General features: G+C 64.1%; 56 protein-coding genes and 1 pseudogene (1 of these 57 only partly in view). 26 read left to right on the forward strand and 31 right to left on the reverse strand.

Features of this window, described 5'->3' with window-relative positions; translation table 11 throughout:
* Positions 1-89 precede the first annotated feature (89 nt).
* From ltrA to RFN28_RS14450, 9 genes are all read right to left on the reverse strand, one after another.
* A complete protein-coding gene (ltrA, locus tag RFN28_RS14410) occupies positions 90-773 on the reverse strand; it encodes a group II intron reverse transcriptase/maturase (RefSeq protein WP_430678034.1) in 684 nt (227 codons plus the stop codon).
* Positions 774-1,535: 762 nt separating this feature from the next.
* On the reverse strand, positions 1,536-2,555 hold the full coding sequence (locus RFN28_RS14415; protein WP_320288003.1) for an isopenicillin N synthase family dioxygenase: 1,020 nt from the start codon (positions 2,553-2,555) through the stop codon (positions 1,536-1,538).
* Between the two features lie 171 nt (positions 2,556-2,726).
* On the reverse strand, positions 2,727-3,383 hold the full coding sequence (locus RFN28_RS14420) for a methionine ABC transporter permease (protein WP_320288004.1): 657 nt from the start codon (positions 3,381-3,383) through the stop codon (positions 2,727-2,729).
* The gene (locus tag RFN28_RS14425; RefSeq protein ID WP_320288005.1) at positions 3,364-4,455 is read right to left on the reverse strand and encodes a methionine ABC transporter ATP-binding protein; all 1,092 of its coding nucleotides are present in this window, start codon (positions 4,453-4,455) and stop codon (positions 3,364-3,366) included. The genes RFN28_RS14420 and RFN28_RS14425 overlap by 20 nt, the downstream gene beginning before the upstream one ends.
* An 83-nt stretch (positions 4,456-4,538) precedes the next feature.
* Complete coding sequence (locus RFN28_RS14430; RefSeq protein WP_320288006.1) at positions 4,539-5,390, reverse strand: MetQ/NlpA family lipoprotein; 852 nt, start codon at positions 5,388-5,390, stop codon at positions 4,539-4,541.
* Positions 5,391-5,594: 204 nt separating this feature from the next.
* Positions 5,595-6,383 carry a cysteate racemase gene (gene cuyB / locus RFN28_RS14435; protein ID WP_320288007.1) on the reverse strand — a complete coding sequence of 263 codons (789 nt, stop codon included), beginning with the start codon at positions 6,381-6,383 and terminating at the stop codon, positions 5,595-5,597.
* On the reverse strand, positions 6,380-7,744 hold the full coding sequence (locus RFN28_RS14440; protein ID WP_320288008.1) for a dicarboxylate/amino acid:cation symporter: 1,365 nt from the start codon (positions 7,742-7,744) through the stop codon (positions 6,380-6,382). The genes cuyB and RFN28_RS14440 overlap by 4 nt, the downstream gene beginning before the upstream one ends.
* A gap of 2 nt (positions 7,745-7,746) precedes the next feature.
* Positions 7,747-8,577 carry a substrate-binding periplasmic protein gene (locus tag RFN28_RS14445; protein WP_320288009.1) on the reverse strand — a complete coding sequence of 277 codons (831 nt, stop codon included), beginning with the start codon at positions 8,575-8,577 and terminating at the stop codon, positions 7,747-7,749.
* A 208-nt stretch (positions 8,578-8,785) separates the two neighbouring features.
* A complete protein-coding gene (locus tag RFN28_RS14450; protein ID WP_320288010.1) occupies positions 8,786-9,475 on the reverse strand; it encodes an SDR family NAD(P)-dependent oxidoreductase in 690 nt (229 codons plus the stop codon).
* A 211-nt stretch (positions 9,476-9,686) separates the two neighbouring features.
* On the opposite strand from RFN28_RS14450, the gene RFN28_RS14455 reads away from it, so the two are divergent.
* Complete coding sequence (locus RFN28_RS14455; RefSeq protein WP_320288011.1) at positions 9,687-10,802, forward strand: anhydro-N-acetylmuramic acid kinase; 1,116 nt, start codon at positions 9,687-9,689, stop codon at positions 10,800-10,802.
* Here the strand turns inward: RFN28_RS14455 and RFN28_RS14460 are convergent, their stop codons facing one another.
* Positions 10,803-11,228, reverse strand: coding sequence for a GNAT family N-acetyltransferase (locus tag RFN28_RS14460; protein ID WP_320288012.1), 426 nt, complete (start codon positions 11,226-11,228; stop codon positions 10,803-10,805).
* A 51-nt stretch (positions 11,229-11,279) separates the two neighbouring features.
* On the opposite strand from RFN28_RS14460, the gene RFN28_RS14465 reads away from it, so the two are divergent.
* The gene (locus RFN28_RS14465) at positions 11,280-11,924 is read left to right on the forward strand and encodes a dihydrofolate reductase family protein (protein WP_320288013.1); all 645 of its coding nucleotides are present in this window, start codon (positions 11,280-11,282) and stop codon (positions 11,922-11,924) included.
* A gap of 10 nt (positions 11,925-11,934) precedes the next feature.
* The gene (locus RFN28_RS14470; protein ID WP_320288014.1) at positions 11,935-12,852 is read left to right on the forward strand and encodes a sigma-70 family RNA polymerase sigma factor; all 918 of its coding nucleotides are present in this window, start codon (positions 11,935-11,937) and stop codon (positions 12,850-12,852) included.
* 12 nt (positions 12,853-12,864) lie between these two features.
* Here RFN28_RS14470 and RFN28_RS14475 read toward each other — a convergent pair whose 3' ends face one another.
* Entirely contained in the window at positions 12,865-14,061 is a 1,197-nt protein-coding gene (locus RFN28_RS14475; RefSeq protein WP_320288015.1) for an MFS transporter, read from the reverse strand.
* A gap of 48 nt (positions 14,062-14,109) precedes the next feature.
* Between RFN28_RS14475 and RFN28_RS14480 the strand changes: the two genes are divergently transcribed.
* Positions 14,110-14,649 (forward strand): Lrp/AsnC family transcriptional regulator, encoded by a 540-nt coding sequence (locus RFN28_RS14480; protein ID WP_320288016.1) that lies wholly within the window; start codon positions 14,110-14,112, stop codon positions 14,647-14,649.
* 1 nt (position 14,650) lies between these two features.
* Here RFN28_RS14480 and RFN28_RS14485 read toward each other — a convergent pair whose 3' ends face one another.
* The 4 genes from RFN28_RS14485 to RFN28_RS14500 form a co-directional block, all read right to left on the reverse strand.
* Positions 14,651-15,559: a sigma-70 family RNA polymerase sigma factor gene (locus RFN28_RS14485; protein WP_320288017.1), complete on the reverse strand. Its 909-nt coding sequence runs from the start codon at positions 15,557-15,559 to the stop codon at positions 14,651-14,653.
* A gap of 60 nt (positions 15,560-15,619) precedes the next feature.
* Positions 15,620-15,934, reverse strand: a complete 315-nt coding sequence (locus RFN28_RS14490; RefSeq protein WP_320288018.1) for an EthD family reductase — start codon at positions 15,932-15,934, stop codon at positions 15,620-15,622.
* 166 nt (positions 15,935-16,100) lie between these two features.
* Positions 16,101-17,387, reverse strand: a complete 1,287-nt coding sequence (locus RFN28_RS14495) for a D-tagatose-bisphosphate aldolase, class II, non-catalytic subunit (RefSeq protein WP_320288019.1) — start codon at positions 17,385-17,387, stop codon at positions 16,101-16,103.
* Positions 17,384-18,331: a sugar kinase gene (locus RFN28_RS14500; RefSeq protein WP_320288020.1), complete on the reverse strand. Its 948-nt coding sequence runs from the start codon at positions 18,329-18,331 to the stop codon at positions 17,384-17,386. The genes RFN28_RS14495 and RFN28_RS14500 overlap by 4 nt, the downstream gene beginning before the upstream one ends.
* A gap of 227 nt (positions 18,332-18,558) precedes the next feature.
* Here RFN28_RS14500 and RFN28_RS14505 point away from each other — a divergent pair, with 227 nt between their 5' ends.
* Positions 18,559-19,581 carry a LacI family DNA-binding transcriptional regulator gene (locus RFN28_RS14505; RefSeq protein WP_320288021.1) on the forward strand — a complete coding sequence of 341 codons (1,023 nt, stop codon included), beginning with the start codon at positions 18,559-18,561 and terminating at the stop codon, positions 19,579-19,581.
* A 1-nt stretch (position 19,582) separates the two neighbouring features.
* On the opposite strand, the gene RFN28_RS14510 is transcribed toward RFN28_RS14505, so the two are convergent.
* A complete protein-coding gene (locus tag RFN28_RS14510; RefSeq protein WP_320288022.1) occupies positions 19,583-20,782 on the reverse strand; it encodes a Gfo/Idh/MocA family protein in 1,200 nt (399 codons plus the stop codon).
* A 268-nt stretch (positions 20,783-21,050) separates the two neighbouring features.
* Positions 21,051-21,812, reverse strand: a complete 762-nt coding sequence (locus tag RFN28_RS14515; protein ID WP_320288117.1) for a DeoR/GlpR family DNA-binding transcription regulator — start codon at positions 21,810-21,812, stop codon at positions 21,051-21,053.
* 163 nt (positions 21,813-21,975) lie between these two features.
* Here RFN28_RS14515 and RFN28_RS14520 point away from each other — a divergent pair, with 163 nt between their 5' ends.
* The 13 genes and pseudogenes from RFN28_RS14520 (at position 21,976) to RFN28_RS14580 (ending at position 34,644) form a co-directional block, all read left to right on the forward strand.
* Complete coding sequence (locus RFN28_RS14520) at positions 21,976-22,776, forward strand: beta/alpha barrel domain-containing protein (RefSeq protein ID WP_320288118.1); 801 nt, start codon at positions 21,976-21,978, stop codon at positions 22,774-22,776.
* A gap of 3 nt (positions 22,777-22,779) precedes the next feature.
* Positions 22,780-23,730, forward strand: a complete 951-nt coding sequence (locus tag RFN28_RS14525; protein ID WP_320288023.1) for a PfkB family carbohydrate kinase — start codon at positions 22,780-22,782, stop codon at positions 23,728-23,730.
* A gap of 89 nt (positions 23,731-23,819) precedes the next feature.
* Positions 23,820-24,965 carry an ABC transporter ATP-binding protein gene (locus RFN28_RS14530; protein WP_320288024.1) on the forward strand — a complete coding sequence of 382 codons (1,146 nt, stop codon included), beginning with the start codon at positions 23,820-23,822 and terminating at the stop codon, positions 24,963-24,965.
* A 122-nt stretch (positions 24,966-25,087) separates the two neighbouring features.
* A complete protein-coding gene (locus RFN28_RS14535) occupies positions 25,088-26,335 on the forward strand; it encodes an ABC transporter substrate-binding protein (protein WP_320288025.1) in 1,248 nt (415 codons plus the stop codon).
* Positions 26,336-26,468: 133 nt separating this feature from the next.
* On the forward strand, positions 26,469-27,365 hold the full coding sequence (locus RFN28_RS14540) for a carbohydrate ABC transporter permease (protein WP_320288026.1): 897 nt from the start codon (positions 26,469-26,471) through the stop codon (positions 27,363-27,365).
* A 5-nt stretch (positions 27,366-27,370) separates the two neighbouring features.
* On the forward strand, positions 27,371-28,213 hold the full coding sequence (locus RFN28_RS14545) for a carbohydrate ABC transporter permease (RefSeq protein WP_320288027.1): 843 nt from the start codon (positions 27,371-27,373) through the stop codon (positions 28,211-28,213).
* Positions 28,214-28,275: 62 nt separating this feature from the next.
* Complete coding sequence (locus RFN28_RS14550) at positions 28,276-29,097, forward strand: sugar phosphate isomerase/epimerase family protein (protein ID WP_320288028.1); 822 nt, start codon at positions 28,276-28,278, stop codon at positions 29,095-29,097.
* A gap of 4 nt (positions 29,098-29,101) precedes the next feature.
* A complete protein-coding gene (locus RFN28_RS14555; protein ID WP_320288029.1) occupies positions 29,102-30,178 on the forward strand; it encodes a Gfo/Idh/MocA family protein in 1,077 nt (358 codons plus the stop codon).
* Complete coding sequence (locus RFN28_RS14560; RefSeq protein WP_320288030.1) at positions 30,178-30,996, forward strand: sugar phosphate isomerase/epimerase family protein; 819 nt, start codon at positions 30,178-30,180, stop codon at positions 30,994-30,996. The genes RFN28_RS14555 and RFN28_RS14560 overlap by 1 nt, the downstream gene beginning before the upstream one ends.
* Positions 30,996-31,814, forward strand: coding sequence for an alpha/beta fold hydrolase (locus RFN28_RS14565; protein WP_320288031.1), 819 nt, complete (start codon positions 30,996-30,998; stop codon positions 31,812-31,814). Before RFN28_RS14560 ends, RFN28_RS14565 begins: the two co-directional genes overlap by 1 nt.
* On the forward strand, positions 31,811-32,533 hold the full coding sequence (locus RFN28_RS14570) for a ribulose-phosphate 3-epimerase (protein ID WP_320288032.1): 723 nt from the start codon (positions 31,811-31,813) through the stop codon (positions 32,531-32,533). Before RFN28_RS14565 ends, RFN28_RS14570 begins: the two co-directional genes overlap by 4 nt.
* Complete coding sequence (locus tag RFN28_RS14575) at positions 32,533-33,570, forward strand: ROK family protein (RefSeq protein WP_320288033.1); 1,038 nt, start codon at positions 32,533-32,535, stop codon at positions 33,568-33,570. The genes RFN28_RS14570 and RFN28_RS14575 overlap by 1 nt, the downstream gene beginning before the upstream one ends.
* Positions 33,563-34,644: pseudogene (locus RFN28_RS14580) on the forward strand (ABC transporter ATP-binding protein). The gene RFN28_RS14575 and the pseudogene RFN28_RS14580 overlap by 8 nt, the downstream one beginning before the upstream one ends.
* 22 nt (positions 34,645-34,666) lie before the next feature.
* Here the strand turns inward: RFN28_RS14580 and RFN28_RS14585 are convergent.
* Together RFN28_RS14585 and RFN28_RS14590 are read right to left on the reverse strand one after the other, a co-directional pair.
* Entirely contained in the window at positions 34,667-35,227 is a 561-nt protein-coding gene (locus RFN28_RS14585; protein ID WP_320288034.1) for a DUF8737 domain-containing protein, read from the reverse strand.
* 13 nt (positions 35,228-35,240) lie between these two features.
* Positions 35,241-36,071 carry a class I SAM-dependent methyltransferase gene (locus RFN28_RS14590; RefSeq protein WP_320288035.1) on the reverse strand — a complete coding sequence of 277 codons (831 nt, stop codon included), beginning with the start codon at positions 36,069-36,071 and terminating at the stop codon, positions 35,241-35,243.
* Between the two features lie 80 nt (positions 36,072-36,151).
* Between RFN28_RS14590 and RFN28_RS14595 the strand changes: the two genes are divergently transcribed.
* A complete protein-coding gene (locus RFN28_RS14595) occupies positions 36,152-37,108 on the forward strand; it encodes a LysR family transcriptional regulator (RefSeq protein WP_320288036.1) in 957 nt (318 codons plus the stop codon).
* Between the two features lie 158 nt (positions 37,109-37,266).
* Here RFN28_RS14595 and RFN28_RS14600 read toward each other — a convergent pair whose 3' ends face one another.
* Positions 37,267-38,172: a LysR family transcriptional regulator gene (locus tag RFN28_RS14600; protein ID WP_320288037.1), complete on the reverse strand. Its 906-nt coding sequence runs from the start codon at positions 38,170-38,172 to the stop codon at positions 37,267-37,269.
* A gap of 107 nt (positions 38,173-38,279) precedes the next feature.
* Here RFN28_RS14600 and RFN28_RS14605 point away from each other — a divergent pair, with 107 nt between their 5' ends.
* Both RFN28_RS14605 and RFN28_RS14610 read left to right on the forward strand, forming a co-directional pair.
* Positions 38,280-38,918: a DsbA family protein gene (locus tag RFN28_RS14605; RefSeq protein ID WP_320288038.1), complete on the forward strand. Its 639-nt coding sequence runs from the start codon at positions 38,280-38,282 to the stop codon at positions 38,916-38,918.
* Positions 38,919-38,950: 32 nt separating this feature from the next.
* The gene (locus RFN28_RS14610) at positions 38,951-39,559 is read left to right on the forward strand and encodes an NAD(P)-dependent oxidoreductase (RefSeq protein WP_320288039.1); all 609 of its coding nucleotides are present in this window, start codon (positions 38,951-38,953) and stop codon (positions 39,557-39,559) included.
* Between the two features lie 259 nt (positions 39,560-39,818).
* Here the strand turns inward: RFN28_RS14610 and RFN28_RS14615 are convergent, their stop codons facing one another.
* From RFN28_RS14615 to tssH, 11 genes are all read right to left on the reverse strand, one after another.
* Positions 39,819-40,526 carry a GntR family transcriptional regulator gene (locus tag RFN28_RS14615; protein WP_320288040.1) on the reverse strand — a complete coding sequence of 236 codons (708 nt, stop codon included), beginning with the start codon at positions 40,524-40,526 and terminating at the stop codon, positions 39,819-39,821.
* A gap of 118 nt (positions 40,527-40,644) precedes the next feature.
* A complete protein-coding gene (locus RFN28_RS14620; protein WP_320288041.1) occupies positions 40,645-41,391 on the reverse strand; it encodes an aspartate/glutamate racemase family protein in 747 nt (248 codons plus the stop codon).
* An 11-nt stretch (positions 41,392-41,402) separates the two neighbouring features.
* The gene (locus tag RFN28_RS14625; RefSeq protein WP_320288042.1) at positions 41,403-42,125 is read right to left on the reverse strand and encodes an ABC transporter ATP-binding protein; all 723 of its coding nucleotides are present in this window, start codon (positions 42,123-42,125) and stop codon (positions 41,403-41,405) included.
* Positions 42,122-42,901: an ABC transporter ATP-binding protein gene (locus RFN28_RS14630; protein ID WP_126095495.1), complete on the reverse strand. Its 780-nt coding sequence runs from the start codon at positions 42,899-42,901 to the stop codon at positions 42,122-42,124. Before RFN28_RS14630 ends, RFN28_RS14625 begins: the two co-directional genes overlap by 4 nt.
* A 3-nt stretch (positions 42,902-42,904) precedes the next feature.
* Positions 42,905-43,891, reverse strand: a complete 987-nt coding sequence (locus RFN28_RS14635) for a branched-chain amino acid ABC transporter permease (RefSeq protein ID WP_320288043.1) — start codon at positions 43,889-43,891, stop codon at positions 42,905-42,907.
* A 7-nt stretch (positions 43,892-43,898) separates the two neighbouring features.
* The gene (locus RFN28_RS14640) at positions 43,899-44,765 is read right to left on the reverse strand and encodes a branched-chain amino acid ABC transporter permease (protein ID WP_320288044.1); all 867 of its coding nucleotides are present in this window, start codon (positions 44,763-44,765) and stop codon (positions 43,899-43,901) included.
* An 81-nt stretch (positions 44,766-44,846) separates the two neighbouring features.
* A complete protein-coding gene (locus RFN28_RS14645; protein WP_320288045.1) occupies positions 44,847-46,049 on the reverse strand; it encodes an ABC transporter substrate-binding protein in 1,203 nt (400 codons plus the stop codon).
* 258 nt (positions 46,050-46,307) lie between these two features.
* Positions 46,308-46,580, reverse strand: coding sequence for a hypothetical protein (locus RFN28_RS14650; protein ID WP_320288046.1), 273 nt, complete (start codon positions 46,578-46,580; stop codon positions 46,308-46,310).
* 125 nt (positions 46,581-46,705) lie between these two features.
* Positions 46,706-47,563 carry a sigma-70 family RNA polymerase sigma factor gene (locus RFN28_RS14655; protein ID WP_320288047.1) on the reverse strand — a complete coding sequence of 286 codons (858 nt, stop codon included), beginning with the start codon at positions 47,561-47,563 and terminating at the stop codon, positions 46,706-46,708.
* Positions 47,563-48,051, reverse strand: a complete 489-nt coding sequence (locus tag RFN28_RS14660) for a carboxymuconolactone decarboxylase family protein (RefSeq protein WP_320288048.1) — start codon at positions 48,049-48,051, stop codon at positions 47,563-47,565. The genes RFN28_RS14655 and RFN28_RS14660 overlap by 1 nt, the downstream gene beginning before the upstream one ends.
* A 90-nt stretch (positions 48,052-48,141) precedes the next feature.
* Positions 48,142-50,994, reverse strand: a complete 2,853-nt coding sequence (tssH, locus tag RFN28_RS14665) for a type VI secretion system ATPase TssH (protein WP_320288049.1) — start codon at positions 50,992-50,994, stop codon at positions 48,142-48,144.
* A 333-nt stretch (positions 50,995-51,327) separates the two neighbouring features.
* Between tssH and tssA the strand changes: the two genes are divergently transcribed.
* The 5 genes in view from tssA to tssE are tightly spaced (at most 50 nt apart) and all read left to right on the forward strand, a layout consistent with a single transcriptional unit that may run on beyond the window.
* The gene (gene tssA / locus RFN28_RS14670) at positions 51,328-52,518 is read left to right on the forward strand and encodes a type VI secretion system protein TssA (RefSeq protein WP_320288050.1); all 1,191 of its coding nucleotides are present in this window, start codon (positions 51,328-51,330) and stop codon (positions 52,516-52,518) included.
* A 5-nt stretch (positions 52,519-52,523) separates the two neighbouring features.
* Positions 52,524-53,060 (forward strand): type VI secretion system contractile sheath small subunit, encoded by a 537-nt coding sequence (tssB, locus tag RFN28_RS14675; RefSeq protein WP_320288051.1) that lies wholly within the window; start codon positions 52,524-52,526, stop codon positions 53,058-53,060.
* A 3-nt stretch (positions 53,061-53,063) separates the two neighbouring features.
* Complete coding sequence (tssC, locus tag RFN28_RS14680) at positions 53,064-54,572, forward strand: type VI secretion system contractile sheath large subunit (RefSeq protein WP_320288052.1); 1,509 nt, start codon at positions 53,064-53,066, stop codon at positions 54,570-54,572.
* Positions 54,573-54,622: 50 nt separating this feature from the next.
* Entirely contained in the window at positions 54,623-55,084 is a 462-nt protein-coding gene (locus tag RFN28_RS14685) for an Hcp family type VI secretion system effector (RefSeq protein WP_040970732.1), read from the forward strand.
* On the forward strand, positions 55,071-55,326 hold the start of the coding sequence (tssE, locus tag RFN28_RS14690; RefSeq protein ID WP_320288119.1) for a type VI secretion system baseplate subunit TssE. 500 nt of this gene lie beyond the right edge of the window; only the first 256 of its 756 coding nucleotides appear in the window; the start codon lies at positions 55,071-55,073; its stop codon lies beyond the right edge, outside the window. Before RFN28_RS14685 ends, tssE begins: the two co-directional genes overlap by 14 nt.

Raw genomic sequence — 55,326 nt, forward strand, 5'->3', positions numbered from 1 at the left:
CAGCTTGCGGTGGTTTGAAGCCTGCCCCTGACGGCCGGCTTCGAGGGACCTGCCCTCATCTCTTGTGCAGTTCCGCACCTCCATCGCTGTCAGCGCGTTCGTGGCACACAGTCATCGGCGTAGCGCACGAAGCGGTGGTTGCGTCGCTCCAGTTCCTTGTCGAGTTCGTCCAGCATCAGATTTGACAGCAGCGGCGAGAGCGGGCCGCCCTGCGGTGTTCCCTCGTCGATTGGGCCGACCAGCCCGCCTTCGAGCACACCCGCGGTCAGGAAACCTCGGATGAGACGAAGAATGCGCGGATCGGACACCCGTTTGGCCACCAGCCCCATCAGGATGTCATGGTTGACCCGGTCGAAGAACTTCTCCAGGTCGATGTCCACCACAATGCGATGGCCCGACGCGATGAACGCTTGCGCCGCCGCAACCGCCTGATGTGCCGAGCGGGCGGGCCTGAACCCGTAGCTCGATGCGCTGAACCCCTTGTCCCATGCCTCCTGCAGCACCTGCATTGCCGCCTGCTGGATGAAGCGGTCGAGCACCGTCGGGATGCCGAGCGGACGGGTGCCGCCGGTCGCCTTCGGGATTTCGACACGCCGCACCGGTTGCGGCTTGTAGGAGCCTTCGAGCAGTTGGGCACGAAGTTCGGGCCAGTGGTCCTTCAGGTGCAGCGCCAAAGCGTCGACACTCATGCCGTCGGCCCCCGGCGCTCCCTTGTTGCGCCGGACCTGCGCCAGCGCCTTCCTCAGATTGTCGCGCTCGACAATCGCTTCCATGCACGGTCCGGCCATGGCCGCCGGGCTTTCGGCAACAGCGTTCGCCGCACTAGCTTCGGTCCCTATCCCAGAGCGGTTGCGGGCTTCACCCGCTCCCGTCTCGGGAAAGGCCAGCTCAAGCTGGATTTTCCGCCGCATAGTCAATGCGAGAGCTCCGTCCTACTCGTCCTTCCAACCGTTCGGGCCTTCATCTCCCAGTAGATTCTGGAGACTATTATGCCCTCTGCTGACTTCTGCGCCGCGATCAGCGCGCCTCACGGCGGGCCCAGTCCGGAATGCCGGACACGACACAGATCTCCCGAGGTAAGAGCGACCGCCTTCCCCGCACACCCGCCGGATTTACCACCCCGGCCTTTGATGACCATGGACTTCGCAGTCACTTGCCTGCTCGTCCGGCCGGGTAGGCCTCATATCCGGTTCTTGTCCATCGGGTCGCGGCTTTGCTCCACGCTTCCTTCAGACCTCACCTCGCGGCGACGCCCTTGCGCTTTGCTAACCCTTCGCCGTCATCAGGCTGGGTAGAGGACTTACACCTCCGAGCTGTCACTCATGCTCGGCACACAAGAAAAAGGCCGGGCGCTAAAAGCGGCCCGGCCAAAAAATGAAGGTCATAACCTTCAGAGGGGAACATCGCCCGGCGCAATGGGAGGAAAACACCGGACGACAGCGGTTATTTGGGCTTTGTCCGGTCGGTTTGCGACGAACTGAATTCCAAAAACGGGCCGAAACGCGAAAAAATATCGCGCAAGGCAGCGGCAAAGCTCAGCCAACCGCCGCCGCCTTTTCCAAAAGGTCGGCATAGTGCTGCCGCGCCACGTCAGGATGGGATCTCAGCCGGCTCTTCAGCACATTGGTGCCGACATTGCGAAAGAGCGGATTGTCGGGATCGCTGGCGGGGCCGCGCGCTTCGGCCGCCAGCTCCTCCGGCAGGTCGAGCAGCGGGATCGTTGCATCGAGCCGGGCGCTGAAGAAGAACGGGACCGAGATCCGCTCGACGCCGGCCGGCGGTGTGACGACACGGTGCACGGTTGCTCTCAGATATCCGTTCGAAGCCAGTTCGAGCAGCTCGCCGATATTGACCACCAGCGTCCGCGGGATCGGGTCCACATCGACCCAGCTGCCGTCATATTCGACCTGCAGCCCCTTGTTCTCGTCCTGCAGCAGAAGGGTGAGAAAACCGCCATCCTTGTGCGCGCCGACGCCCTGGTCGTCGCCGGTGGCGTCGCGCCCGGGATAGCGCACGATCTTCATGCGATGATTGGGCTCGCCGCGATAGATCGGATCGAAAGCATCCTCCGGCTGGTCGAGCGACAGCGCGAAGGCCTTGAGCAGCCGGATCGCGACCTCCGTGGCCTTAGCCTGCCAGGCAAGCAGCGCCGGCTTCAGCTCGGGCAGTGTCGCCGGCCACTGGTTGGGTCCCTGCAGTCGGGTCCAGGCCGGCACGCCTTGTCCCTGTCGAATAGTCGCGCGCTCGACGCCGATGTCGAGCTGCTCGCGCCAGTCCGCCTTGCCTCTGGTCAGCTCGCCCCCGGCGCGCGTGTAGCCGCGGAACTGCGGTGACTTCACCATCTCGATGGCGAGCTTGTCGGCTTCCGGCAAGGCAAAGAAGCTCCGCGCGACATTGAGCACCGCATCGATCTCCGGCTGCGTTATGCCGTGGCCGCTGAGGTAGAAGAAGCCGACGTCGCGAGCGGCGGTGCGCAGATCAAAGAGAAAGGTACGCAGTTCCGACTCGCCCTGTTCGAGGCGATCGAGATCAAGCACCGGGATTATTCTGGCCATGGACAGGCTCCTCGTGCGGCAACATGCGACCCCACCGCACGATGACATGCGCGTCATTGCAGGTGAAGAAACGCGCCGACCAATCTCATTGCAAAGGGAGCAAGCCGGCGCTCAATTCCCCCCTTTTGCGGCAAATTGCGTTCGATGCGACCATCGCTTGCCGCGCGTCGCTTATCCGCGATGGTCCAGTCGCGCGACCAGCCGGTCACCGATCCATTGGATGCCGCAGACCAGGACGATCAGCACGATGACGACCGCAATCATGACGCTGGTCTCGAAGCGCTGGTAACCATAACGAATGGCGAGATCGCCCAACCCGCCGGCGCCGATGGCGCCCGCCATGGCCGAGGCCCCGACCAAGGTCACCAGCGTCACCGTGAAGCCGGCGACGATGCCCGGCAGCGCTTCGGGCACCAGCACCTCGCGGATGATCGTCCAGCGGTTGCCGCCCATGGCGCGCGCCGCCTCGATCAGGCCCGTGTCCACCTCGCGCAGCGACACTTCGGCGATGCGGGCGTAGTAAGGCGTTGCCGCGATCGACAGCGGAACGATCGCCGCCCAGGTGCCGATCGAGGTGCCGACGATCAGCCGCGTCACCGGGATCAATGCCACCAGCAGGATGATGAAGGGAACCGAGCGGAAGCCGTTGATGATAGCTCCCACGATACGATTGACCCAGAGGTTCTCGGCGATGCCGCCGCGATCGGTGGCGACCAGCGCGAGACCCAGCGGCAGGCCGAAAACCAGCGAGATGAGACCGGAAGCGCCGGTCATCAGGATCGTCTCCCAGATCGATCGGATCAAGAGTTCAAACAGCACCGGCGACATGGCCAAGCACCTCCACCCGCGCGCCGCGGTCTTTCAGGAATGCGGTTACCCGCGCAAGATGCGCGGAGTTGGCTCCGGGCACAGCCACGAACAGCGTGCCGACGGGCTGCTGCTGAACATGGTCGACGCCGCCATGCACGAGGCGGAACCGACCAGGCACTGCGGCGACGAGATCGGAAAGCAATGCGCCACGCGCCGCCTCGCCGGCTACATCGATCCTGAGGATTGTTTCAGCGCCTTCGCCCGGGACCAGCCGGCTGGCGATCTCGGGCGGCAGTTGCGCCCGGATGGCGCCGAGGAGGCTGCGCGTGATGTCGGATTTCGGATTGGCGAAGACCTGCCAGACGGCGCCCTCCTCGACGATTCGGCCGGCATCGATCACCGCGACACGGTCGGCGATCGAGCGGATCACCTCCATCTCATGGGTGATGAGCAGAATGGTGAGGCCGAGCCTGGAATTGATGTCTTTCAGCAGGGCGAGGATCGAGCGCGTCGTCTCCGGATCGAGCGCCGAGGTCGCCTCGTCGGACAAGAGGAGAGCCGGTCGCGCGGCTAGCGCCCTGGCAATGCCGACGCGCTGCTTCTGTCCGCCTGAGAGAGAGGCTGGATAGGCTTTCGCCTTCTCCGACAACCCAACCAGCTGCAGCAATTCGGCCGCACGTGCGAGACGCTCGGCGCGCGGTCGCCCTTCGATCTTGAGCGGCAACGCGACGTTCTCCTCGACGGTCTTTGCCGACAGAAGGTTGAAGTGCTGGAAGACCATGCCGATGCGGCGGCGCAGCGGCTGCAATTCGCGCTCGCCGAGCCGGCTGATCTCGCGACCCTCGATGAAGACCTCGCCAGAATCCGGCCGCTCCAGGCCGTTCAGGCAGCGGATAAGCGTCGACTTGCCGGCGCCGCTGCGGCCGATGAGGCCGAGGATCTCGCCCTTCTGCACGGTCAGCGAAATGCCGTCGAGTGCCGCCGTCGCGGCGAAGCTGCGCTTGAGGTCTATAAGGCGGACGACATCTTCCGGTGCCGCGGGGCGGATGTGGAGCGGATCGGCGACTTTCGCCGCTACGTGCTGGTTCATCTCTGTGTCCGTTTCAGCGCTGCGCAAACGCGACGGCGGCCCGCTCGACAGCGGACCGCCCGTTCCTGTCAGCTAGACCCCGATCAATAGGCGCTGATCCCGGTGCCCTTGTAGACCTTGTCGAACTCGGCCTTGACCGTCTCGTTCTGGTAGGAGGCGACCAGGGTCTTCACCCAAGGTTCGTTCTCGCTGCCGGCCTTCACCGCGATGAAGTTGCGGTAGGGATTGTCGGCCACCGGCTCCTGCGCGATGCGGTTGTCCGGACCGAGGCCGCTCTTCAGCGCCCAGTCGGTGTTGACCACGGCGGCGTCGAGATCGTCGACCGAACGGCCGACAATGCCGGCGTCGAGCTCCTTGATCTCGAGCTTCTTCGGATTCGCGGCGATGTCGGCGGTCGTGGCCAGAATGCCGGTGCCGTCCTTCAGCTTGATCAGGCCCTCATGCTCCAGGACATGCAGCGCGCGGCCCTCATTGGAGGGATCGTTCGGCAGGCCGATGACAGCGCCCTCCGGCAGGTCGGCGACCTTGGCGTGCTTCTTCGAATAGAGGCCGATCGGCCAGACGCCGGTATAGCCGACCGGCACGATGTGATAGCCTTGCGTCTTGATCTGGTTGTCGAGATAGGGTTTGTGCTGGAAGGCGTTGGCGTCGATCTCGCCGCGCTCCAGCGCTTCGTTGGGCTGCGTGTAGTCGTTGAAGACGACAGTCTCGATCGTCAGCCCCTTCTTGGCCGCCTCGGCGGTGACGACGCGCCAGACATCCTCGTCCTCGCCGCTGATGATGCCGACCTTGACCGCCTTCTTGTCCTCGGCGAAGGAAGGCGACGGTGCGGTGAGCCCGACGACGGTGAATGTCGCGGCGAGAAGCACGCCAAGTCCGGCGCGCCTGGTGAATGACGTTGCGAGAGGATTTGAAGCGTTGCCGCGTTCGGACATGATGCGTTCCTTGCGATCCTGAAATCATTTCGGGCCTAGCGAAATGCGAAGCCTTGATATCAGCATCACCAATGCTGCCCAGCCGGACAACGAAGCGCTTTTCCTCTCAGGCGGAATGCGGAAAATATTCTCTCAAAGTTTTAATGACTTGGAGAATGCCGGCCACCGGCGAGCAAATTCCCGACCTGGCGAAAGATCGAAGTGCTACGAAGCCCGCTGCCAGGGCAACCGATCCTGTCCCGGCAGACGCGACACGGCCGGCAGGCCTCGCGCTTCCTGAATACCATAGCCCAGTCGTGTCAGGCAGGCTCGCGCCAGGGCCGCATTGCTGTCGATGACGATCAATCCATTCGTGTCGTTGAGGCTGGCCGCCACCACCGACAGTTCGGTGCAGCCGAGCAGTGCGGCATCGGCGCCGGCCAATTGCGCGAGGTGAAGCGCGCGCTCGGTTTCGGTCGCCGCTTCGGCGATCGAACCTGCCTTTACGAGGGCGATCGCGTTATCGACCCGCTCCTGGAACTCGGTGTTTTCGGGAATGCAGTGCTCGAATCCGGCCGCCGATATCCTCTCCTGGTAGAAGCCGGAGACGAGCGTGCCGCGGGTTGCGAGGTTCGCGACCCGGCCCCGGTTCAGGCTGCGACGGATCTCCGCCACCACCGCGTCGCCAATGTGGATGATCTCCGCGCGCGAGTTCGCCGCCAGTTGGTCGTACCAATGATGGGCGGTGTTGCACGGCATCGCAATGCAGGCGACGCCGAGTGCATTGAGCGTCGAGACCGCGGCTTGCAGGGGCGCCAGCGGCCCGTCATGGCCGGCGAGGATCGCTTCCGTCCTGTCGGGCAGTTGCGGCACGCTGAGGATGACGGCCGGCACATGTTCGTTGTCGCGAAGTGCCTCGGTCATCCGGGTCAGCTTGACGTAGAAGTCGGCCGACGCAAGCGGCCCGAGACCGCCGATGATGCCGAGCTCAGGACGGATGCTGTCGTCGATCATCGGGCGGGCTCGGCTTCGGGCACTCCCGCGACGGTTTCGACTGGCTGCGCCGCCTCCCTGTGGCTCGGCGCGATCATTGCCGTGCTCGCCGCGACGGTGCTGACGCTGGACAGCGTCATGAACGTGTCCACGGCCGCATCGACCGCAACGAACAGCGCGAAGGCCGCCTCGAAGGGAAGCTTCAGGTAGCCGCACACGATGGACATTTGCGACAGGATCAGCAGGCTGCCCATGCCGCCGGTGGTGAGCGCGAGAAGCGCCGAGACGATGCCGACGAGCAGCAGATCCGGGACTTCAAGCGGGTGGCCGTAGAGCTGAGCGATGAACAGGGCGCCCGAGGTGTAGACCAGCGCCGGGCCGGTGCGCAGCAATGCGGCCTGCAGCGGCACGAGCAGCTCGACCACCACCAGATTGAATCTGAGCCGCTCGCTCAGCAGGTTGATGACCCACGGAAGCGAGGCGACCGTGGAGCGTGTGGTGATCGCCACCATGAGAAGGGGCTGAAGGGTCTTGATCGTGGACCAGTAGCTGCGTCGCGACCGGATGGCGATAATGGCGAATGCGCCGGCGAGGAATGTAAGGCAGGAAAGCCCCATCACCAGCAGGTAGCCGCCCATCAAGGTGAGCGGCCTGGTTCCGGTCGAGGCGGTCTGGTCCGCGATCAGGATGAAGGTTGCAAAGGGCAATCCCCAGACGAACCAGTTGGTGAGCACCGTGCAGGCGCGGTAGATGGCGTTGAGCGCTTGGGACAGGCTCATGGACGAGGGCTGAGGAATCTTCCCCATCGCGAGCCCGAAGAGCAGGCAGAACAGCAGGACCTGAATGGTCTGGCCGGAGGCCAGCGCATTGAAGACGTTGTTCGGCACCAGGTCGAGCAGGATCGAATGCTCGCCCTTTGCGCCATCATTGACCGGCGGCGGCTGGAACGGGAATGCGAGATCGGTGGACACGCTGCCCTGGGAATTGATGAACTCGCCGAGCTCGATGCGCGACTGCGGGTTCTCGATCTGGCCCGGCTGGAGGATGAGCGAATATGTGCCGCTCACCAGCACGGCGAGGAAGGACACGACCAGCACGGCCATGCCCACCTTGCCGAGGTAACGGACCGATTTCGGATCCTGGACCATGGCCGTGATGGAGAAAATGACTGACGAGACCAGGTAGGGCAGGACAACCATCTTGAGGAAATTCAAATAGACCTGCGCGACCGGGCTGATGGCATGGGAAAAGCCTGGATAGTAGAGGCCGCAAAGAATCCCCGCCGCGATCATCGCCAGCGTCGTCGCCGGCGAGCGCAATATGCGCCTCGCTGCCAGGCGCCAATCGAAAGGCAGGGGTTCGGCCACGTCGGCGACGGTCATTGTCAGGCTTTGCTCCCCAGGCGATAGCGAGCGATGATCTCGTCGGTGTTGAGGACCTGCTGACCCCGCGCGAGATCGAGATAAAGGTCGACAAAGGCCGCGAGATGCGGATTGTCTGGCCGCACCCCGATGGCGATCGTGTCGACCTTGTCGGTCAGCGTGATCGAGCGCGCCACGACCGTCATCGACGGATCGTCGACCATCAGCTTCTTGATTTCGAAATCGTCGCGATAGGCCATGTCGATCGTGCCGCTGCGGATCGCATCGACGACCATGTCCCATCCTGCGAAACGGTGGAGCTGCGCGTGCGGGAAGGTCGTGGCGGCATAGGTGGCGAATGATGAGCCCTCGATCACGCCGAGATCGCCGGAGAAATCGCGGATAATCTGTTCCGGCGGCTTGCCTTGCGCGATACGTGCCAGGTTGAGGCGGTTGGCAAGCAGTCCCTGATGCAGCATCGCATAGGGCCGGGAATAGAGGATCGAGCGACCGCGTCGAAGGGTGCGGCTGAGCTTGCCGATCGCTATGTCCGCCTGGCCGGACATCAGCTGTTTGACCATACCGTCGAAGGTCACGGCGGATCGGTCGAACACCGGCTCGACGCCAAGCTCCGCGGCGATGCCGCGGGCCAGATCCATATCTATGCCCTTGTCCCCCGCCCCATCGGCCGGGAAGAACGGATCGGACGCGAAGGCCGGCATGGCGATGCGCAGCTTGTTGTCGCTCGCGACGGGAGTTGGGGCGTTCTCAGCCTGAGCGGTCTCCGCTTGTGCTTGCGCGACCACCAGCCCGACGCTTCCGGCCGTAAGCAGCGTGCGACGTGTGAGCGACATGCGCATTCTCAATTCGTGCGGAAGAGCCGGACAAACAAACCTGACCAACTCACAGTATGCACGAGCGAAGTTAAACAAACGTGCCTTTTAAACCTTTAAATATTACTAGTACATAGAACAACGTGGCTTCATTAAACATGTGCGGTCGCTAATATATCGGGCAGCGCAAGAAACGCTTAACTATCCGCTGCGGAATCAGCGTGGATTGTCAGAACGTCTCGACCCATGGCCTGAGCTCGACTTCGAAGCTCCAGGCGCTGCGATGCTGGCGATGGACCGCGAGATAGGTTTCGGCGATCGCATCGGGCGAGAGGCGGCGGTCCGGCCGGTCGGGCTCGGCGGCCTGTCCGGGCGGCTCGATCTGGCCGTCGATGATGAAATGCGCGACATGGATATTCTTCGGCGCGAGCTCGCGCGCCATCGATTGCGCTAGCCCGCGGAGCCCGAATTTTGGCATGGCGAAGCCGGCCGAGCCGGAGAAGCCCTTGAGGCTTGCCGTCGCGCCGGTGAACAGGATCGAGCCGGAGCCGCGCGCAAGAAGCCGGCGCGCAGCCTGCTGGCCGACGAGGAAGCCGCCATAGGCGCCCACGAGCAGCGCCTGCTTGACCGCCTCGGGGTCGAGCTCGGCAATCGGGCCGCGCGTTCGGCCGCTGGCGTTGAAGACGGCAATTTCGAGCGAACCGGCCTTGTCGGCCGCCTCGAACAGCCGGGCGACGGAGGCTGCATCCGACACATCCGTCTCCACCGCTTGCGCGCCGGTCTCCTGGACCAGCGCAGCGAGCTTGTCGACATTGCGGGCGGCGAGGACGACTTGAAAACCTTCCTTGCCGAGGAGCCGCGCCAGCGAAGCGCTGAGGCCCTGCCCTGCGCCTGCGATCACAGCGACATTGACTGCCATGTCGTTCATCCTTGCTTATGTGTTCTTCGACGTTCGGCGGTGGTCGCACAAGCTCGCGCCTTCCGCGGCAAGAGGCAAGGACGGCGTTGCTCGATTTCACCATTCGACGCAAAAAGCCACCAGCCTGCGAGGGCTCGCTGGCTGCCGCCAGGGCTTGCCTGTCGCAGCGATCCGTCCGACACGTGGTCCAACGGCGATTCGAGGAGCGACCATGGAACCAATCTGGGCCGTCGGCCTGATGACCGGCACGGTGCTTGACGGCAACATTGACGTGGCGCTGATCAAGACCGACGGCGAGCGCATCGCCGACTTCGGCACCTATACGCTTGCGCCCTACCCGCAATCGATCCGCACCTTGCTCGAAGAGACGCTGGGCCAGGCGCGCGCCTGGAATTTCGAAGGACCGGAACCCGCAATCTTCCGCGAGGCCGAGGAAGCGCTGACGCGCGCGCAGTCGGCCGCGGTCAGGGATCTGGTCGAAAGCCAGGGGATGACCATCGCCGATATCGGCGTCGTCGGCTTTCACGGCCAGACCGTGCTACACCGCGCCCCGCAGCCGGGACGGATCGGCCGGACGCGCCAGCTCGGCGACGGCGAGTTGATGGCAGCGCTGCTCGGCACCAAGGTCGCCTATGACTTTCGCTCGGCCGACGTGGCGGCCGGCGGGCAAGGCGCGCCTTTGGCCGCCGCCTACCATGCGGCGCTGCTCAGGGAGGCCGACGCCAGCGGCGACACCGCCGTGCTCAATCTCGGCGGCGTCGGCAACATCACCTGGTGGGACGGCAAGGACGTAATCGTCGCTTTCGACACCGGGCCGGCCAACGCGCCGGTCAACGATTTCATCAAGGCGAAGGGTCTTGGCGAGATGGACCGCGACGGCAAGCTGGCAGCCGCCGGCACGGTCGACGAGGCAAGGCTCGAGCGCCTGCTTCAGCACCCCTATCTCACCAAGCCTTACCCGAAATCGCTCGACCGCTTCGACTTCACCGCGGCAATGGCCGACGGGCTCGGCGTGGAAGACGGCGCGGCGACGCTGACGGCTTTCACGGTCTCGGCGGTCGGCAAGGCGCTCGACCTGTTGCCGCGCCGGCCGAAGCGGCTCGTGGTCAGCGGCGGCGGCCGCCGCAACCCGACGATGATGGCGATGCTCGCCCGCCGCGCCGGCGTCGAAGTGGTGCAAGCCGAAACGCTCGGCTGGAAGGGCGACGCGGTGGAAGCGGAATGCTTCGCGTTTCTCGCGGTGCGCGTGCTGCGCGGCCTGCCGATCAGCTTTCCGAGCACGACCGGCGTGCCGCGGCCGATGCGTGGCGGAAGGCTTGCAGGCTGATCAAGAAGACAGCTTCTTCTGCAGGAAGATGCGGCTGCGGCCAACCGGAAAATCGGTGAGCGTGCCGAACGGCTGGTATCCCTGGCGCTGATAGACCTTGGCCGCGATTGGGTTGAAAGTGTCGATCCAGGCCGCCTGGCAGCCGCGCGCCAGCGCTTCCCGCTCCGCGGCATCCAGCATGCCGGCGGCGATGCGCCGGCCCCGCAGCCTTTCATCGACCCAGAGCCATTGCACATAGAGCCAGCCCCAGGCGGTGTAACCGGATATGCCGGCGACGATGGCGCCGGCATCGTCGCGCACGAAGACGGCAAGCGTCTTCCGACCTGACGCGCCGACATCGCTGTCGTTGAAAGCGGTCAAGCCCTCGCCGACACGGGCAAGATCCTGCGGCAAGGGCTCAGCGGTAACCTCAAGGCTCGTCTTCATCGCGCTTCCGCTCCGGCCGATACTCCGCCAAGGCATACCGAAGGACCCAAGGTGTCGGCAAGCCAGCCACGGTCCGGAAAAAATTCCCGCACCACGTATCCCGAAGCGCATCTCGAACGTCCTTGGGGCGTCGTCCACGCAGCAGGAGAATTTGTGGTGAGGAAATTGATCGTCAGCAGCTTCGTTTCGCTCGACGGCGTTATCGAGGCGCCCATGAACTGGGCATCGCCCTTCTTTATCGGAGATGCCCTCGAACATTCCTATGCCAAGGCCGGCGAAGCGGAGTACTTCCTGCTTGGTCGCGTGACCTACGAGCTGTTTTCCAGCCGATGGCCGCAGATTCAGGGCAAGTATATGGACCGCATGAACGGGCTGAAGAAGCTGGTCGCGTCGCGAACCCTGAAAGAGGTCGGCTGGAACGCTTCGCTGATTGAAGGCGACGTCGTGGAGGGTATCGCTGAAATCAAGGCGCAAGGTGGCGGCGACATATTGAAGTACGGCGTCACCCAGCTCGACCAGACCCTGCTCGCCAACAAACTCGTCGATGAATATCAGCTCTCGATCCTGCCGACCCGCGTCGGCCATGGAAAGCGAGCGTTCCAGAATGTCGACCCATCTCTGGTCAGGTTGGAGCTTGTAAACACAAAGCGGTTCGAAAGCGGCGTTGTAACGCTGACCTATCGGGTGCTGAAATGAGCTTGGCACCATGAAGTCGATCATGCAGCCGAAGGCGGATCCAAGCGGGCTTTTCGACATTCGCTATGCCGCATTCCTGACGACGGTCGCGCATCTGCGCGTGCGCCTCCATCGCTACTGCACGCGCATGACAGGCTCGACGCTGGATGGCGAGGACATCATGCAAGAGGCGCTGTTCGAGGCTTATCGCAAGCTCGATGCGCTTGCCGACCCGGCTGCGTTGCGGCCCTGGCTGTTTACCATCGCGCATAACCGCTGTATCGATTTCCTGCGCAGCAGGGCGACGCGCCGGCGCGTCGAGACCGGCTTCGCGGAAGACGAGACCGTCTTGCCGGTCGAACCCGCGGGGCGCGGCGCCAGCCGCGCGATCGAACGGCTGGTGGTTCATCTGCCGCCGAAGGAACGGGCTTGCGTGCTCCTGAAGGATGTCTTCGACCATTCGCTGGAAGAGATCGCCGAGTTCGTCGGCTCGACGGTAGGCGGGGTGAAGTCGGCATTGAATCGCGGTCGGGCGAAGCTGGCCACCTTGCCGCCGCGAAGGGCATCTCGCTCCGGCCCGGACAGCGACCCCGAGCTTCTGCGGCTGCTGCACCACTACGTGGAACTCTTCAACCGGCGTGATTGGGATGGCGTTCGGGCTCTGACGAGTGCCGATGCTCGCCTTCAGGTCGCCGATTGTTTCAAGGGCCGGCTGTCGGACTCGCCCTACTTTGTCGAGTACGACAAGCTTCCGACGACATGGAAGATCGCCATCGGCGAGATCGATGGCGAGGTTGTGCTCCTTGCCCTGCTTTGCCACGAAGGCGGCTGGACGCCGATGCATCCAGTGCGGGTCACTGCTGAGGCAGGAAGGATTGATGCGATAGCGGACTACTATGCCTGCCCGTGGGTGATGTCGGTGGCCGACGCCACGTTCCTGCTCTCGTGAGCGACGCGCTTCCTACCGGCTTTGCGCCACGCCGCGCGGCGATCGCCATGCCGCGGCCGATGCCGCCACCAGCATCAGCAGGGCGGCGATGAGGGCGCAGTTGGCGAAGCCGAGACTTGTGTAGAGCGGACCGAAACCGGCGGTGCCGACCGTGACGGCGAGATAGGTGACCGCGCTGTTCAGACCCATGATGGTGCCGCGCCGCGCGGGATCGAGCGCGGTCAGGCGCATGACCAGCACGTTCAGCCCGAAATGATTGGCAAGGCCCCAGACGGCTACCGTCGCCATCAGCAGACCGAAGCCGCTGCTAGCCGAAGCCATCGCGACATAAACGGCGGCGACCAGTAGATAGGCGAAGGGCATAACGCGGCGCGCGCCGAGGCGGTCGATGATGCCGTCGAGCAGTGCCGCCGCGCCGAAGCCGAGGCCATAGGCGATCGCCGCAAGGCCGTTGGCGCTGACGGGCTCGCCGAGATCCTTGTGCAGATGGTCGCCGAGATAGCCGTAGACGCCGTAGAAGGCGGTCATAAACGCGCCGCAGGCGATCAAAAGCGGCAGGATGCCGGGCACGGCCAAGGCGCCAAGCGGCGACGGCGCCGGACCGGTTTTCCTGACGTCGCGCAGCGAGCTCATCGTCAGGCCGGCGACAGCGGTTCCGGCGAGAAGCGCAACAACGGCGAAGACGGCACGCCAATGGATGAGATCGGCAAGCACGGCCGACAGCGAGACGCCGGCGACCATGGACAGCGTCCAGCCGGTCAGCACGACGCCGATCGTGCCGCTCTCGCGTCCGGGCGGCGCGATCGCCGCCGAGCTGGCATAGATCGCCGGCATGGCCACACCCGCCGCGATGCCGGCGACGAGCTGGGCCGCGACCAGCGCCGCCACCGTCGGCGCCAAGGCGCTGGCCACCAGCGCCAGCGCGAGCAGCAGCAATGCGCCTTGGAGCATGCGGCGGGCGCCGATCCGGTCGATATAGCGCGCGAGGAAAAGCGCGCTTGCCGAAGTGCCGAGGCCGAAGGCCGCGGCAGCGGTCATCACCGCCGGCACGCTCGCCCCGAACGATGCCGCGACAGCGGGTGCGATCGGCCCGAGGACCAGCGAGTTGGAGCCGATGACGGCGATGCAGCCGGTAAGCAGATAGGCCGCGGCCGGGATCGGCGCGCGCGACGCCACGGTCAGAATTGCTGATTGATCACTGTTCGACATATCTCCATAATGACCGAACTAAATTCAGCATCAATGGAGAATTTCCATATGGACACAGAAACAGATGACATTCAGCGGAACAGGCAGCCGACCCGCGAGCTCGACCCGATCGACCGAAAAATATTAGGCGTTCTCGTCGACGACGCGACCATCAGCTACGCCGAACTCGGCGATCGCGTCGGCCTGTCACCGCCGGCCGCGCATGAGCGGGTGAAGCGGCTCAGGCGCAGCGGCGCCATCCGCGCCACCTCGGCGATCATCGATCCGAAAGCGGTGAAGAAGCCGCTGCTTGCTTTCGTGCATATCGACACGAGAGGCTGGGGCAAGACGCCGGAGCTGATGGCGATTTCAGAATGTCCGGAGGTGGAAGAGATCCATTCGGTCGCCGGCGACAGCTGCATGCTGCTCAAGGTGCGCACCGAAGACACGCGGGCGCTCGAAGGCCTGCTGTCGCGGCTCTACGAGACGCCAGGCGTGGTCTCGACGCGCAGCTACGTGGTGCTGTCGACCTATCTCGAACGGCCGGTGCAGCCGGACATCACGGCGGAATGGCCAACGCCCAAGCATATGGCGACGCCTGTGTATTAGGTCAGCCCAGTCGCACCCAATCTATGGCTTCGAGCACATAAGGGGCGAACAGGAAATCCCGGATCCCGATGATCCGGCTTTGCGACCAGTCGATCAGGACAAAATGCGCAGGCTTTTCCATCGGGCCGGTGCTGTCAAAGACCAGCATGGCTGGCTGCCCTTCAACCGCGCCGAGAGCAAAGCGCCATTTCGTCTCTTGCGCATAGCGCGTGAAATAGAGGCCGATCTTGTCGCGCCCTTCCAGTTGCAGCCGGTTCACCAGATCGAGCTTCACGTCATCGGCGAGCATGGCGCGGATGGCGTCGAAATCGCCGCTCCGAAACAGTTGGACATAAGCGGTGATCTTGCTCCGGTCCGAGTCGGACATCAGCGGCAGCCTGGTGTCTTCGGGCGCCTGCGCTAGGCGGCGCAGCGCTGCGCGCCCGCGCTGTAGCGCCGACTTGGCGGCTGCCGGAGTGCATTCGGCGATGCTTGCGATCTCGTCGACCGAATGGCCCAGAACATCCTTGAGGATCACCGTGCAGCGCTGAAGTTCAGGCAGCCGCAGAAATGTCTGAAAGCCGATCGCGACGATGTCCGCCTCGGGGATAGCCGCCGCCTCGACGTCTTCGGTCAGCGGAACGACCGTATTGCGGGCCCTGTCGCGCATGAAATCGAGACTCGCGTTATGGGCGATGCGAAACAGCCAGGCCTCGAGGTTATCCACCTCCGAGCCTTGGGCTCGCGCGTGAAGGGCCTTGACGAGGGTATCCTGCAATACATCCTCGCCATTGACCGCAGATCCGGTCATGCGCGCGCAGTAGCGATGAAGGCGTGGCCGCAACGCTTTCAGACGATCCTCGAATTCATCCGTGTTCATGTTTCGAGACCTACAACGTTTCCGCGCACCATGCCGCCAGGGACGGCACACAAATGTCGATGAAAATCTTCGACCGTGTGGCCCTTGCCCGCCGCGACGAACAAAGCGGGTTCAAACTTCCCGGTTGTCGAAAAGGAACATCTGAACGCCCGAAACGTCAGGCGCAAAAAGTCGGCGATCCGCTCCGGCCGCTCGTCCCTCCGGGCTCGCAAACGCCTTTTCGATCGCCGCAAGGTCGTCGAAATATAGCGTTCCGATCCGATGAACATTGAAGCTTCCCACCGGTGTTGCGATGGGGCCGTCGCTGACCTCGTATTTCCTGAGACCAGGAATCTTCTTGGCGAGTGGCACGTGGATTTCGAAGTAATGCCGGTCAAACGCCTCGACGTCCTTTGGTGTCGGGTAGATAACCACCATCCGGGCCATTGCGATGCTCCTTCTGTTTCGAACCCTCCAAGGACGATTTGAAGGGCGGAAACGGATCGCCACGTAGAAGATTTTTGGAAAAATCAGCCCGAAGGAGGGTGCGCTTTGCCAGATCTTACAGCGCCAATTTGCAATGACCTGACGCAACTGGTCTGGCCGACCGGGCTTACGGGTTGGTGGCACCGCGGTAGATGTCGAGGACGCGCATGACGCTGCCGATCAGAAGCTCACGCGCGGTCGGCCTGATCCGGCCGACGCCGACCTCCGCATCGAGATGGCCGATATACTGGCTGACCAGCGGGCGCGGAATCTTCCGATCGCCAAGCGCCGCCAGCAGCGCTTCGGCAGCATGCTGCGCGTCGGGCGACGGCCAATAGTAGCGGATGCGGTCGCTGAAGGAGAAATGCCGCTGCAGGCGCTGCTCGTCGGGCGTGCCGGAATAGTATTTCTGCCAATTGCCGGGCGAGGCCAGCATGACGCGCTCCATTGCGGCGGGCAGGCTTTCGCGCGACGGATCGGGCGTAAGTTCGTCGGCGATGTGACTCAGGCCGTAGAGCGCCTCGCGCAGCGCGAAGGTCAGCCAGGGGCCGACCTTGAGGATGGCGAAGCCGTCACGCACAAGCATGCCGAGTGCTTCCGCCGGCTGGTAATCGGTCGAATGCGCCTCGAAGACGAATTGCGGCATGCTCTCAAGCGAGGCCACCAGCTTCGTCGCCATCTGCGGCGCATAGGCGATGATGTCGGCATTGCCGAACTCTACACCGGGCTGAACCACGACGCCGACGGCGCGGGCAAAGGCGGCGTCGAGGCCGAGGCGAGAGAAGGCCCGGCGGTGCACTTCGACGGTGCGGAGCGCATTGGCAGGCTCGGTCACATGCATATGGTCGAGCGCTTCCAGCGCGCCGCCCGGCACCGGCACTTCGGTGCCGATGATATAGACGGGTTTCTCCCCGCCGGCGCGCACGACCGCGGCCTCGGCGACCGCCGCAAGATCAGCCGCTCGCGCGGCGATCGTGTCGTCGGCGAGCGCCACGGGATCGTCGGTGCAGGCCATGCTGGTGTCGAGATGCAGCTTGGTGAAGCCGGCGGAGGCATAGGCGTCGATCATCACCGACGCCTTCTTCATCGCCTCGGCGGCGGGCAGATGCTTCCATGGATTGGGTCCCAGATGGTCGCCGCCCAGGATCAGCCGGTCGAGCGGAAAGCCCGTTCTCACCGCATGCGTCTCGACGAAACTGCGAAAGGCGGCCGGCGTCATGCCGGTATAGCCGCCCTCGTGATTGACCTGGTTGCAGGTCGCCTCGATCAGCACATCCGCGCCATGTGTTGCGCCATGGCGGAGCGTCGCTTCGATCACCAGCGGATGCGCCGAGCAGATCGAGACGATCCCGCCCTTCCCGCCTGCCGCGCGGCGAGCGGCGATGCCTGCAAACCTTGTCGTGGCGCCGGTCATGCGTGCGCCCCCGCCTGTGCGATGAAAGCCTCGACATCCGCCAGCCGATAAATGCCTTCCATCGGCCCCTTGCGGGTGACCGCGAGCGCGCCGCAGGCATTGGCGATGCGCAGCGCATCGCCAGGTGCGGCACCGCGCAGCCAGAAGGAAACGAAAGCGGCGCCGAAGCAGTCGCCGGCGCCGGTCGGGTCGACTTCCTCGACGGCAAAGCCGGGCATGGCGAGCGTGTCCTGGCGGTCGTAGTAAGCGGCGCCTTCAGCGCCCTTCTTCAGCACGATGCAGGAGAGGCCTCTGTGCAGCAATTCGTCGACGGCGCCCCGCTCGTCGCCGGCCGAGGAAAACAGGAACAGCTCGTCGCCGCTGGGCAGGAAGACATCCGTCTGCGCAAGCACGTTGTCGAGCGCCTGGCGCATGCCGGAAGCCTGCATGATCTCGCGGCGGATGTTGGGGTCGAAGGACACGGTTCCGCCCCTCGCCTTCACGGCCGCGATCGCGGCGAGCGCGACTTCAGTGGCACGGTCGGAAAACAGCGACGAGCCCATGACATGGACGTGGTCGGCGCCGGAGAGCAGCCGCCTGGCCGCATCGTCCATTTCCAAAAGGCCGGCGGCACTGTTGCGGATGTTGAAGACGAAATGCCTGGACGCATCGGCCCCATAGGTGACGAAGGCGGTGCCGGTGGCATGGCCTTCATGGACCGCGATTGCCGAAACGTCGGCACCGAGCGCGCGCAGCCGGTCGATGTTGAGCTGGCCGAAATCGTCCTTGCCGACGGCGCCGATGAGGCCCGCCGGTTGGCCGAGCGCTGCCGCCTGGCCGATGAAGATCGCCGGCGCGCCGGACGGGAAAGGCCCGACCAGCGGCCCTGGCTCGAGGAAGCTCTGGCCGATCCGCTCGGCCATGATCTCGACGAGGATCTCGCCGGCTGAGACCAGCTTCTTCATCATGTCCCTCCCGGCATTCGCCCGCGCACGGCGCAATCCTTGAAATTTGAATATGACCTGCGCTTTTTCACGTCAATTAATAAATTTACGTATGCGATAATTTCTTTCCACGCGTTGAAACTTGCAAAGCTTCCTGTAAAGTTTCAACTTGCGGTCGCGCGCCGGCGCGCCCTATGTAGCGCCGGGGCAGCGCATGGGAGCAAGGAGTCCCTGTCGCAAGGGGTTGGATGCCGATGACGCACAAGACAATGGAGGATTTCGCCCGCGCCTGCGGCGTTTCCCGGCCGACACTGTCGAAATATTTCGACGACCCTACCAGCGTCAAACCAGCGACGCGAAAGCGCATCGAGGACGCGCTGCGCTCGTCCGACTATCAGCCCAATCTCTTTGCCCGCAATCTCAACCGCAAGCGCACACGCAGCATCGGCATCGTCGTGCCAACGGTGACGGACCCCTTCTATTCGGAGATGGTCAGTCGCATCGAGCTCAGGCTGCGCGACGAAGGCTATTGGCCGATCGTCATTTCCTCGCATGGATCGAGCGAACTGGAAGCCGAGGCGACGCGGACCATCCTGTCGCTGAAGGTCTCCGGCGCGCTCATCGCGCCGCTCGGCCGGCGCTCGGACCCACGGGCGATCGAGAAGCTGACGCAGGCGATGCCGATCGTGTATTTCGACACCTATCTCGAAGGCGACACGCCCTTCGTCGGCAATAACAATGTGCAGAGCATGTCGACCATCGTCGAGTATCTCTGCCGCTCGGGCGAGGCCCCGGTCTATTTCGACATCCCCCATGTCAACCACAATTCGCCCGAGCGCGTGGAGAGCTATATCGACGCCATGAACCGGCACGGGCAGGAGCCGGTCGTGTTCGGCAATGTCGAGGACTACACGTGGGAGTTCGAACGGATCGGCTACGAGCAAACGGACAAGATGCTCACCAATGGCGGCCTGCCGGGCAAGACCATCCTGTGCGCCAACGACCGTCTCGCCTTCGGCGTGATGGCGGCGGCCTTTTCAAGAGGCCTGAAGGTGGGCCGCAAGGCGGATTGCGACCTGCGTGTGGCCGCGCATGATGACCATCCGCTCAGCCGCTACACCTGCCCGGCGCTCACCACCATGGCGCAGGATTTCGCGGCGATGGCCGGACGCAGCGTCGAGACGCTGCTGGCGCTCCTCGACGAAGACGGCGCTGCCGTCGCTCCGAAGGTCAAGCTCGACGCGACGCTGGTGATGCGCCAGTCGGCTTAAATTAAGTTCCGCCGAAAGCTGGGGCGAACTCCCGCCGGGCGACCGCGGCACCTGAGGAAAGCAGGCTCGCCGCCTCGTCCTCGCCCAGCAGCGGCGGCTGGTCGACGGTGCCAACGACGGCGACGGAGTTGCGGCTTTCGCCGGAGGCAAGGATTGCTTCCATGATCTCCAGCACATGCAGCGCAAGCTCGCCGGAGGCACGCGGTCTCCGCCCTTGCGACAGCGCCCGCGCCAGGTCGGCGACGCCGAGCATGCGGTAGTTGGCGCGGTCGGGCGCGGCATAGGGCCAGTTGCGCGCGCCGTAGAGCTCGCCTTCGCTTTCGAAATCCTTCCAATCATCGCCACGCGCCGACAATGAGACGGTGCCACCAAAAGTGTCGGGGTCCGGCAGCCTGAGTGAGCCCTCTGTGCCGTGCAACTCGATCGGATGGTTGGAATGCTTGAAGACGTCCCACGATGCGCCGAAGGTGACGGTGACGCCGGAGTGGAATTCGAGCAGCGACAGGATGTTGGTCGGCGTGCCGACCCTGAAGCTGGTGTTCTTGTACGGGCCCTCGGCGGTGATCAGGCGCTCCTCCTGGCCGCGGGACGCCATCGCCATGACGCTGGCGACCGGGCCGAGCAAGTTGACGAGCATCGTCAGGTAATAGGGCCCCATGTCGAAGACCGGGCCGCCGCCGGGCTGATAGTAGAATTGCGGGTTCGGGTGCCAGTGCTCCATGCCGCGCCCCATCATGAAGGCGGTGCCGGTCACGGCGCGGCCGATCGCGCCTTCATCCATCAGCCGGCGCGCCCGGCGCCCGGCAGCGCCAAGGAAGGTGTCGGGCGCCGAGCCCAGCAGCAGATCGCGCTTCGCCGCCTCGGCGACCAGCCGGCGGCCGTCGCTGGCCGAGGTCGCGAGAGGCTTTTCCGTGAAGACGTGCTTGCCTGCTGAAAGCGCCGAATAGGAGATGTCGAAATGCGCCGAGGGCACGGTGAGGTTGAGGACGAGATCGACCTCCGGATCAGCCAGCAGCGCGTCGACGCCGATGGCGCGGATGCCGTATTCCTTCGCCCGCAGCGCCGCCATGTCGGTGGAAATATCGGCGCATGCGCGCAATTCCACACCGGCAAAAAGGGCCGCGTTGCGCAGATAAGTCATCGAGATGTTACCGCATCCGACAATGCCGATACCGAGCTTCGCACCTGATTTTGCTTGCATTTTCCTTCCGACCTCCCAATGCGACAGCGCCCGAGACAACCCGCCGCAACAGCGACGGACAATTTTCGTGACTCGCTATAGCGCATTTTAATTATTGACGCGCGTAAAATTTTTATAGAGCATATGGAAACGCTGGCGCAGCATCGGAGGCCGCCAGCCTTGAGGAGGAGAAAATGACTGACATGAAAAAACGGCCGACCGCCGACTCAAAGCCCGTGGGTCATTCGCACATTGGATCTTTCCGTCGCGCTCAGGGACCGCGACGGGTTCAGGCATAGATCACCTTGGCTCCGGTCCTCTCAAGCTGGCTGCGTATTGGACCGGGAAGGCCATTGTCGGTGATCACCACATCGACGCCCGACAGCGAAAATGCCTTGGAGGTCCCGCTGACGCCCCATTTGCTCGAATCGGCGAGGAGGACGACGCGCCGGCCCATGCGAACGAGGTTTCGCTTCGTTCGCGCCACGTCTTCGTTCACGTCGACCACATCCAGCGACGAGTCGATCGCATGCGCTCCAACAAAGACCTGATGCGCTACCAGCCCGCCGAGCGCGGAGTCGGCATCGGTGATCAGCGTGCTCACAGTCTCGGGATAGACCCGACCACCAATCATGTGCACGTCGAGCCCGGGACGGTGCATCAGATGCTGCACGATATTCATGGCTGTGGCAGCGACCACAACATTGCTGAGCGGCGGTAACTGCATGGCAACCTGCATCAATGTCGAACCGCCGTCTAAGATGACCGATTGGTTGTCCTCAAACAGATCTACCGCCGCCCGGGCGATGCGTTTCTTTGCATCGAGGTTCGTTTGCATCCGCCGGGCGAATGCGGCCGATGTCGAATCGGTGGTCCGGGTCACCGCCCCTCCACGGGTCTTTGTAAGCAGTCCCTTGCGGTCCAGTATCTCGAGGTCGGAGCGCACCGTGACTTCCGACACGCCAAAATCGTCTGACAGGTCCTTCGTGCGAACCTGTCCGCTGCGTTGCAGCTCACCCAGGATCGACTGGCGTCTCTGCTCTGACAACATTGCCCTGCCCTTGCCTCCATGCGCCAAGCAACCGCTCCTGGCCTCGGCTCATCTTACCAAAAATATGCAAATTCGAAAGCTTTCGAAAGATTGCGTTTCCCGTTTCTTTCGCAAACACTGGGTCCAGTATTTCGAAATCAAACGATTGGGGAATTTTGCAGTCATGAGCCTAGGAACCAAGGTGCGCCTTGCGCGCCTCTTCTCGCATCCATCGGGGAAGCTTTTTGGCGGCGCGGTCGACCACTTTGTCGGCTATGGCGACGTGCGCAAAGGAGGTCTTGCCGACCTGCCGGGCGCGCTGGCGCGCGTCATGGTGGGCAAACCCGACTACGTCAGCATCCAGCCTGGCACCGCGCGCCATCTGTGGCCGCAATATGCGGGCAAAGCTTCTCTGGTGATCCAGGCGGGCTGCTTCACCCCGGACGATCGAATCAGCGAGCTGATTGCAACGCCCGAGGATGCGGTGCGCGCGGGGGCCGATGCGTTGGCCGTGGCCATTCCGGTGCGCGGCGCGACCGAGGGCAAGTACATACGCTGGCTGACCGAATCGGTGAATGCGGCCGCCCGCTACGGCATGCCGGTTGTGGCCCACATCTATCCCCGCGATTTCACCGACGGGGCGAAAATCGTCTTCACCCCTGACGAAATCGCCTATGCGGCGCGCATCGGCTACGAATCCGGCGTCGACGTGATCAAGATAGGCTACACGGGCGATTTCGAGTCGTTCCGGGAGACCGTTCGGACCTGCCCGGTGCCGGTTGTGATCGCGGGCGGTCCGAAGACCGATACGCTGCTCGGCGCGCTTCAGCAGACGGCGGACGCCATCCAGGCCGGCGCGCGCGGCGCCGTGGTGGGCCGCAATCTCTGGGGGCATGGCGATCCGGAGAAGGCGGCGCTCGCCTTTAGGGGGGTCATCCATGACGGCCTTTCGGCGCAAGACGCGCTGGCGAAGGCAGGTGCCTGAACGATGCCCACCGTCCCCTCAATCCTCGGCTTCGGCGCTATTGCGATCGACGACATCGTCTATGTCGATCAGCCGTTGTCGGCGGGCAAGGGGAAGGTCCTGGAAAGTGCCCGAGCTTTCGGGGGAAATGTCGCGACGGCCCTTGCCGCCGTCGCGCGGCTCGGCGGAACCGCCGGGTTCATCGGATGGCTGGCTACCCCCGCGGACGACGCCGTTCTGTGCGATCTCGTGGCGAGCGGCGTTGAAACCGCATTCGCACCGCGCCACCCCGACGCACGTCCGGTGCGCTCGCGGATCACCGTCGGCTCGGATGGAGAGCGGTTCATCGCGTATGACGACGAGGCGATGCTGGGCACCGCGCCGGACTTTCCGGACGAGGTCCTCAGCCGCGCGACTGTCCTGATCGTCGACAGCTATGCGATCCGGTCGATGGATGTCGTGGCCCGGGCTCGCGATCTCGGCCTTGCGATCCTCGGCGATATCGAATGGAGCAGAGGCCCTGAAACCGAGAGGCTGATCGCGCTCTGCGACCATCTCATTCTTCCCCTCGGCTTTGCGCGGATTGCGACGGGCCGCCGATCGCCCGCCGAGATGCTCGATGCATTATGGTCGCCGTCGCGGTCCGCCGTGGTTCTGACCGATGGCGGCAGGGGCCTCTATTATCGCGGACGCGACGAGACAGGGCTCTGGCACCTGCCGCCGCACCGGGTTGCCGTCGTCGACTCGACCGGCGCGGGCGACTGCTTTCATGGCGCCTATGCCCATGCGTTGACGCGCGGGGCCGACACCGCAGGCCGGGTGGCATTCGCGGCCGCGGCCGCGGCCCTGTCCATAACGGGGCGTGGCGGGCGCGAAGCGCTTCCGACCGACGACCAGGTCGTGGAACTGCTGACATCGATGAGCGCTCCGTCAGCGGTCGAACTGAAATACGCGCAGCTCGATACTGGAACATAGCCGAAACTATCCGAGGAAATATTTCGCAGACTAAAATAGGCCGATTATAGCTATAAAAATCAATGGCTTAGACTTGCGGAGGGAGGAAGATGGCAGATGTCATTCTGGAAAATATCTGCAAGACCTACGGGAACAATTTTCACGCGATCGACCAATTGAACCTTTCGGTCGAGGACGGCGAGTTCTTGATTCTCGTCGGGCCGTCCGGCTGCGGCAAATCCACCGCGTTGCGAATGATCGCGGGGTTGGAGGACGTCACAAGCGGCAGCCTTCGGATCGGCGGAATCGACGTCGTCGACATGCCGCCCAAGGACCGCGACATCGCGATGGTCTTCCAGAGCTACGCGCTCTACCCGCATATGACGGTGTTCGAAAACATCGCCTTTTCGATGCGGCTGGCGGGCAAGCCGAAGGCCGAGCGCAAGAAGCGCGTGGACGAGATCGCCAAAACCCTTCAGTTGACGTCGCTGTTGGACAGCAAGCCCGCGAACCTTTCAGGCGGACAGCGTCAACGGGTTGCCATGGGCCGCGCCATGGTGCGCGAGCCGGCCGCCTTTCTAATGGACGAGCCCCTTTCCAATCTGGATGCGAAACTGCGTGTTCAAATGCGCGCCGAAATCACCAGTCTGCAAAAGCAGCTCGGCGTCACGACCATATACGTGACCCACGACCAGACCGAAGCGATGACGATGGGGGACAGAGTCGCGGTATTGAAAGGCGGCGTGCTGCAGCAGGTCGACACCCCCAAGAGGCTCTATGAATCGCCGGTGAACGCCTTCGTTGCCGGCTTCATCGGTTCTCCTTCGATGAATCTTTTCGAGTCGACCTTCACGGGCGACGAACTGATGTGCGGCGCCTTCGCCATCCGGCTGCAGGATGCAGCCTTCGTGCGCAGGCCTGGCTTGAGGTCGTATGCGGGCCGCAAGGTCGTGTTCGGGATCCGGCCCGAGGACCTCTATGACAGCGGCCTCGAATCGGGCCGCAAGTATCAGACGATACCGGCAAAGGTGACCTCGATCGAAGAACTCGGATCCGAACATATCGTCCATCTCAACATCGACGCGGTCCGGGTGGACTCCGGCGATCCGGATGCGGTGCAAGATTTCGGCATGACGTCGAACGCGGTGGCGAAATTCGAACCGGTCAGCGCAGTCCGCTCCGGCTCTGAAATCCGCTTGGCCCTGGACGATACCAAGCTCCATTTCTTCGATCCCGAGACGCATCTGGCGATCTGAAGATGTGCGGCAGAGCCCGCGGGCGAGAGCGAGGCGCCTGCGAAAGATACTCGCAAGAAGGCTTCTGAATAGACCAGACGATCGTCCGCATTGTGCGGCCGATCTTAAAGAAGGAGGAGAAAATGACGTTTCGGATAAAACCCGCGATGCTGAAAATTGCCGCGGCTGCATGGTTGCTTGGCGCAACCGGCGCCATGGCGGACACGACGCTGGAATTCACCCAATGGTGGGAGCCTGAGCTGCCCGCAGGCTCCTTGCGGAAAATCATGGACGATTTCGAGGCTGCGAACCCCGGCATCAAGGTGACGCTGGTCAGCGGCCCCTATGCGACCACGCGAGACCAGATCTCGGTCGGAGCCGCAACCGGAACGCTCAGCGACGTCGTCGGTCTCGATGGCGCCTGGGTGAACAATCTGAACGCGCAGAATGCGCTGGCCGACATGAACCCGATGATGGATGCGAGCGGCTTCGACAAGACGCAGGTCGCCGATATCATCAAGGTGGACGGCAAAGCGCTGATGTTTCCAGTGGCCTCGTTCGTCTATCCGGTGTTCGTGAATTTGGACCTCGCCGCCCAGGCGGGCGTCACCAAGCTGCCGTCGACCCGCGCAGAGTTTCTCGAAGCCGCCAAGAAGATGACCCATGCCGACAAGAACCAGTATGGCTGGGTGCTGCCGCTGTCGCTGCAAACGCCGTCCGGTGTCCAGAACGACATGATGTCGTGGGTCTGGGCATCGGGTCAATCGATGATGGCGGACGGCAAGCCCGCTCTCGAAGGCAAACCGGTGGTGGACATGCTGACCTTCGTAAAGTCGCTCAATGACGCGGGCACCATCTCGCCCGGCATCGCCACCAAGACCGAACAGGAAAAGGTCGAGGAATTCGTCAACGACCGGGTCGGGATGATGATCGACTCACTCGCCCATGTGAACCTCATCCGCAAGCGCAATCCCAAGCTTAACTTCGACGTCATCCCGGTCCCGGTCGTGGAGAACTATAGCGGCAAGCGCGGCCTTCCTTACGCCTCCTGGGGCATCGGCATCTCCGCGGGCTCGAAACATCAGGAGGAGGCCTGGAAACTCGTCCAATACCTGATGAGTGAAAAGGTGAACGCCAAGCTCGTGTCGCTTGCCAACGCCTTCCCCGGCAACGTCAACGCCAAGCCCGATTTCGTGACCTCCGACAAGGCCTTCGGCAAGGCTTTCGAAATCTTCAAGACCGGTTACCTAGCCAACGAGTTCACGGGTCTGCCGGTGGCCGAAGACCTGATGACCCAGTTCGACGTCCAAGCCCAGAAGATGCTCGCCGGCGAGCAGTCTCCGGAACAGGCCGCGGGCAACGCTCAAAAAGGATGGATGGCGAAATTCTGATCGGCCTGTTTTACGATCTTCGACCGGGTGGCCTGACTTCGGGCAGGTCACCCGGTAACAACCCATCGGCAACGCGAGACGAACCTGTTTGCGAAGCTCACCTTCTCTTGAAGGCGTATCCCAAGGTTGGCATATGACCCGGCAGAAGCGCTCCCGTCACAGACTGAAACGAGCGGTCGCACCCTATCTCTATCTGTCGCCCTCGCTCCTGATAATCGGCCTTCTGATGCTGCTGCCGATGGTGACGGTGATTGCCTATTCGTTCCAGAACAGCGCGGTGCTGCGTCGCGACTCGTCCTTTGCCGGACTGAAACACTACCAGGCGATCTTCAACGATCCCGTGTTCTGGGCTTCGCTGTGGCATACGCTCTACTTCACATGCATGAGTGTCATCTTCCACATGACCATCGGCATGATCTTCGCGCTCATGCTGAACAGCGACCGCATCAATCCGACGCTGCGCAATGTCCTGCGCGTGCTCTACATACTGCCCTGGCTGTTCACCGCGGTGATCATTGCGGTGATCTGGCGCCTCCTGCTCGAGCCGAACGGTGTCGTGAACAGCATCCTCATGCAGATGGGCATCATCGGTTCCAAGGTCGAGTGGTTTTCCTCGCCCGAGACCGCGCTGCACGCCGTCACTTTCGCCAATATCTGGGCGGGCTACCCGCTTTTCATGGTCAGCCTGCTCGCAGGCTTGCAGGGCATTCCCAAGGATTTCTACGAGGCCGCCGATATCGACGGCGCGAGGGCCTACCAGAAGCTGATCTTCATCACCATTCCGCAGCTGATGCCGATCATCATCAGCATCTCGCTGCTCGACTTCATCTGGACCATGCAGGTCTTCCCGTTGATCTGGATAACCACGGGCGGCGGCCCGATCTACTCGACCGAGGTGCTGAGCACTTACACCTACAAGCTGGCGTTTTCGAGCTACAACCTGTCACAGGCGGCGGCAAGCGCCGTGATCATCCTGCTGATCTCTCTCGGCCTGACGCTGTTCTACATCCGTTATCAGAAGGCCCGGTAGTCATCATGAGGAAAAGGCACACGCCGAAAGACAGGCTGATCACCGTCGCGCTGCATGTCGCGCTTGCCGCGGGGCTGTTTTTCGCAGCCTTCCCGATCTACTGGATGCTGAGCAGCTCGTTCAAGTCGAATACCGAAATCTTTGCCCTGCCACCAACCATCCTGCCGAAGGCCTTCACGCTGGAAGCGTATGCAGCCATCCTTGGCGATCCGGTAAAGCTGCGCTTCTTCTTCAACAGCTACTTTGTGGCCGGAGCGGTGACCGTGCTGACGGTGCTGATCGCGTTGCTGGCAGCCTATGGGTTCAGCCGCTTCAATTTCCGTGGCAAGGGCAGCCTGAACACACTCATCATCAGCACGCAGACGATTCCGCCGATCACGCTTCTGATCCCCTTCTTCGGGCTTGTCGTCTCATATGGCATCTTCGACACCTACGTCGCGCTGATCCTCACTTACCTGGTGTTTACGCTGCCCTACGCGATCCTGCTGATGACGGGATATCTGAACTCCTTGCCCCGCGATCTCGATGAAGCGGTGGCTGTCGACGGCGGCACCAGTTGGACAGCTCTTTGGCGGGTGATCGTACCGATCTCGCTGCCTGGTATCGTGGCGACGTCGGTCTACACCTTCCTGTTGTGCTGGAACGAATTTCTCTTTGCGCTGACGCTGACGAAATCGACGTCTATGCGCACCGTCCCGATCGGCATCCAGCTGTTGATGGGGCAGCACGCCTTCGAATGGAATCAGATGATGGCGATGAGCGTGCTCGGCTCGCTACCGCTCTTGCTCATCTACCTCATTGCCCAGAGGTTCTTCCTCGCCGGCATGACAGCGGGCTCGATCAAGTAGATGTCCATCCCCTGGTAACGCAGAGCGACGTCAATGAATGGGCGGCATCAAGGAATGAAAGGATGAACGTGAAAGACCTCAAAGTCGGCTGCCAGACCTTCACCTGGGAAATGCTGGGAGACCGCTTCAAAGGCGGCCCCGACGACCTGCTCAAGGCGATCGCCGACGGCGGCTATGCCGGCATCGAGATCACCGACACGATGATCGGGCACTATGCCGGCAAGCCGGCGGAGTTCACCGCCGCGCTGAAGGCGGCCGGCCTGACGCTCGTCTCCTTCGCCTTCGGCTCGAAGAGCGGCTTCACGCTGAAGGACGAGATCGGCGCCGATCTCGACATCGCCAAACGCTGGATCGACTTCGCCGCCGCCTTCCCCGGCGCGCTGGTCTCGATGGGATCGGCGACCGTCGTGTCCGAAGGCCCGCGCGACGACAAGTTCACGATTGCCGCCGAGGTCTACAACAAGACCGGCGAGCTTGGACGCGAAGCGGGCGTGCAGGTGGCCGTGCATCCGAGCTCGCACCACAACACGCTGCTCTTCGATCGCGCGGACTACGATCGCATCTTCTCCCTGATCGACGCCTCGCTGGTCGGCTGGGTGCCGGACACCGGCCATATCTTGCGCGGCCGCCAGGACATGGCCGACACGCTCACCACCTATCGCGACCGCATCCGCTACGTGCACCTGAAGGATGTCGATGCAAGCGGCACCTGGGCGATGCTCGGCAAAGGCGTGTGCGACACGGCGAAGGTGATCGAGATCGCCGGCGCCGCGCCCAACTTCAACGGCTGGCTGGTGCTGGAGGAAGAATCCGAGACCGCCGCCGCCGATCCCGCCGGCGCGGTCAGGGCCAACCGCCGGACCATGCGCGGCTACGGGGCCTGAGGCGATGATCCGCAAACAAGACCGTCGGCTTCGTGTCGGTGTGCTCGGCTGCGGGCCGATCGCCCAGTTCGCGCATCTGGAATCCTGCGTGAAGGCCAGCAACGCCGACCTCTACGCGATCTGCGATGCGGCGCCCGATCTGCTCGCGCGCATGGGCGCGACTTACGAGCCGGAAAAAATGTATGGCGACTATGACGAGATGCTTGCCGATCCCGAGCTCGAAGCGGTGATCGTCGCGACGTCCGACGCCTATCACGTGCCGATGTCGATCAAGGCGCTCGAAGCCGGCAAGCATGTGCTGTGCGAAAAGCCGATCGGGGTTTCCGTCGAAGAAGGCGAGAAGCTCACTGAGGCGGTCAAGCGCTCCGGCAAGGTGCTGCAGGTCGGGCACATGAAGCGCTTCGATCCGGCGCTGGAAGCGGCGCGCGACTTCGTCCGCGACGAGATGGGCGAGATCCTGGCGCTAAAAGCCTGGTATTGCGATTCCACCCATCGCTACACCAACACCGACGCCGTGCAGCCGCTGCCCGTCACCAGCAAGCTGGCGAGGAAGCCGTCCGGCAATCCGAAGGCGGACTTGCGACAGTATTTCATGCTGGCGCATGGCTCGCATCTGGTCGACACGGCGCGCTTCGTGTGCGGAGAAATCACCGCTGTCCGCGCGCGCCTCAACGAGCGCTTCGGCGCCTATTGCTGGTTCGTCGAAACCGAGTTCGCCAATGGCGCGCTCGGCCATCTCGACCTCACCGTCGCCGTGCGCATGGACTGGCACGAGGGCTTCCAGCTCTATGGCGAGAACGGCTCGGTGATCGCGAAGACCTTCAATCCCTGGTATTTCCGGGCGAGCGAGGTCGACATTTTTTGCGAGAAGGATGCGACATCGCGCAAGCCGCTCGGCGCCGACGGCCATTTCTTCCGCCGCCAGTTGGAAGGCTTGGCCGACACGGTGCTCAACGGCGCGCCGCAGCGCGGCGCCAATGTCGAGGACGGGCTTGCCTCGATCCGCGCCATGGTGGCGATCGCGCGCTCGGTCGAAAGCGGCGAGCGCGTCGAGCTCGCCGGCGTCAGCGGAGCGGTCTGATGCAGGTCGGGGTGTTCGCCAAGACCTTTCCGGGCAGCGAGCCGGCCGGCGTGCTGGCCGCGGTGCGCGATGCCGGCTTCGCGGTCACCCAGTTCAACCTAGCCTGCGCCGGCCTGCCGTCGATGCCGGACGCGGTTCCGATAGAGACGATCCGCGCCATCGATGCCGCTGCCAAGTCTGCCGGCGTCGGCCTCGCCGCGCTGTCGGGCACCTACAACATGGCGCATCAGGACAGCCTGGTACGCGAGAATGGATTGCGGCGGCTGGCGGTCGTCATCGAGACCGCGGCCAGGCTTTCGATCCCGCTCGTCACGCTCTGCACCGGAACGCGCAACGCCGAGGACCAGTGGGCGCACCACCCCGACAATGCCGACCCGTCAGCCTGGGCCGACATGTCGAAGGAGATGGCAAAGGCGCTTCAGCTTGCCGAGCGCCATGGCGTCGATCTCGGCATCGAGCCGGAGCAGGCCAACATCGTCACCTCGGCCGACGACGCGATGCGGCTGATTTCCGAGATGGGCTCGAAGCGGCTGCGTATCGTGCTCGATCCCGCCAATCTGTTCGAACAAGCCAGCGCCGACAAAGCACGCGCCATCGTTGCCGAAGCGGTCGAGCGCACGGCGGGTCATGTCTCTCTGGCGCACGCGAAGGACCGTTTCGCCGACGGGCGCTTCGCCACGGCGGGACGAGGCGTCGTTGACTTCGCCGACTTCATCGCTCGCTTGAGGGCCACCGGCTTCGACGGGCCGCTGGTGACGCACGGGCTCTCGGCCGAGGAAGCTCCGGGTGTCGCGCGCTTCCTCAGGGAGCTGGTGTGATGGGCTCGCTGCTCCGCGACGGCGCGACGCTCCAAATGACCGACACCGGCGACGGTCTGCCAGTCGTCTTCCAGCACGGGCTGGGCGGCGGCGAGGCGCAGGCTGCGCAGACTTTTCCCGCCGGCTTTCGTCGCATCACGCTGGAATGCCGCGGCCATGGCGGCTCCGGGCTCGGCGAGCGGCGGCCGTTCTCGTTCGAAATGTTCGCCGATGACGTGCTTGCCGCCGCCGATAACGCCGGCCTCGGCCGCTTCGCCGCCGGCGGCGTCTCGATGGGCGCGGCGATCGCGCTTCGTCTCACCTGTCGTCATCCGCAACGTGTCGCCGGCCTCGTCCTGGTGCGGCCGGCATGGACGTTTTCGGCCGCGCCGCAGAACATGCAGCCGATTGCCGAAGTCGCCGGGCTCATCCTCGAACACGGGACCGACAAGGGGCGGACGATCTTTGCGCAATCGGAAACCGCCACGCGGCTCTATCGCGAGGCGCCCGACAATCTTTCCTCGCTGCTCGGCTATTTCGACCGGCCCGACGCCAAGGCATTCGCGCAGGTGCTTGCCGACATCGCCAGCGACGGTCCGGGCGTCTCCGAGCGCGAGGCGGCCGCGCTAGACATTCCTGCCCTTGTCGTCGGCAACGCGATGGATGCCGTGCACCCGCTGTCGAGTGCTTACGCACTCGCCGCCGCGCTGCCCGACGCGGTCTTCGCCGAGATCACGCCGAAGGCGCGCGACAGCGCCAGGCACTTCAGCGAGTTGCACACCGAGATCGCCTCCTTCCTGCAATCCCATTCGAAAGTGCGGAGCCTCATTTCCTCATGACCAGCAAACCCCTCTCCGGCCCCGCCGCCATCGCAGCACTTCCGCGCCACCGCCTCATTGGCGAATTCTCGCTGTGGTCGGCGGACCTCGCCAATATGGAACGCGACCTGAAGCGCATCGAAGCCCATGCCGATATGCACCATATCGACGTGGCGGATGCGCGCTTCACCCCCGGCTTCCTGTTCTTCCCCGACATGGTGGCGCGCATCGCCAGGCTGACGGCGAAGCCGATCCATGTGCATCTGATGGTCGAGGCCGAAATCGTCGAGGCGCAGACGCGTCAGTTCATCGAGGCCGGCGCCGATCTCGTCACCGTCCACGCCGAAAATGGCGAGGCAGCCTTGCGCGCCGTGAAGCTGGCGCGTGAGCTCGGCGCTGAGGCGGGCGTGGTGCTGCGGCTGGAGACGCCGGTCTCCGCCATTGTGCCCTTCTTGCCGGACGTGGCCTTCGTGACGCTGCTTGGCACCTCGATCGGCGTCAAGGGCCAGAGCCTGTCGGAGCAGGCCTGCCCGCGGCTGATCGAGGCGCGGGCGCTGATCAGGCAGGCCGGCCGTGAGGCCGACATCCTGCTTGCCGCCGATGGCGGCATCCGTCACGACACGGTGCCGCTGCTGCGCGCCGCCGGAGCCGACACCGTGGTGCTGGGCTCGCTCGCCTTCGGCGATCCCGACCTCGCGCAGCGCATAGCCTGGCTGCACGGACTGAAGGCCGCCGCCTGATGAGCACTCTTGCGCTCGCCTTCGATCTCGGCGGCACGGAGCTGCGCGGCGCGCTGGTGGAGCGCAGCGGCGACGTCGTGGCGCGCGTCTCGGCGCCGACGATGGCCGGCGCGGGAGCGGAAGCGGTGATCGGCCAGATCATCGCGCTGGCGGACAGGCTGCTCAACGAGCATCCGCAGGCAAGGGTCATCGGCATCGGCGCATGCGCGCCGGGCCCGCTCGACCCCAAGGCGGGCATCGTCATCGGGCCGCCGACGCTCGCCGGCTGGCACAATGTGCCGCTGATCGACATCTTAAGCCGGCAGTTCGGCCTGCCGGTGCGGCTGGAGAACGATGCCAATGCCGCGGCGCTCGGCGAATGGCGCTTCGGCGCCGGGCGCGGCGCGGGCTCGCTGGTCTTCGTCACCGTGTCGACCGGCATCGGCGGCGGCGTGGTCGCCGACGGTCATATCTACCACGGCAGGCGCGGGCTCGCCGCCGAGATCGGCCACATGACGATCACCGGCGAAGGCGACCGCTGCTTCTGCGGCAATGTCGGCTGCTTCGAAGCGGTAGCCTCCGGCACCGCGCTCGGGCGCCGGGCGACGCGGCTCACCGCGCCGGGCGACGGGTCGCTGCTCAGGCGGCTTTCCGGCGACGGGGACGTCTCCGCCCGCCATGTCGTCGAGGCCGCGCGGGCGGGCGATGCGGCGGCTCGCGAGCTTATCGAGGCGGAGGCGCGGTGGCTGGGCATCGGCTTCACCAATCTCCTGCATCTCTATTCGCCGGACCTGATCGTGATGGGCGGCGGCCTGTCCAACGGTTTCGACCTTCTGGCGCCGGGGATCAGGGCGACAGTCGAGCAGCGGGCGATGCAAGCCTATCGCGATGTGCCGATCGTGCCCGCCGAGCTCGGCGACCGCGCCGGACTGGTCGGCGCGGCAAGCCTGATCCTGTGGGAGGGCGAGCCGGGCACGGCGCTAGCGATGGGGCAGGACGAGGAGACGAAGAACGGCGCCGGCGGACAATCCGGCGTCAGGGAGGCAAGCCATGGCTGAGCTCAGGCTGCGCGGCGTGCGCAAATCCTACGGATCGGTGGAGATCATCAAAGGCATCGATCTCGATGTCGCCGACCGCGAATTCGTCGTCTTCGTCGGCCCGTCCGGCTGCGGCAAGTCGACCTTGCTGCGCATGATCGCGGGACTGGAGAAGATCACCGCCGGCGACCTCACCATCGACGGCGCTCGCGCTAACGACATCGACCCGTAGGAGCGCGGGCTCGCCATGGTGTTCCAGTTCTACGCGCTCTATCCGCATATGAGCGTGGCGGAGAATTTGGGCTTCGCGCTCAAGATCGCCGTCGTGCCGATGCAGGAGCGCGAGCGCAAGGTCAAGGAAGCGGCCGACGTGCTGCAGCTTGCGCATCTGCTCGACCGGCGGCCAAAGGCGCTGTCGGGCGGCCAGCGTCAGCCCGTCGCTATCGGCCGCGCCATCGTGCGCAACCCGAAAGTCTTCCTGTTCGACGAGCCGCTGTCCAATCTCGACGCCGCGCTTCGCGTCAGCATGCGTCTGGAGCTGATGCGCCTGCACGAGCAGCTGAAGGCAACGATGATCTATGTCACGCACGACCAGATCGAAGCCATGACCATGGCCGACAAGATCGTGGTGCTGAACGGCGGCCGCATCGAGCAGGTCGGCTCGCCGCTCGACCTCTACAGCCGGCCGGCCAACATTTTCGTTGCCGGCTTCATCGGCTCGCCGAAGATGGACCTGGTCAAGGTGAAGGTGGTCTCGGCTGCATTGGCGTCAGCCTGCCGGGCGGCAGGACGCTCACCGTGCCTGCCGATGCGGGCGGCGCCAAGGCCGGCGAAGAGCTTTTGCTCGGCATGCGGCCGGAGCATCTCAAGATCGTATCCGACGGACCGTTCAAGGGACAGGCAGCACTCGCGGAGCGACTCGGCAGCCTGACCATCTTCCATATCGAAGTCGCGCCCGACGTCTCGCTGGTGGTGCAGGCCGAAGGCGGCGACGCCACGCCGCTGCACACGCCGATAGCGCTCGATATCGCGCCATCGGCTTGCCATCTGTTCCGCACCGATGGGCCCACGCTGACGCCGCTTCGTTCGGCTTGATCCTACTGCAAGTACACCGAGATCATAGAGCGGATGAAGGAGAGCGGAGGGAACTGAGCCCGCCGCCTGCTTCCTGGTCGCCGGCGCCCGGCAGGGCCTTGGGCTGAGGACGCGCCAGCAAATAGAAGGCGGCGACATGCGTGATCATCAGCAGGGGGACATAGAGGATCGGGATCGCGTAGGTGGCGCCCAGTTGTCCCGCAAGGTCCGGAAGGCCGAGCACGGTGCCGTGGTAATAGTCGACGACAAGGTCGACCGTCCCCACCAGGTTGAAGGCGACGACGGACGGCCAAAAGATCGTGGGCCGCCTAACGGCAAGCAGCGCCAGCATGGCCAGCAGTCCGGTCGCGAAGTCGCCATAGGCGGCAAAGGCAGCGAAGCCGGCGGGCAGGTTCGGACCAACCACGCCCGGAAGCAGGAAGACCAGCCCGAAGAAGCGGAAGCTGTGCAGCGTGGCGATCGCGCGCTGCGCCTCGACGCCGTCCATGAGCTTGAGCCTCGGCCAAATGTATGCGCCGAAGCAAAGCAGCCACGGCACATAGCCCAGGACGAGATGGATGTTGAAGATCGTCGCCGGCGACATTTTCTGTCTCCTTTCAGCTCTTGGCTGGAACGGCTTCGAACACGGCGGTGAGGACACCCACCCGGCCTTCCATGAGATTGCGGCCGAGATTGGTGGCGAAATCCGCGAAACCCGACCCCATGACGACGCCGAGATTCAGCGAAGGCGGCGGTCCAGATGCCCGCAGCTCTGCGAACCAGGCCTTCGCAGCCGCGGTGTCGTCCTGCTGGACAAGCGTGGCGAAACCCGCCTGCTCGATCGCCTCGCGCGTCGCGGCGACCGAAAGCAGAAAGCTCTCCCCCGACGTCTTTGCCCAGGGAACGGGATAGTGCGGATCGCCGCCGTTCAGCACCACGTCGAAGGTCGCGAACTTTCCGCCTGGCTTCAGAACGCGCCTTATTTCGCGATAGAGCCGAGGCCGGTCGGCAATGTTCATCGCCACATGCTGCAGCAACACGACATCGAAACCGCCGTCATCGAGCGGAAGCGCCAGCGCGCTGCCGGCCCTGAACGACACTTGTCCGCCCTGCCCGGTCCGTCCGGTCAGATACTGCGCGGCTTCGACGAATGGCTCGCTGAGGTCGATACCCACGATGTCGCAGCCGTAGGTCGCGGCGAGAAACCGGGCCGGACCACCCACCCCCGACCCAACGTCGAGGACCGACATGCCGGCCGTGATGCCGGCCAATTTGGCAAGCTCCGCGGTCGCGGCGAGCCCGCGAGTGTGGAACTGGTCGAGGGTCGCCAGTTGCTCGGGCTTCAACCGCTGCTCCTCAGGCCCCAATACAGCCAGCGCCGTCTTCAGTCGCTCGGTCAGGCCGGTCGCGCCGTAGTGATCGCTTACGCGATCGATGTCGTCGCTCATCGTCATTTTCCTCCAGGCTTGTCACGACAGACATAGGACGCCTTTCGGCCGGCAACCATCCGCGATAATGTCGATAGGCTATGAAGCAGAACTTCACAGTCCGGCACGGCGCACTCGACGGCGTCGAGGCGTTCCTGAGCGTCGCCAGGCACCGCAATTTCCGCAAGGCGGCGGCGGAGCTCAACGTCACGCCGTCGGCGATCAGCCAGGCGGTGCGGACATTGGAAGCACGCATCGGGGCCGCGCTCTTCACCCGCACGACGCGCAGCGTCGGCCTGACCGAAGCCGGCGAGCGCTTCTTCGCGCGCGCCCGGCCCGCATTCGAGGAATTGATAGCCGCAAGCGAGATCGCGCGCGAAATCGGCCAGCGGCCGGCCGGACTCTTGCGCCTCTCGGTACCGCCAGCGGTGATGCCGATCGTGCTGGAGCCGATGATCGCGTCCTTCTGCCAAGCCTATCCAGAGATCGAGCTGGAGATTGTTGCAAGCGGCGAGCTGGTCGACCTGGCAGCCGAGGGATTCGACGCTGGCATCCGGCTCGGCGATCTCATCGCTGCCGACATGATCGCGGTTCGACTGACACCGCCATTCCCAATGGTCGTTGTCGGCAGTCGCGACTATTTACGCGACCGAACGATACCCGAGCGCATCGAGGACCTGCGCGATCATGCCTGCCTGCGCATGCGTCGATCGAATGGTTCAGTCGCGCCGTGGCGCTTCGTCAAAGGCAACAAGACGATCGAGGCAATCGTCACCGGACCGCTCATTGCGCACGACTACCCCACGCTCCTTGGCGCCGCGATCCAGGGCGCCGGCCTTGCCCAAGTGCCCAGTCCGATCGCCAGGTCGGCGATCGCGGACGAGCGGTTGCAGGAGATGCTCGGTCCCTATGCCGTGACCTCGCCAGGGATCTTCCTCTATTACCCGGAACGGCATCAGGTTCTGCCAAAGCTGCGCGCATTCATCGACCACATCAGGCGTCAGGACGGCGCCGCGGCTTCCCGAAAACGGCCACGTGGGCGGCAGGGTCAGTCCTGACGTATCGGACAAGTCTTGGCTAATGGGGCTTCCGGGCCGCTGCGAGCATCTACTCCCTGGCACGCCAGGAAAGGAACCTGCGGATCTCGTCCCGTTTGTCTTCCGACGTGTTCCCTTGCTGCCGACCGGAGCGGTCCAGCGGACCGGCTCTGAGCACCTCATCGTCCTGCCCGTTTCCTTTCTGCGGCCGCCAGGAGGTCGACGAAGGCGCGCACCTTGGCCGGCCTATAGCGAGCTGGCGGAAATACGGCATGGATGCCGCCGGTGGGCAAGGCCCAGTCGGCGAATACCCGCACAAGACGACCTGCGGCGATTTCGTCCTCGACAGCGAAATCGGGGAAGATGCCGAGCCCGATGCCTGCGAGCACGCACGCCTGCACGGCCGGCGTCTTGTCGCAGACGACGATCGGATTGAGTTCCGTCAGCACCGTCTCGCCGTCCTTCGAAAACAGCCATTGGCCAACGCCGCGCAGCTGCGCATTGGCGACCCATGGCAGGGATTTCGCAAGCCTGGGGTTAGCATTTGGCGGGAGGCCGGCGGCAAACCTGGGTGTCGCGACGACGACCTGCTCCAGGGTTCCCAGCCGCCGTGCCTGGTTGCTGGAATCGGCAAGCCAGCCGATGCGGATGCCGAGGTCGATCTGCTCGTCGACCAGATTGCTGATGGCGTCGTCGAAGATCGCCTCGACCTTCATCTTCGGATATTTCCTCAGATATTCGGCAATGGTCGGGGCCACCACTTTCGCACCGTAATCGAGCGACGTGGTGAGACGCAGCGTTCCCGTCGGCTTGCCGGTGCTTTGCGAGATGTCGCCATAGGCGGCTTCCGCCTCGCGCAGGATGATGGCCGCGCGATCGTAGAACAGACGCCCCTCCTGCGTCGCGGTCACGCGCCGTGTCGTCCGCCGCAGCAAGGTCGCGCCGAGTTCCTCTTCCAGCTTGCTTACCTGATGGCTGACCACGGCCTTGGCGACATCGAGGCGGTCGGCGGCGGCGGTGAAGGATCCGGTCTCCACGACGGTGGTGAAGTAGACGAGCCGGTTGAGGTTCAGAAGGTCGGCCATCGGTAATTGTCTGATCTGATCGGACAGTTTGTATGATTGATCGCGGTTTTTCGCAACCGGCCAAACTGCCATCTAGCCCGGAGATGACGTACCCGGACGAGACGGCCATGACCAACGCCACCGTGACCTATCTTTTCGACCCGCTTTGCGGCTGGTGCTACGGCGCCACGCCGATGCTGGACAGGCTCGCGGCGGGAGGCGTCGAGCTTGACCTGCTGCCGACCGGCCTGTTCTCCGGCGCCGGCGCCCGGCCACTGGACGCGGGCTTCGCTGCCCATGCCTGGGCCAACGACCAGCGCATCGAGCGGCTGAGCGGACAGGTTTTCAGCCAAGCCTATCTCGATAATGTGCTCAACGTGCGCGGCACGCTGCTCGATTCCGGCGCGGCAACGCTCGGCATCAGTGCGGCCGGTCTCGAGGATCCTCGGCGACGGCTCCCGGCCCTGAAGGCGATCCAGCACGCCCGCTATGTCGACGGCCGCGACATCGTCACGCCGAGCGGTGTTGCCGCGGTGCTGGCCGACGCCGGCATGGCGGACGCGGCAAGGCTCGTCTTGGCCCCAACGGACGACCTGCTTGGCGCCGACCGCGACCTGGTCGGGCGCGGACGCGCTCTGTTCCAGAGGCTCAATGCCAACGGCGTTCCATCGCTGGCCGTCATCCGCAACGATGCGGCGCGCCTCATCGGCTCGAACGCGCTCTTCGGCAGCTACGACAATCTCGTCGCCCATCTCCAGGCGGCCTGATCCCGATCCTCCCCAAGCAGAAAGGAACTTCCATGAAGATCGCACTTATCGGCGCGTCCGGCCAAGTCGGCTCGCGCCTGCTCAAGGAACTCTCCGATCGCGGACACGCCATCACCGCAATCGCGCGCAACCCGGAGAAGATCGCTGCACTGCCTGGCGTCACCGCCGTGAAAGGCGACGCCTTCGACAAGGACGGCCTCGCCTCGCTGATCAAGGGGCATGACGCGGTGATCAGCTCGGTGCATTTCACGGCCAGCGATCCCGACACGCTGATCGCGGCGGTACGGGCCTCGGGTGTGAAGCGCTACCTCGTCGTCGGTGGCGCCGGCAGCCTCGAGGTCGCGCCGGGCAAGCGCCTGGTCGACACACCGGAATTCCCAGCTATCTACAAGGGCGAGGCGCTCAAGGGCGCCGACTTCCTGGAAAAGCTGAGGACGGTGAACGAGCTCGACTGGACCTTCCTGTCGCCGTCGGCGCTGTTCGTGCCCGGCGAGCGGACGGGAAAGTTCCGGCTGGGCAAGGATACGCTTCTGACCACCGACAAGGGCAGCAGCATCTCCTTCGAGGACTATGCCATCGCCATGGCCAATGAGATCGAGAAGCCCGAGCACATCAGGCAGCGCTTCACCGTCGGCTACTGAGGCGGCGAGGTTTCCGATTTACAGTGGCGGTCCGCCGGAGCGGCGGGCCCACTAAAGCGCTTCGCGCAGAAACGGATTCAGGCGACGCGCTTTAGATCTTTGTTTTGATGCATGTCGTTTTCGCAAAACCGCTGCACACTTTTGCGCGACATGCATTAAAGCGCATCGCGATCTTTCAGATTCGCTTGATGCGCTTTAGGTTTTTGATTTTACGCATGTCTTTATCCCGAAACCGGTTCCCACTTTCGGGAGACATGCTTTAGACGCGCAGCAGATCCGCCAGGCTGTCCGATTTCTCCACCTTGTCGGTGAGGTCGAGCCCGGACAGCAGATCGACCAGATGGCTGTTCATCAGGGCCGCTGCATCAGCGCTGTCGCCGGCCTCGATCGCGTCGACCAGCGCGTGATGGGCGTGCTTCTCGCAGGTCGCGTCGCGGCGCTTCCAATAGAGCGCGATGATCAGCGAGGAATGCGAGACGAGGTCGCGCACGAAGTTGGTGAACACCGAATGCGCGGCGATCTCGGCGATGCCGACATGGAAGCGCGCCGACAGCATGATGGCGTCGCTGTCGCGGCCGGCATGCAGCGCCTCGTGCTCCTTCTCGAGATGCTTCCGCAGTTGCACGATGTCGGACGGCACCGCCGCCTTGGCGGCGAGCGCCGCCACCTTGGGCTCGATCAGCGCCCGCGCCTCGAACACCTCACGCGCCTCGACCTTCGAGGGCTGGGCCACGAAGGCGCCGCGATTGGGCTCCAGCCGCGCCAGGCGGTCATGGGCAAGGGCCTGCAGGGCAGCGCGGACGACGGTGCGGCTCACCGAATAGATCGAGGCGAGCTCGTCCTCCGGCAGCTTGGTGCCCGGGGCGAGACGATGGCTCACGATGGCATCCCTCAGCCCATAGTAGATCGGCGACCAGCGCGCTGCCGGCCTGTCGTCGCGATCGTCTTCCCTGAGTATCGTCAACATGCTTTCAATGCGCAGGCCCGATCCGGCCTGATCTGCCCCCAAATCGCCAGCAGCCCGTCCAATCTAATGGCGCTCGCGCCCCGGTCAATCCCGAGGGATTCGACCTCCACGACCGGCGCTAGCCGTGCGAACCGGCGCCTAGCGGCGAGGCCGAAGCAAATATGCCGGCGAAACGCTTGCCGCGGGGGGCGGCATAGCCGCCGATCTTCGACGTCCGCAAGCCGACCCTGAACAGGCCTTCGGCCAGCGTGACCGCGCAGACGACGCCGTCGAGCACCGGAACGCCGTGCTCTTCCGAGAGGCTGTGCGCGAGATCCGCCATGCCGGCGCAGCCCAGCACGATCGCCTCGGCCTGATCCTCTCGGATGGCGCGCGCGATCTCCTCCGATATCCTGTGTCTTGCGTTCGAGCCCGGCCGTTCGAGTTCGAGCACGGCGACTTCGGACGAGCGCACCTTCGCGCAGCGCGAGGCGAGGCCGTATTTCGCCAGATTGTGCTCGATGGCGGGAACCGAGCGGGCGAGCGTGGTGACGACGCTGAACCTGCCGGCGACCAGGCTGGCGAGATGGAAGGCCGCCTCGCCGATGCCGATGACCGGAGCCTCGGTGGCGCAGCGCGCGGCATCGAGCCCGGTGTCGTCGAAACAGGCGATGACATAGGCATCCGCAGCCGGCGCCTTACCCATCTCGGTGATGATACCGGGGATGGCGAAGACCTCGTCGAAATAGCCCTCGATGCTCGGCGGACCGTCGGCCGGATTGACGGCCACGATTTCGGTGCCCGAGGACGCGACGCTTTCCGCCGCCTTGCCGATCTTGGCGGTCATCGATTGGGTCGTGTTGGGGTTGATGACGAGTATGCGCATCAAAATCAGCCTCAGATCTCGCCGCCGAGATAAAGACGCTTGACCCGGTCGTCGCTCAGCAATTCGGCGGAGTTGCCGCTCAGCGCGACGCTGCCGGTGGTCAGCGCGTAGGCGCGCTGCGAGATGCGCAGCGCCATGCGAGAGTTCTGCTCCACCAGGAGAACGCTGACCTTCTCGTCCCGGTTGATCGCGACGATCGAGCGGGCGATGTCCTGGACGAGCTTGGGCGCGACACCGAGCGACGGCTCGTCGAGCAGCAAAAGCTTCGGCTTCGCCATCAGCGCGCGGCCGATGACCAGCATCTGCTGCTCGCCGCCGCTCATCGTGCCGGCAGCCTGCGAGAAACGCTCCTTCAGCCGGGGGAAGCGCCCCAGCACCATCTCCATCGAGGCAGCGATCTCAGCCTTACTGGAGCGTGTGAAGGCGCCCATCAGGAGGTTGTCCCTGACCGTCATGTAAGGGAAGACGCGGCGCCCCTCCGGCACCATGGCGATGCCCATCTTGACGATCTCGTCAGGGGCGGCGCCGTCGATGCGCTTGCCGCTGTAATGGATCTCGCCCGACCTGATCTTGCGCAGGCCGGTGATGGCGCGAAGGATCGACGACTTGCCGGCGCCATTGGCGCCGATCAGGGCGACGGTCTCGCCTTCATTGACCTCGAGCGAGACGCCCTTCAGCGCGTAGACATGATCGTAATAAAGCTCGACACCGGCGAATTTCAGGATCTGGTTCATAGGCCGATCGCCTCGTCTTCGCTGCCGAGATAGGCTTCAATGACCTTCTCGTTGGCCTGGATTTCCGGCGGCGTTCCCTCGGCGATCTTCTGCCCGAAATTGAGGACCACGATGCGGTCCGAGATCTTCATCACGGCCGGCATGTCATGCTCGACCAGCAGGATGGTGAGGCCGAGATCGCGAAGGCGCCGCACCATCGCCACCATGCGCATCGTCTCGTCGTGGTTCATGCCGGCGAAAGGCTCGTCCAGCAGCAGGATCGACGGGTTCGTGGCGAGGCCGATGGCGATGCCAAGCGCCCGCAAATGGCCGTGCGGCAGGTTGTGGGCGGTCTCGCCGGCAAGCGAGGCCAGGCCGAGCAGCGCCAGGATCTCGTCGGCCGATTGGCCGAAGGCCGCCTCGTCGGCCTTGGCCGTGCCCGTGCCGAGGAAGAAGCCGAACAGGTTCGCCCTTGAGCGCAAATGGTGAGCGATAATGACGTTGTCGCGCACGCTCATATTCTTGAAGATCGTCGTTTCCTGAAAGGTTCGCACGACGCCCTTGCGGGCGGCGATGTGCGGCGCGAGGTTCGAGATACGCTCGCCCTTCAGGCGCACTTCGCCGGATGTCGGCCTGAGGAACGACGAGATCAGCTTGAACAGCGTCGATTTGCCGGCACCGTTGGGGCCGATGACCGAGAGGATTTCCTTCTCGCGCACCGAGAAGGAAACGTTGTTGACGGCGACAAGACCGCCGAAGCGTTTCGTCAGGCCTGAGACTTCGAGCATGTCAGCCATGGCTCAACCCTTCCGGCTCGGGAGGGCGAGGCTGAGCAGCCCATTGGGTAAGACAAGCATCAGCACGATCATCAGGCCCGAGTAGATCAGGAGCTGGAACTCGCCGGTCTGGAAGAGCAGGTCCCAGCCGAAATAGAGCACCAGCGTGCCGAGCATCGGCCCGAACACGTAGCCAAGACCGCCGAGGAAACAGTTCAGCATGAAGTTGACGGAATCGGTGACAGTGAAACTCGACGGATAGATCGATTGCGAAATGGCAGCGAAGATCGCGCCGGCGACACCGCCGAAGAAGGACGAAACGGCGTAGGCGATGACACGCAGATAGGCGATGTTGACGCCGATGGACGAGGCCAGTTCCTCGTTTTGCTGCAGCGACTGGCAGAGCTTGCCGATACGCGAATGAACCAGCCGGTACATCACCGCGAAGCAGACCACCATGAGCGTGACCGCCAGCAGGTAGAAGGCCAGGCGGGGATTCTGCACCGTGGCGAAATCGGGAATGATGGTGAGGCCGAAGACCGAGAGCGCGCCGGGCAGCGGGATGCTGACGATGCCCTTGGCGCCGTTGGTGATCGGCAGTGCCAACGCCAGGAGCCGCGCGACCTCGGTCAGCGTCAGCGTCACCATGGCGAAGTAGACCCCGCGCAGGCGCAGGATCGGCAGGCCGATGAGCACGCTTGCTGCCGCGCAGAACAGGCCTGCGACCGGCAGCGTCGGCCAGAACGACCAGCCGTGGTTCATTACGAGGATGGCCGACACATAGCCGCCCATCAGCGCATAGGCGCCCTGGCCGATATTGATCCGGCCGATATAGAAGGTGAGCCACACGCCGGCGCTGGCGATGCTGAGCAGCGCCACGGAGGTAAGCGTGTAATAGAGGTCGGTGCGGCCGCTCGCCGCGATCAGAACCGGCACGGCGATAAAGACGATCGCCAGGAAGACAGCGACCGAGGCGATCTTCACGCTGAGCATCATGGCAGGATGCGTCATGGCACGATCAACCCCACGGCTTGCCCATCAACCCGTTGGGGCGGATCGACAGGAACACCATCAGCGCAGCAAAGATGGCGAGGTAGGTGACGTCACCATACTGACGCAGCACGGTAAGGCCGATCGACTCCATCATGCCGAGAATGAAGCCACCGGCGATGGCGCCGCCCACGACGCCGGCGCCCCCGATCATCACCATCAGGAAGGCCTTGATCGAGATCGGCCCGCCGATGCCGGAATTGACGCCGGTAATTGTGACCAGAAGGCCGCCGACGATGCCGGCCAGCATGGCGCCCATGGCAAAGCCGATCATCGAATAGCGATCGACCTTGACGCCCATCAATTGCGCGGCGACGCGATCCTGGGCCAGCGCCCGCATGGCTCGCCCGACCCGGCTGTACTGCATGTAGAGGACGAAGGCCGCGATGAAGATCAAAGCGAGGGCGCCGACGACCAGACGGTCGTAAGGCATGATGATGCCGCCCTCGTTGAAAACGCCTTTGACGATCTTGGGAACGCCGCGCTGCTTCTCACCGAACAACAGCAGGATGACCGCGTCGAAAAAGAAGGCTGTCGCCGCGGCGAGCAGCATCGTGCTTTCCTCGCGCAAGCTGCGCCTGATGACGGTGCGGAAGAGGAATTTCTCCATCAGCGCGCCGATCACGGCGAGCGTCACACCGGACGCCAGCAGCGCCACGACGAAAGGCAGGCCGATCTGGCCGTAGATGGTGTAGGTGATGAACCCGCCCAGAACATACATCTGCCCGTGGGCGAAATTGAGCACGTTCATCAGGGCGAAGATCAGGGTAAGCCCCAGCGCGATCAGCGCATATTGGGCACCGAGATACAATCCGTTGGCGATGACCTGTTCCATAGAGACCTTCGATCATCCGCGGGGTCCGAGCATCGCCCGGACCCCCGGCATTCGGGAGGAAGTAACCTTAGGAACCTAACCCTAGTCGACGGAGCCGACGAACAGGGTCTGGAAAGCACCATCCTTGTATTCGTTGACTACCATCGGCACGGCGAGCTGTCGCTTCTGGCCGAAGGAGGTCGAGCCGACATAGCTCAGCTTGGCGTCGCCCTTCAGGAAGGGATTGGGCGCCGAGAACGTGTCCATGGTCTTCTTGAATTCCGCGACGTCGTTGATTGCCGCCGGATTGGCCTTCAACGTGTCGAGGATGTATTCGAGCGCATAGACCTTGGTGTTGGACTCATCGTTGTACTCGCCGAACATCTTGGTGTAGCGGGCGACGAACTCCTTCATCTCGTCGGACGCGATTTCCGGCGTGGAGGCACCGCCGACGGAGATGAAGCCGTTGGCGTATTCGCCGGCACCCTCCTGAAGAACCTTGGCGTCCTGCGCCGTTTCGGTCGAGATCAGGCCCTCATATCCAAGTTCTCGGGCGGCACGGATGAGCAGCGGCGCGTTGGCCGGCGCGACACCGGACAGCACCAGCAGGTCGGGCTTCAGCGCGACGATCGGCGTCAGCACCGGCGTGAAGTCGCGGGTGTCGTTCTGGTAGGTGTCGTTCTGGGCGACGACCTGAAGCCCGAGCGCCTTGGCCGCCTCGACGCCGCTGTCGCGCTGGCTGAGCGGATCGGATTCGTTCGCGGCAACAAAGGCAATCGTCTTCACGCCCTTGTTTTCCTTGAGGAATTTGTAGATCGCCGGGCCCGACTGATAGTTGGCGATCATGCCGAGCACGGCATTCGAAGCCGGCTTCTGGTAGAGCGCCTTCGGGAAGGCATAGGGGAAATAGATGATGCCGTTGGCCTCGGCGACGGGGCGCACCGCGGCGGCGCCGTCATCGACATTCGGCCCGACGACATAGTGGATGCCTTCCTGCGCCATCTTCTCCATGCCGGCGATGGCGCGCTTGGGGTCCTTCTGGTCGTCGAAGGTGACGATGTTGATGTTGTAGGTGTCGTCGCCGATCTTGACGCCGCCTTTTTCGTTGAGCCAGGCGGCGCGCGTCTGCATCGAGCGCACGTTCGACGTGCCCCAGGCGGCGGCGGGGCCGCTGGTGACGCCAACGAAGCCGATTTTCAGTTCCTTGTTTCCGGCTTGCGCGGACGGGATGGCAATAGCGGCAATGGCCAGGGTGGAGACGGCGCCAAGCACCATCGATTTCAGAGTCGAGCGTCGGTTGATCATCTGCGGTTCCCTTCTGGTTATCGCGCCTTGTGTTTTTCGTTGGATGGCGCGGATAGCCTAAGGGAAACCGCCTGCGACAGATTGTCAACATCTTTCTTAATTATTGTATACAATATTTGGATCAGGTGTGTGCGATGGCTCGCAGCTGTGCGCAGCGCAACCGCCGACATCAGGCGGGCACGCCTCGGCGAACCCGATCAGCACATGATGGAGAGGGGCAAAGCAGGCGCGCCTTATCGAGGCCGGGCCTGTGAGCGGCTATTTTCCGCAATGATGGTCGTTGATCTTGTTCAGCGCGTTCGCATCCGGCCCCGTGCGGTTATAGGAGCAGGCGCCCGCCGCCGTGGTCACCAGCATGGCATCGTAATAACGCGGACCGCCGAACAGGATGTCGATGAGGTCGCCTTCGGCCGGAACGTAGCGTTCGCGCTCGACCAGCCGGTCATGATACCGGTGGCCTGCGAATGCCGGGGCGGATACGCCAATGGCCGTGGCCAGAACGAGAGCGGAGATAGCAAGGTATTTCGTCATCGGCGACACCCTTCTGCCCATACCGATTACCAACATATCCAAAATCGCCAGCGAGGCAAAAGTTCCTTCCGAGCCTTTATGCAAACGGCAATTGGTACGCTTCGGCCGACGGCCAGACGCCTTCGCTAATGCAGATGCCTCAGCTTGTCGGGATTGCGCATCACATAGATCGCGGTGATCTTGCCGTCCTCGATGTCGAGCGCGGTCGTCTGGAGCTCGCCATCGGACTCGAGCGTGACGAAACCCGGCAAGCCGTTGACGAAGCCGAAGCGGACGAGCTGCGAGCGATTGTCCTTAAGCCACGCGACGACGGTCTCGTATTGCTTGATGACCGCATCGTAGCCGAAGACCGGCGCGATAGCCGCAGGACGCTTGCCGCCGCCGTCGGCATGGGCGCTGACATCGGCGCTGAGCATGGCGCCCAGCGCCTTCATGTCGCCGCTGCGCGAGGCGTTGAAGAAGGCCTCGGCAAGCTCGAGGCCGCGCTCTTGCTCGACCTGGAAGCGAGGCCGCGCCTCGCGGACATGATTGCGCGCGCGGGCGGCGAGCTGGCGGCAGGCCGCAGCGTCGCGCTCGATCTCTGCCGCGACCTCCTCGAATTCCAACCCGAACACGTCGTGCAGCAGGAAGGCCGCCCGCTCGAGCGGCGACAGGCGCTCCAGCGCCAGCATCAGCGGCAAGGTGACGTCATCCGGTTCGCCGTCTTCGACGACGGGATCGGGAAGCCATGTGCCGACATAGGTCTCGCGCTGATGGCGGGCGGATTTGAGCTGATCGAGGCAGAGGCGCGTGACCGTGCGGCGCAGGAAGGCTTCCGGCTGGCGCACACCGGCGCGGTCGGCCCTCATCCAGCGGATGAAGGCCTCCTGCACCACGTCCTCGGCATCAGCCACCGAGCCCAGCATGCGGTAGGCGACCCGCATGAGCTTCGGGCGCAGCGGTTCGAACTCCGCCGCCGCGCCCTTGGATGACGGTTCCGCCATCAAGCGGCGGCTGCCTTGTTGGAGGCCTTCGCATTGGCGGCCTTCAGGGCCGCGGGGTCGACGAAGCCGCCGAAGCCGACCGCGATGCGGTTCCAGCCGTTGATGATGTTGATCATCAAGGTGATCTTCACCCGTTCCTCCTCGGTGAAATGGTCCTTCAGCGCCTCATAGGCGGCCTCGTGCGTATGGCCTTCGCTGATGCGCGTCAGCGCCTCGGTCCAGCCGAGGGCCGCGCGTTCGCGATCGGTATAGCACGGCGCCTCGCGCCAGGCCGCCAGCAGGTAGACCCGCTGCTCGGTCTCTCCGCGTTCGCGGGCATAGGTCGTGTGCATGTTGATGCAGTTGGCGCAGCCGTTGATCTGGGAGGAGCGGATCTCGATGAGCTCGGCGAGAGCCGGATCGAGGCTGGCGGAAATCGCGAGCGAGGCGCGGTGCCACTCCTTCATCAGCGACGGGGCGGCGGCAAGGGGGTCAAGTCTGGCAGTCATGGTCGGTTCCTTTCGTTGGTTCCGACCTCAAGACGAGTGAGGCTGCGCCCAATGTGACATGGCGCCCGAATTTTTGCGCCCCAAGCCCCGCTACTCGAACGAGTAAGTGAACCCTTCCGCCGACGCGCCGACGGTGACCTTGGTCATCTTCGCGCCCTCGAGCGCGCGGTTGAGCACGCCGCGGCTGAGCTCCGGCAGCAGCGTGTTGGTGAGGATGGCGTCGATCATGCGGCCGCCGGACTCGATCTCGGTGCAGCGCGCCTTGACCAGGTCCATGACGCCGTCGCCGATCACCAGCTCGGCGTCGTTGGTAGCCCTGAGGCGTCGCGCGATCTTGGCGAACTGGTGACGGGTGATCGCCTCGATCATTGAATCCGACAGCGGATAGTAGGGAATGGTGACGACGCGACCGAGGAAGGCGGCAGGGAAGACCCTCAGCAGCGGCGCGCGCAAGGCCGCGTCTAGATCGTCGATGCCGGTCCGCACCGTGCCGTTCTTCGTCCGGTCCATGATGACGTCGGAGCCGACATTGGAAGTGAGCAGGATCAGCGTGTTCTTGAAATCGATGCGCCGACCTTCGCTGTCGTCCATCATGCCCTTGTCGAAGACCTGGAAGAAGATCTCGTGCACGTCGGGGTGGGCCTTCTCGACCTCGTCGAGCAGAATCACCGAATAGGGTTTTCTGCGCACCGCCTCGGTCAGGATGCCGCCCTTGCCGTAGCCGACATAGCCGGGCGGCGCGCCTTTCAGCGTCGAGACGGTGTGCGCTTCCTGGAATTCGGACATGTTGATGGAGATCAGGTTCTGCTCGCCGCCATAGAGCGTTTCGGCGAGCGCCAGCGCGGTCTCGGTCTTGCCGACGCCGGACGGGCCGCAGAGCAGGAACACGCCGACCGGCTTTTCCGGCGCGCCGAGGCCGGCGCGGCTGGTCTGCACGCGCTTGGCGATCATCTCCATCGCATGGTCCTGGCCGACCACCCGCTCGGACAGGGTCACGGCGAGCCTGAGGGCTTTCTCCGTTTGGCTGGACAGCATCCGTCCGGTCGGGATGCCGGTCCAATCCTGAACGACCGCGGCGACCGCATTGCGGTCGACCGACGGCAGGATCAGCGGCGTCTCGCCCTGCGCCGCGGCAAGTTCCGCCATCAGTTCGCGCAGCCGCGCGAGGTCGGCAGCGGAACCGGCCGATCCCTCGGCGATTGTCTCTGCAACAGCCTCCGCCTTGGCCACCTCGCCCCTGGCCGCTTCGCCCTTGGCTGCCTTGGCTTTCGAGCCCTTGGATTTCGCCGGCTTGGTTTCAGCCGCCTTGTTCTCCGGCGCCTTTGCCTCCGGAGTTTCGGACGCAGCCGGCGCAGCAGAAACGGTCTCACCGGCTTCGCCGGCCGCAGCCGCATCGAGCGGCACGCCCTCTCCGCGCAGCTTGGCGCGCAGGTCGAGGATTTCGCTCACCAGCGCCTTTTCGCGATCCCAGCGCGCCTGCGCGGCGGCTAAAGTCGTCTCGGTTTCGGCCAGCCCGACATCGACACGAGCCTGCCTGTCGGTAACGTCGATGCCGATTGCCGCCTCGCGGCCGATGATGCCGCGCTCGACCTCCAGCGCCTGACGGCGGCGCAGAATGTCCTCGACCTCGGCCGGCGTCGCATGCTGCGAGATCGCGACGCGGGCGCAGGCGGTGTCGAGCAGGCTGACGGCCTTGTCCGGCAGTTGCCGCGCCGGAATGTAGCGGTGCGAAAGCGCAACCGCCGCCTCGATTGCCTCGTCCAGGATCTGCACCTTGTGGTGCTGTTCCAGCACGCCGGCGACGCCGCGCAACATCAGCACGGCCACCGCTTCCGACGGCTCCTCGATCTTGACCACCTGGAAACGGCGCGTCAGCGCCGGGTCCTTCTCGATGTGCTGCTTGTATTCGGCCCAAGTCGTAGCGGCGACGGTGCGCAGCTCGCCGCGTGCCAGCGCAGGCTTCAGGAGATTGGCGGCATCGCCGGTGCCCGCAGCCCCGCCGGCGCCGATCAGCGTATGGGCCTCGTCGATGAACAGGATGATCGGAACCTCGGAGGCCTGGACCTCGTCTATGACGGCCTTCAGCCGCTTCTCGAACTCGCCCTTGACGCTGGCGCCCGCCTGCATCAGCCCGACATCGAGCATGCGCACGCTGACATTCTGCAGGGTCGGCGGCACGTCGCCCTGGGCGATGCGGAGCGCAAAACCTTCAACGACCGCCGTCTTGCCGACGCCCGCCTCGCCGGTCAGGATCGGGTTGTTTTGCCGGCGTCGCATCAGGATGTCGACGATCTGCCGGATCTCCGGATCGCGGCCAACGACCGGATCGATCTTGCCGTCGCGGGCGCGCTGGGTGAGGTCGGTGGCGTATTTGGCCAGCGCCGAATCCCCGCCCGGACCGCGCTTCATCGGCTTTTCATCGGCAGCCGCGGCAGGAGATGAGCCGGCTTCGAGTGAGCCCTCGGTTACGTCGGCAAAGCGGGAAATGACGCCGTCGGCGTCGATCTTGTCGAACTCGGCGCTGATCTTCGACACCAGGCCTTCCAGCACCGGCGTCTTCAGGCAGGCAAGCAGGATGTGGGAGCTTCGGACCTCTTCCACGCCGAACTCCAGCGTCGCCAGGTTCCAGCCCTCCTGGATGGCGTGAAAAATGTGGTCGGAGAATTCCTCCACAGAGGTGGCGCCATAGGGCAGCTTGTCGATGGCGCGGGTCATGTCCGCCGTCAGCCGGCTGACGTCCAGCCCGGCATCGGCGATGATCATCTGCACGTCCGAGCGCTCGGACAGCACCAGTTGCTGGATGAAATGGACGAGCTCGACATAGGGATTGCCGCGCAGCTTGGCCGTGTCGGCCGCGGCCTTGAAGGCGCGCACCCCCGTGGCATTGAGCTTGGCGACCAGTTCCTTACGCTTGAAGCTCTGCGATGACCGGCGCTGTTCCATCGAACCTGCTCCCGAAATCTGCCGACCGTACCCTGCCATATAAGCGGCCGCTTGACAAAGCGTGTAACGGATGGAGCGTCCCGATACGGTCTGGGCGGCATCTCCCGGTCACACAACTCCTGCATACCCCTGCAACAAACACCGGATTGGCGCCCGGGCTATGCGAGCCATTTCACATACCGGGCCGGGCAATCGCGCCATGGGTTTCGCCGACGAAAGCGGTCGTGTTTAGCTTCCGTTAGTTTTTGAGCAGCTGCTCAATTGTGGTAGAGTGAGACCGTGTGATAACGTCGCGTCACATAGGGGTCTCAGGGCCGCTGGCTGGGGGTTAGTGTGATTGATCTCGCACTCTGGCTGAATCCTCTGAACGGTGAGAATCCGTCGGGAGAGGACTTGCGCAACGACCCGGCCTTTCACGAGCTGGAGCGCCTGACCGAGCCCCAGATCAAAGTTATTCATGACGGCAACAACAAGCCCACCTCGCAATCCAGCCCGGTCGACTGGGCGGCTGTCCTCGACAAGGCTGAAGAGCTTCGCGCCCGTGGCCGGGACCTGCGCCTGCTGGTCATCGTCGCGCGCGCTTTAGCCAACGAGGAAAGGCTGGCGGGCCTCGCGCAGGGCCTGACCCTGATCGCCAGGACATTCGACCAGTATTGGGAGACGATGCATCCTGCGTTGCGGGCGAGCGCGCAGCCGCGCGACGCCGCCTTGCGCCGCATCAATGCGCTCCTCGATCTCCAAAACACCCAAGGAGGCCTGCTGGCAAACCTGCGCGAGACGATCTTCTTCTCGCCGCGCCAGATCGGACCGATCAGCGGACGCGACCTGGAACAGGGCGCGCTCGACGAGCGCGTCATGCTCCAGGAGGCGGCTTCGGGGCTGAACGCGGCCGAGAAGGCGGCGCTGACGAGCGCCCACAGCCAGCTTTTGAACCGGGTGCGCAGCGGCTGCGCGGCGCAGATCGACCAGGCCGGCGACGCGATGACGATGCTGCTCACCGATGCCCGCGCGGCGATCGCCGCACTCGACGAGGTGGACGCCGCCCTCAACAGGCGCATCGACGGCAACGGCCCGACCATCCCGGAATTGAGACGCTTCCTGCAGCGTTTGCTGACGACGCTTGAGCGGAATTCGGCCGCCGGCACTGCTGCAAACGGCGCCGCAAAGCCCTCGCCGCAACCGGCGGAACCGGCAGCGCCCGCCCCGAACGGTCATGGCGGCGAAAGGATGGGAGGAGCCGAAACGATGGCAAGTGTCGCAGGTTATGCGGAACCGAGCGCCGGACTGCCCGACCGGATCACCTCGCGCGACGACGTCGTCAAATGCCTCGACCTCGTCGTCGCCTTCTACGATCGCACCGAGCCTTCGAGCCCGATACCGCATCTCGCCCGCCGCGTGCGCCGCATGGTGCACATGGATTTCGTGGAACTGATGGAAGATCTCGCCCCGTCGGGGCTGAAGGAGTTCCGGCTGCTTGCCGGTGTCCCCGATCCCAAGAAGCCGGCCCAGAAGGATGAAAGGTAACAAGCATGCCAGCAGAGAGCAAAGCGAAGGTCATCGAAAGAAACCGCGCCCCGCGCGTGCAGATCGCCTACGACGTTGAGACCTACGGCAGCCCGACGACGATCGAACTGCCGTTCGTCATGGCCGTGATGGCCGATCTTTCCGGCGCTTCACAGACCAAGGAAGCGATGAAGTCGGTTCTGGACCGCACCCTCATTGAAACCGACGCCAACCGCTTCCCGAAATTCATGGAGGCCATGGGGCCGCGCGTGAAGGCGCGGGTGAAGAACACGCTGCCCCAGGCCGAGGGTGCTGAGCGGGACGAAGAGCTCGCGATCGATCTCACCTTTTCGAAGATCGGCGATTTCGCGCCGGACAAGATCGCCGAGCAGGTTCCGCAACTGGCAGAGATCCTGAAGATGCGCCGGCAGCTCGAAGAGCTGCTCGGCTTCATGGACGGCCGCGTCGACGCCGAGAAGCGCATCGCGCAGCTTCTGAACAACGAGCCGCTGCTGAGCAAGATCGCCGCCCAGGCGATCTCTGACGGCAAGGGCGAGGAGTAAGTCATGGTTGAACAGCAAAAGACCGCAGCCGCCACCGCCGAGGCGGAAGCCATGGACCTTGGCGAATTCAGCGGACTCCTGGAAAAGGACTTCAAGGTCAAGAAGGACGACAGCGAGAAGCTGCAGCAGCTGGTGCGCAACCTGGCGCTGGCCGCCCAGTCGCGCTCCGAGACCACGACCATCTCGTCCAACGCCATCAAGTCGATCAAGTCGCTGATCGCCGGCATCGACAAGATGCTGACGACGCAGGTCAACGAGATCCTGCACGCGCCGGAAGTGCGGGAGATGGAGGGCACCTGGCGCGGCCTCTGGTATCTCGTCAACAACACCGAGACGGATGCCAAGCACCTCAAGATCCGGGTGATGAACATCTCCAAGGAGCAACTGGCCGACACGCTCGAAGACTATGAAGGCCAGATGTGGGACCAGAGCCCGATCTTCAAGAAAGTCTACACGGACGAGTATTCGATGCTGGGCGGCGAGCCGATCGGCTGCATCATCGGCGCCTACGAATTCTCGAACCATCCGCGCGACGTCGGCCTGCTGCGCAACATTTCGGGCATCTGCGCCTCGGCGCACACGCCCTTCATCGCCGCCGCCTCGCCGCGCCTGTTCCGCATGGACAGCTGGCAGGAACTGCCCAACCCGCAGGACCTGCAGATGATCGTGAACAACCCGGCCTATGCCTCGTGGCAGTCACTGCGCGAGAGCGAGGACGCCCGCTATATCGGCCTCACCATGCCGCGTGTGCTGGCGAGGCTGCCCTACGGCAGCGAGACCGTTCCGGTGAAGGGCTTCACCTTCGAAGAAGAGGTGGGGGGCGACCACAACAAATATGTCTGGATGAACGCCGCTTTCCCGATGGGCGTGAACATCAACCGCAGCCACAAGCTCTATGGCTGGGGCACGCAGATCCGCGGTGTCGAGAATGGCGGCACGGTGCTCAATCTGCCGGTGCACGCCTTCCCGACCGACGACGGCTCGATCGCGATGAAATGCCCGACGGAGGTCGCCATCGACGACCGGCGCGAGGCGGAACTGGCCAAGCTCGGCCTGATGCCGATCCTGCATCGGAAGAACACCGACCTCGCGGCCTTCATCGGAGCGCATTCGCTGCAGGACGACGAAACCCGCGCCGGCCGCCTGGTCGATCCCGACGCACAGTCGAACGAGCGGCTCAGCGCCAACCTGCCCTATCTTTTCCCCGTCTCGCGCTTCGCGCACTACCTCAAGGCGATCGCGCGCGACAAGATCGGCTCGTTCAAGGAACGCTCCGACATGCAGATCTGGTTGACCGAATGGATCAACCGGTACGTACTGGCCAACCCGGCCTTTGCCGACGACAAGGCGCGCGCCAAGCGCCCGCTGGCCGCGGCCGAGGTCCAGGTCGACAGTGTCGAAGGCCGGCCCGGTTACTACAATGCCCGTTTCTATCTGCGTCCGCACTACCAGCTGGAAGGCATCAACGCCTCGCTCCGCCTGGTGTCGGAACTGCCGTCAGTAAAGGGGTGAAATCGCAAGCATAGTCATCTTGTTTCGTTTGAAAGCGGTGGAGAAAGACAATGCCGACAACAATGAAGATCGATGGTTTTCTGAAGGTTCCGGACATCAAGGGCCCGAGCAAGCGCGACGGCCATGAGGATGAGATCGAGATCCACGGCGTCGACTACAAGATGGTCGCGCCCTACGACCCCAACTCGCTCTCGCGCCGCGGCCGCGTGGCGCTCGGCATGATCAAGTTCACCAAGCACTACGACAAGTCGTCGCCGTATCTGAAGAAGGCGCTGTTCGAGAACAAGGCCCTCGACGAAGTGGTGTTTTCGGCCCGCCGCACCATCGACGGCGAGACCAGCGACTATCTGGTGGTGACACTCACCGACGCCTCGATCATGGAATACGACATGAAGCAGGCCGACGACGAAGCCGACCTGATCGAGGAAGAAGTCAGCTTCGCCTACAAGAAGATCAAGTTCGTCTATGACAAGGACGACGAGATCGAAATGGATGTCTATGTCGGCAAGTGAGGCCAGGCGGCCCGGCGCGAACAAGGCGCAGCTTGCCGGAAGTTCGCGGGCAAAGCGCGAGGCGGTCCAGCCCTCCCTGTGGGACCGCCTCATCAATGACCTGCCCGGCCTGACCTCGGAGATAGACCGGCTGCGTCGACTGCTGGAAGAAGAACTCGGCGCCGAGCGCGTCGAGGCGCTTCTTGCCGGCAGCGCGCGCGCCATCGATGCCGATGCGGAGGTGACGGCCGATCAGAAGCGGC

Origin of the sequence: Mesorhizobium album (assembly GCF_033977205.1) — a bacterium.
Taxonomy (GTDB): Bacteria; Pseudomonadota; Alphaproteobacteria; order Rhizobiales; family Rhizobiaceae; genus Mesorhizobium; species Mesorhizobium album.

What these genes read in the sequence shown, in the direction of transcription:
- ltrA (WP_430678034.1), bottom strand. Translation starts at nt 773, where the DNA reads ATGGAAGCGATTGTCGAGCGCGACAATCTGAGGAAGGCGCTGGCGCAG.
- RFN28_RS14415 (WP_320288003.1), bottom strand. Translation starts at nt 2,555, where the DNA reads ATGGCCAGAATAATCCCGGTGCTTGATCTCGATCGCCTCGAACAGGGC.
- RFN28_RS14420 (WP_320288004.1), bottom strand. Translation starts at nt 3,383, where the DNA reads ATGTCGCCGGTGCTGTTTGAACTCTTGATCCGATCGATCTGGGAGACG.
- RFN28_RS14425 (WP_320288005.1), bottom strand. Translation starts at nt 4,455, where the DNA reads ATGAACCAGCACGTAGCGGCGAAAGTCGCCGATCCGCTCCACATCCGC.
- RFN28_RS14430 (WP_320288006.1), bottom strand. Translation starts at nt 5,390, where the DNA reads ATGTCCGAACGCGGCAACGCTTCAAATCCTCTCGCAACGTCATTCACC.
- cuyB (WP_320288007.1), bottom strand. Translation starts at nt 6,383, where the DNA reads ATGATCGACGACAGCATCCGTCCTGAGCTCGGCATCATCGGCGGTCTC.
- RFN28_RS14440 (WP_320288008.1), bottom strand. Translation starts at nt 7,744, where the DNA reads ATGACCGTCGCCGACGTGGCCGAACCCCTGCCTTTCGATTGGCGCCTG.
- RFN28_RS14445 (WP_320288009.1), bottom strand. Translation starts at nt 8,577, where the DNA reads ATGTCGCTCACACGTCGCACGCTGCTTACGGCCGGAAGCGTCGGGCTG.
- RFN28_RS14450 (WP_320288010.1), bottom strand. Translation starts at nt 9,475, where the DNA reads ATGGCAGTCAATGTCGCTGTGATCGCAGGCGCAGGGCAGGGCCTCAGC.
- RFN28_RS14455 (WP_320288011.1), top strand. Translation starts at nt 9,687, where the DNA reads ATGGAACCAATCTGGGCCGTCGGCCTGATGACCGGCACGGTGCTTGAC.
- RFN28_RS14460 (WP_320288012.1), bottom strand. Translation starts at nt 11,228, where the DNA reads ATGAAGACGAGCCTTGAGGTTACCGCTGAGCCCTTGCCGCAGGATCTT.
- RFN28_RS14470 (WP_320288014.1), top strand. Translation starts at nt 11,935, where the DNA reads ATGAAGTCGATCATGCAGCCGAAGGCGGATCCAAGCGGGCTTTTCGAC.
- RFN28_RS14475 (WP_320288015.1), bottom strand. Translation starts at nt 14,061, where the DNA reads ATGTCGAACAGTGATCAATCAGCAATTCTGACCGTGGCGTCGCGCGCG.
- RFN28_RS14480 (WP_320288016.1), top strand. Translation starts at nt 14,110, where the DNA reads ATGGACACAGAAACAGATGACATTCAGCGGAACAGGCAGCCGACCCGC.
- RFN28_RS14490 (WP_320288018.1), bottom strand. Translation starts at nt 15,934, where the DNA reads ATGGCCCGGATGGTGGTTATCTACCCGACACCAAAGGACGTCGAGGCG.
- RFN28_RS14495 (WP_320288019.1), bottom strand. Translation starts at nt 17,387, where the DNA reads ATGACCGGCGCCACGACAAGGTTTGCAGGCATCGCCGCTCGCCGCGCG.
- RFN28_RS14500 (WP_320288020.1), bottom strand. Translation starts at nt 18,331, where the DNA reads ATGAAGAAGCTGGTCTCAGCCGGCGAGATCCTCGTCGAGATCATGGCC.
- RFN28_RS14505 (WP_320288021.1), top strand. Translation starts at nt 18,559, where the DNA reads ATGCCGATGACGCACAAGACAATGGAGGATTTCGCCCGCGCCTGCGGC.
- RFN28_RS14510 (WP_320288022.1), bottom strand. Translation starts at nt 20,782, where the DNA reads ATGCAAGCAAAATCAGGTGCGAAGCTCGGTATCGGCATTGTCGGATGC.
- RFN28_RS14515 (WP_320288117.1), bottom strand. Translation starts at nt 21,812, where the DNA reads ATGTTGTCAGAGCAGAGACGCCAGTCGATCCTGGGTGAGCTGCAACGC.
- RFN28_RS14520 (WP_320288118.1), top strand. Translation starts at nt 21,976, where the DNA reads ATGAGCCTAGGAACCAAGGTGCGCCTTGCGCGCCTCTTCTCGCATCCA.
- RFN28_RS14525 (WP_320288023.1), top strand. Translation starts at nt 22,780, where the DNA reads ATGCCCACCGTCCCCTCAATCCTCGGCTTCGGCGCTATTGCGATCGAC.
- RFN28_RS14530 (WP_320288024.1), top strand. Translation starts at nt 23,820, where the DNA reads ATGGCAGATGTCATTCTGGAAAATATCTGCAAGACCTACGGGAACAAT.
- RFN28_RS14535 (WP_320288025.1), top strand. Translation starts at nt 25,088, where the DNA reads ATGACGTTTCGGATAAAACCCGCGATGCTGAAAATTGCCGCGGCTGCA.
- RFN28_RS14540 (WP_320288026.1), top strand. Translation starts at nt 26,469, where the DNA reads ATGACCCGGCAGAAGCGCTCCCGTCACAGACTGAAACGAGCGGTCGCA.
- RFN28_RS14545 (WP_320288027.1), top strand. Translation starts at nt 27,371, where the DNA reads ATGAGGAAAAGGCACACGCCGAAAGACAGGCTGATCACCGTCGCGCTG.
- RFN28_RS14550 (WP_320288028.1), top strand. Translation starts at nt 28,276, where the DNA reads ATGAACGTGAAAGACCTCAAAGTCGGCTGCCAGACCTTCACCTGGGAA.
- RFN28_RS14555 (WP_320288029.1), top strand. Translation starts at nt 29,102, where the DNA reads ATGATCCGCAAACAAGACCGTCGGCTTCGTGTCGGTGTGCTCGGCTGC.
- RFN28_RS14560 (WP_320288030.1), top strand. Translation starts at nt 30,178, where the DNA reads ATGCAGGTCGGGGTGTTCGCCAAGACCTTTCCGGGCAGCGAGCCGGCC.
- RFN28_RS14565 (WP_320288031.1), top strand. Translation starts at nt 30,996, where the DNA reads ATGGGCTCGCTGCTCCGCGACGGCGCGACGCTCCAAATGACCGACACC.
- RFN28_RS14570 (WP_320288032.1), top strand. Translation starts at nt 31,811, where the DNA reads ATGACCAGCAAACCCCTCTCCGGCCCCGCCGCCATCGCAGCACTTCCG.
- RFN28_RS14575 (WP_320288033.1), top strand. Translation starts at nt 32,533, where the DNA reads ATGAGCACTCTTGCGCTCGCCTTCGATCTCGGCGGCACGGAGCTGCGC.
- RFN28_RS14585 (WP_320288034.1), bottom strand. Translation starts at nt 35,227, where the DNA reads ATGTCGCCGGCGACGATCTTCAACATCCATCTCGTCCTGGGCTATGTG.
- RFN28_RS14590 (WP_320288035.1), bottom strand. Translation starts at nt 36,071, where the DNA reads ATGAGCGACGACATCGATCGCGTAAGCGATCACTACGGCGCGACCGGC.
- RFN28_RS14595 (WP_320288036.1), top strand. Translation starts at nt 36,152, where the DNA reads ATGAAGCAGAACTTCACAGTCCGGCACGGCGCACTCGACGGCGTCGAG.
- RFN28_RS14600 (WP_320288037.1), bottom strand. Translation starts at nt 38,172, where the DNA reads ATGGCCGACCTTCTGAACCTCAACCGGCTCGTCTACTTCACCACCGTC.
- RFN28_RS14605 (WP_320288038.1), top strand. Translation starts at nt 38,280, where the DNA reads ATGACCAACGCCACCGTGACCTATCTTTTCGACCCGCTTTGCGGCTGG.
- RFN28_RS14610 (WP_320288039.1), top strand. Translation starts at nt 38,951, where the DNA reads ATGAAGATCGCACTTATCGGCGCGTCCGGCCAAGTCGGCTCGCGCCTG.
- RFN28_RS14615 (WP_320288040.1), bottom strand. Translation starts at nt 40,526, where the DNA reads ATGTTGACGATACTCAGGGAAGACGATCGCGACGACAGGCCGGCAGCG.
- RFN28_RS14620 (WP_320288041.1), bottom strand. Translation starts at nt 41,391, where the DNA reads ATGCGCATACTCGTCATCAACCCCAACACGACCCAATCGATGACCGCC.
- RFN28_RS14625 (WP_320288042.1), bottom strand. Translation starts at nt 42,125, where the DNA reads ATGAACCAGATCCTGAAATTCGCCGGTGTCGAGCTTTATTACGATCAT.
- RFN28_RS14630 (WP_126095495.1), bottom strand. Translation starts at nt 42,901, where the DNA reads ATGGCTGACATGCTCGAAGTCTCAGGCCTGACGAAACGCTTCGGCGGT.
- RFN28_RS14635 (WP_320288043.1), bottom strand. Translation starts at nt 43,891, where the DNA reads ATGACGCATCCTGCCATGATGCTCAGCGTGAAGATCGCCTCGGTCGCT.
- RFN28_RS14640 (WP_320288044.1), bottom strand. Translation starts at nt 44,765, where the DNA reads ATGGAACAGGTCATCGCCAACGGATTGTATCTCGGTGCCCAATATGCG.
- RFN28_RS14645 (WP_320288045.1), bottom strand. Translation starts at nt 46,049, where the DNA reads ATGATCAACCGACGCTCGACTCTGAAATCGATGGTGCTTGGCGCCGTC.
- RFN28_RS14650 (WP_320288046.1), bottom strand. Translation starts at nt 46,580, where the DNA reads ATGACGAAATACCTTGCTATCTCCGCTCTCGTTCTGGCCACGGCCATT.
- RFN28_RS14655 (WP_320288047.1), bottom strand. Translation starts at nt 47,563, where the DNA reads ATGGCGGAACCGTCATCCAAGGGCGCGGCGGCGGAGTTCGAACCGCTG.
- RFN28_RS14660 (WP_320288048.1), bottom strand. Translation starts at nt 48,051, where the DNA reads ATGACTGCCAGACTTGACCCCCTTGCCGCCGCCCCGTCGCTGATGAAG.
- tssH (WP_320288049.1), bottom strand. Translation starts at nt 50,994, where the DNA reads ATGGAACAGCGCCGGTCATCGCAGAGCTTCAAGCGTAAGGAACTGGTC.
- tssB (WP_320288051.1), top strand. Translation starts at nt 52,524, where the DNA reads ATGCCAGCAGAGAGCAAAGCGAAGGTCATCGAAAGAAACCGCGCCCCG.
- tssC (WP_320288052.1), top strand. Translation starts at nt 53,064, where the DNA reads ATGGTTGAACAGCAAAAGACCGCAGCCGCCACCGCCGAGGCGGAAGCC.
- RFN28_RS14685 (WP_040970732.1), top strand. Translation starts at nt 54,623, where the DNA reads ATGCCGACAACAATGAAGATCGATGGTTTTCTGAAGGTTCCGGACATC.